The following is a 56,419-nucleotide window of genomic DNA, read 5'->3' as shown; positions in this document are numbered from 1 at the left end:
GCGCGGCCGACGTAGCCGCGGGTGTGCGACGGCGGCACCACCGCGTCGATGTAGCCGCGGTCGGCGGCGATGTAGGGGTTGCAGAGGGTGTCCTCGTAGTCCTGCTGCAGCTCGGCCCGCTTCGCCGCCAGCTCGTCGCCCTCCAGGGCCTTGAGCTCCTTGCGGTAGAGGATGGACACCGCGCCCTGCGCGCCGGTGACCGCGATCTGCGCGGTCGGCCAGGCGATGTTGACGTCGGCGCCGAGGTGCTTGGAGCCCATCACGTCGTAGGCGCCGCCGTAGGCCTTGCGGGTGATCACGGTGACCTTCGGGACGGTCGCCTCGGCGTAGGCGTAGATCAGCTTGGCGCCGCGCCGGATGATCCCGTTCCACTCCTGCTCGGTGCCCGGGAGGAAGCCGGGGACGTCGACGAAGGTCAGCACCGGGATGTTGAACGCGTCGCAGGTCCGGACGAACCGGGCGGCCTTCTCGGAGGCGTCGATGTCCAGGCAACCGGCGAACTGGGTCGGCTGGTTCGCGACGACGCCGACGCTGCGGCCCTCGATCCGGGCGTAGCCGATCACGATGTTCGGCGCCCACAGCTCCTGGATCTCCAGGAAGTCCTCGTCGTCGACCACCCGGTTGATGACCTCGCGGATGTCGTACGGGGTGTTCGCCGAGTCCGGGATCAGCGTGTCGAGCTCGAGATCGGAGTCGGTGAGCCCGTCGGTGATCGAGCCGTCGACGGGCTCGGCGGCCGGGAACTCCGGCGGCTCGGACAGGTTGTTCGACGGCAGGAAGCTCAGCAGCTGCTTGACGTAGTCCAGCGCGTCCGACTCGTCGCCGGCCAGGTAGTGCGCGACGCCGGAGCGGGAGTTGTGCGCCCGGCCGCCGCCGAGCTCCTCCATGTCGACGTCCTCGCCGGTGACGGTCTTGATCACGTCCGGGCCGGTGATGAACATGTGGCTGGTCTCGTCGACCATCACGGTGAAGTCGGTGATCGCGGGGGAGTACACCGCGCCGCCCGCGCATGGGCCCATGATCAGCGAGATCTGCGGGATCACGCCGGAGCTGCGCACGTTGCGGGTGAAGATCTCGCCGTAGAGGCCGAGGGCGACCACGCCCTCCTGGATCCGGGCGCCGCCGCCGTCGTTGATGCCGATCATCGGGCAGCCGATCTTCGTGGCCAGGTCCATCACCTTGACGATCTTCTCGCCGTAGACCTCGCCGAGCGCGCCGCCGAAGACCGTGGCGTCCTGCGAGAAGATCGCCACCGGGCGGCCGTCGATGGTGCCGGTGCCGGTCACCACGCCGTCGCCGAACGGGCGCTTGTCCTGCATCCCGAAGTTGGTCGACCGGTGCCGGGTCAGCGCGTCCAGCTCGACGAACGAGCCGGGATCGAGCAGCTGGTCGATCCGCTCGCGTGCGGTCTGCCTGCCCTTGGCGTGCTGGCGCTCGACGGCCGCGGCGGATCCGGCGTGGATCGCGTCGTCGAAACGCTGGTACAGGTCGGCGAGCTTGCCCGCCGTGGTGTGCACGTCAGGTGCGGCCCCACCGTCGTCCGGGGTCGCCATCGGCTCCGTTGCGGCGCTCATGAGGCGGGAGCCTAACCCGGCGGATGCGCGCCGATCGGCGTGATGTCCGCCGCAGCGCACCGGTCGGGTGAGGAGCGTTATCGATCCGGGTCCTGCCGAGGGCGACGGTGTGCCGTACGCCCGTTACGGTGCGCGGTGATGACGACCGGGACGAACCCCGACGAGGGTGCCGACGAACCGCTGGACGTGTACGCCCTGCGCACGGCGGTGCTGCGCCCGGCGGGCGGCTGGACGGCGCTGGATGTGGTCGCCTCCACCGGCTCCACGAACGCCGACCTGCTCGCCGAGGCCGGTCGGGGTGCGCCGGACCGGTCGGTGCTGATCGCCGAGGAGCAGGTGCGCGGCCGCGGCCGGCTGGACCGCACCTGGACCTCGAGGCCCGGTGCGGCGATCACGATGTCGGTGCTGTGGCGCCCCGAGGGGGTGCCCGCCGACCGGCTGGGCTGGCTGCCGATGCTGGCCGGGGTGGCGCTGGTGGACGCGGTCACCGAGGTGGCGCCCGGCCTCCCGGTCGCCCTGAAGTGGCCGAACGACCTGCTCGCCGGGCCGTCCCGGGGCAAGGCCGCCGGCATCCTGGCCGAGATGACGGCGGTGTCCGGTGGCGGGCCGGGCGTCGTGCTGGGCATCGGGCTGAACGTCGCCACCCCGCCGCACGAGCTGCCGTGGGGGGCGACCTCGCTGGCCGCGCACGGGCTGAGCGCGACCCGCGCCGAGGTCGTCGTGGCGCTGCTCGGGCACCTGTACCTGCGTGAGGCCGAGTGGCGCGTTGCCGGCGGGGACGCCGACGCGTGCGGGCTCCGGTCGGACTACCGGTCGCGCTGCGCCAGCCTCGGCTCCCGGGTCCGGGTGGAGCGCCCCGGCGGCGACCACCTGGTGGGGATGGCCGAGGACGTCGACCCGCAGGGCAGGCTGCTGGTCCACCTGGAGGACGGCGACCGGGTCGCGGTCGCCGCCGGCGACATCGTGCACCTGCGCGCGGCCGATCATCCGTAGCGGACCGCCGGCTCACCCGTTGCGCTGAGCAGCGGGTTCGCACCGCGCGTCGGCCCTGCGACCGGCCCGCGCCGTTCTAGCCTGGGGTCATGGCGTTCCCGGACGACGCGCTCGGCGAGGACGAGCGCGTCGTGCTGCTCGGCCGGCCGCACTGGCGGTTGTGCCTGCGCCCGGCCGGCGCGCTGCTGCTGGTGGCGGCGGTGGCCGGGTTCGCCGCGGCGGTGGTGCGGTTGCAGGTGTGGGCGCCCTGGGCGTGGGCGCTGCTCGGCGTGCTGGCCGGGCTCGCCGTGACCCGGACGACGGTGCTGCCGCTGGTCCGCTGGCGCTGCTCGCACCTGCTCGTGACGAACCTGCGGTTCGTCGTCCGGGAGGGGATGGGCGCCCGGCAGGGACTGGACGTGCCGATCGACCGGATCGACGCGGTGCGGGTCCGCAGCACCACCGTCGAACGGCTGCTGGGCTGCGGCACCCTGGCGCTGGACGTGGCGGGGGAGCGGCTGACCTTCCGGCACGTCCCGGTGGTGGAGCGGGTGCAGGCCCGGCTGCACCGGGAGATCGGCCGGACCGGGAGCGCGCGGCTCGGTGCGGCGGGCACGGCGTCGGGAGAGACGCAGCGCACATCCCTGCGGGGGCGTGCGGGCACCGCGGTCCGGGAGAGGATGGGTGCGTGAGCAGCCTGCCGACGACGGTGCGCGACGCCGATCTCCCCGAGCGTGTCGAGATCTACGAGGTCGGGCCGCGCGACGGCCTGCAGAACGAGTCGGCCGTGATCCCGGTCGAGATCAAGGCGGAGTTCCTGGACCGGCTCGCCGACGCCGGGCTGCGCACTCTGGAGGCGACCAGCTTCGTGCACCCGAGGTGGGTCCCGCAGCTCGCCGACGCCGCCGACCTGCTGGCCCGGCTGCACCGCCGCGACGGGCTCGACTACCCGGTGCTGACGCCGAACGAGCGCGGCCTGGACCGGGCGATCGAGGCGGGCTGCGACCACGTCGCGGTGTTCGCCTCGGCCACTGAGACCTTCGCGAAGCGCAACCTCAACCGGACCCTCGACGAGCAGTTCGCGATGTTCGAGCCGACCGTCACCCGCGCCGTGCGCGAGGGCCTGCGGGTGCGCGCGTACGTGTCGATGGTGTTCGGCGACCCGTGGGAGGGCGGCGTCGACCCGGACCAGGCGGCCGCGGTGGGGGCCCGGCTGATGGAGATGGGCTGCGACCAGCTCTCGCTGGGCGACACGATCGGCGTCGCCACCCCGGCGCACGTCGGCGCGGTGCTCGACGCCTGCGCCGCGCGCGGTGTCGGCGTCGACCGGATCGCCGTGCACTTCCACGACACCTACGGCCAGGCGCTGGCCAACACCCTGGCTGCGCTGCGCCGCGGCGTGACGACGGTGGACGCCAGCGCGGGCGGCCTGGGCGGCTGCCCGTACGCCGGGTCGGCGACCGGCAACCTCGCCACCGAGGACCTGGTGTGGATGCTCGACGGGCTGGGCATCGCGCACGGCGCGGACCTGCGGGCGCTGGTCGACACCAGCGTCTGGATGGCCGGGCACCTGGGCAGGCCGTCGCCGTCGCGGGTGGTCACCGCGCTGGCGCCGGAGTCCTGACCCCGGCCGTCCCGCGGAGCACCCCCAGCACGTCGTCGTGCAGAAGTCCGTTGCTGGTCAGCCCGTGCCCGCCGGCGTAGGTCGGGTTCCCGGTCAGATCGGTCAGCCGGCCACCCGCCTCGGCGACCACGGCGGCCGGTGCGGCCAGGTCCCACGGGTTCGCCGCCGGTTCCACGGCCACGTCGAGCACGCCCTCGGCGACCAGGCAGTGCTGCCAGAAGTCGCCGAACGCGCGGGACTCCCAGCACGCCTCGGTGAGCGCGGTCCAGCCGTCCCGGGAGACCGGCCCGGGCTCGGTGCGGAAGGTCTCCTGGTTGGTGGTGGAGACGTAGGCGTCGGCGATGTCCGAGACGCCGGACACCGCGATCCGGTGCGGGGTGCCGGACGGCAGGTCGCGGGCCCACGCCCCGGCGCCGGTCGCGCCCCACCAGCGCCGGTGCAGGGCCGGCGCGCTGACCACGCCGACCACCGGCACACCGTCGACGACCAGCGCGATCAGCGTCGCCCAGGCGGGCACGCCCCGGGAGAAGTTCTTGGTGCCGTCGATCGGGTCGACCACCCAGCCGCGCCCGGTCGGCGCGCCGCCGCTCGCACCGCGCTCCTCGCCGAGCACGGCGTCCCGCGGGCGCTCGTGGCCGAGCGCCGCGCGGATCGCGTCCTCGGCGGCGGTGTCCGCGTCGGTCACCGGGGTGCGGTCCGGCTTCCGGTTGACCCGCAGGTCGGCCGCCCGGAACCGGGGGAGGGTGATCGCGTCGGCGAGATCCGCCAGCCGCAGCGCGAGATCGAGGTCACGCGGGTCGGCGGGCACGTTCTGCTCGGGGCTCACGTTCGGCGAGCATGCCAGTCCACACGCACGGCTCCGCGACCCCGTCCCGGGCCGGCGGGCCTATGCTCGGCACGATGACCACCGTGGTGCTTGCCGAGGACGATGCGGCGATCGCCGAGCCGCTCTCCCGGGCACTGCAGCGGGAGGGATACGACGTCGAGGTCGTGTCGGACGGGCTCGGGGCGCTGGACCGGGTCAGCCGTGACCCGGCGGACCTGCTCGTGCTCGATCTCGGACTGCCCGGCATGGACGGCCTGGAGGTGTGCCGGCGGGTCCGGGCCGCCCGGTCCGACCTGCCGGTGCTGATGCTCACCGCGCGCACCGACGAGGTCGACTTCGTGGTCGGTCTCGACGCCGGCGCCGACGACTACGTGTCCAAGCCGTTCCGGCTCGCCGAGCTGCTCGCCCGGGTGCGGGCGCTGCTGCGCCGCCGTACCCAGGACGTCGTCGAGGTGGGCGGCCTGCGGATGGAGCTCTCCGGGCGCCGGGTGCTGCTCGACGGCGAGGAGGTCACCCTCGCGAACAAGGAGTTCGAGCTGCTGCGGGTGCTGATGACGCACGCCGGGCAGGTCGTCACCCGGGAGGAGATCCTGCACGCGGTGTGGGGCGACGCCGACATGAAGTCGTCGAAGACGCTGGACATGCACATGTCGTGGCTGCGCCGCAAGATCGGCGGCGAGAAGCGCATCGCGACCGTCCGCGGGGTCGGGTTCCGCTACAACGCGGACTGACCGATGCGCCGCCGGATCCTGGTCTCGACGCTGCTCACCGTCGCGGTGACGGCGCTGTTCCTGGGCGGTCCGCTGGCGCTCGCGACCTGGCAGCTCGTCGAGGACTTCACCCGCGCGGAGCTGACCCAGCGGCTCGAGCAGCTGACCGGGACCCTGGAGAACAGCGGCACCGACGCGCCGCCGCCGGGGGCGATCGAGCTGGCGATCCCGGCGAACAGCAGGCTCACCATCGAGATCCCGGACACGCCGACGATGGAGTACGGCGTCCGCGAGGTGGTCGACCCGGTCGCCGAGTCGCTGCCGTTCGGGCCGGGCGGGACGATCACCCTGGCCCAGCCGACCGCGATCATGCGGGCCCAGCAGACCCAGGTCGTTCTGGTGGTGATGCTGCTGGTCGGCTTCTCGGTGACGGTCGGCACCGGGGTCGCGATCTACACCGCGCGCCGGCTGTCCGATCCGCTGCGCGATCTCGCGGCCCGGGCGGCCCGGCTGGGTGCCGGGGACTTCCGCCGTTCCCCGGCCCGCTACGACATCGCCGAGCTGGACCGGGTCTCGGAGGTGCTCGACTCCTCGGCGACGGCGCTGGCGCAGCTGCTGCAGCGCGAGCGGGCGCTGGTCGGGGACGTGTCGCACCAGCTGCGCAGCCGGATCACCGCGCTGCAGCTGCGGCTCGACGAGCTGTCCACCCATCCCGATCCGGACGCCCGCCGGGAGGCGCTGGCCGCGCTGGAACAGACCGAGCGGCTGACCGGGGTGCTCGACGACCTGCTGGAGTCCGCCCGCGCCGCCCGCGCTGTGGGCGCCGAGCCGGTCGACCTGGCCGAGGCGCTGGAGGAGGTCGCGCAGGAGTGGCGGGTGCCGCTGTCGCGGGCCGGGCGGTCGCTGCGGTTGCGGGTGCCGGACGGGATGCTCGCCCGGGTCACCGCGGCCCGGCTGCGGGAGGCCGTCGGCGCGCTGGTGGACAACTCGGTGCAGCACGGCGACGGCCAGGTGACGATCAGCGCCCGGGCCGCGGACAACGCCTTGCAGGTGGAGGTCTCCGACACCGGCCCCGGGGTGCCGGAGGAGCTCGTCCCGCACGTGTTCGACCGCGGGGTGTCCGCACAGTCGTCGACCGGCCTGGGGCTGGCGCTGGCCCGCACCCTGGTGGAGGCCGACGGCGGGCGGTTGGAGCTCTACCGGGCCCGGCCGCCGGTCTTCCGGATCTACCTGCCCGCGGCCCGCACCGACGACGTCGCGGCCGGTGCGCCGGCGGCGGAGCGGACCGGCCCCCGCTAGGGCGCGGCGAGCTGCTTCTTGATCTCGGTCTTCAGCACCTTGCCGATCTTGGAGCGCGGCAGGTCCGGCCAGATCTCGATCTGCTTCGGTGTCTTGACGGCGCCGATCCGGCCCTTGACGAACGACGTCAGCTCCGCGGTGTCCAGCTCGGCGCCGGGGCGCAGCTGCAGAACGGCGGTGACCCGCTCGCCCCACTTGTCGTCCGGCAGCCCCACCACGGCGCAGTCGGCGATCCCGGGATGGGCCATCAGGGCCTGCTCCACCTCGGCGGAGTACACGTTGAAGCCGCCGGTGATGACCATGTCCTTGGCCCGGTCGACGATGAACAGGAACCCGTCGTCGTCGAGGTAGCCGATGTCGCCGGTGTGGTGCCAGCCGTGTGCCGACGCCTGGGCGGTGGCATCGGGATCGCGGTGGTAGCCGCGCATCACCAGCGAGCCGCGGACGACGATCTCGCCGCGCTCGCCCCGGCCGAGCAGCCGCCCGCCGTCGTCCATCACGGCGACGGTGACCAGCGGGGACGGCCGCCCGGCGGAGGACAGCCGGGCCCGCGCGGGCTCCCCGTCCGGGCCGAAGTGGTCCTCCGGGGGCATCGTCGAGATCATCATCGGCGCCTCGGTCTGGCCGAAGAGCTGGGCCATCACCGGCCCGATCCGGGTCAGCGCCTCCTCCAGGCGGGTCACCGACATCGGTGCGGCGCCGTACCAGAAGCACTGCAGCGACGACAGGTCCCGCCGGTCGAGCGAGGGATGGTCGAGCACCATGTAGATCAGTGTCGGCGGCAGGAAGGTGTGCGTGACCCGGTGCCGCTCGACGTGGTCGAGGAAGCCGCCGACGTCCGGGCTGCGCATCACGACGACCGAGCCGCCCCGGCACAGCACCGGGAAGCAGAGCACCCCGGCGGCGTGCGTGAGCGGGGCGAGCGCCAGGTAGACCGGCCGCCCGCCGCGGGCGGGCCACGGGTAGCTCATCAGCGTGATAGCCGTCATCGTCTCGATGTTCGTGCCGGTCAGCACGACACCCTTGGGGCGCCCGGTGGTGCCCCCGGTGCCGACGATCATCGCCACGTCGTCCGGGCAGGGCCGGTCGACCGGCCCGGTGCCGCCGGCCAGGAAGGTCTCCCAGCCCAGCGCCCAGGCGGGATCGCCGTCCAGGCAGACCAGCGTCCGCAGCCCGGGCAGGTCGTGCCGGATCGCGTCCACCAGCGGCGCGAACGCCGCCTGGAACACCAGCACCGAGCAGCCGAACAGGTCGAGCAGCTCGCGGTTCTCGGCGGCCTCGTTGCGCGGGTTGACCGGGCACCACACGGCGCCGGCCCGGCTGATGCCGAACACGCAGGTGAACGCGGTGGGATCGTTCGCGGACAGCACCGCCACCCGGTCGCCCGGCTCGACCCCCGCGGCGGCGAGGGCGGCGGCGATCCGGTCGCCGAGCTCCCGCACCTCGCCGTAGCTGCGGATCTCGCCGTCGCAGACCAGGCACGGTGCGTCGGGGCCCAGCGACGCACCCTTGTCCAGGTGGTCGATCAGGCGCATCTCACATGCCCATCCCGCCGTCGACGGGCAGCCCGGCGCCGTTGACGAAGCGGGCGGCGTCGGAGGCGAGGAAGGCGACCGCGTCGGCGATGTCGGTGACCTCGCCGAGCCGGCCGGACGGGGTGAGCTCGATCACCGCGCCGACCGCGGCCTCGGGGCTATCGAACAGCCCCAGTCCGGACGTCTCGACGGCCAGCTTCTGGCCCATCGCGGTCGGGACCAGCCCGGGGTACACGCAGTTGACCCGCACCCCGTAGCCGAGCTTGCCGGACTCCATCGCGGCGACCCGGGTCAGCCGGTCGACGGCGGACTTGGTCGCGGAGTACCCGCCGATCGCCGGGAACGCGATGGTCGCGGCGACCGAGGCGACGTTGACGACGGTGCCCCCGCGGCCGGCCGGGCCGCCCGGGCGCATCGCCCGGAAGGCGTGCTTGATCCCCAGCATGGTGCCGACGACGTTGACCTCGAGCATCCGGCGCACGTCGTCCGGCCTGGTGTCGACGAGGAGCTGGGTGACCTCGATCCCGGCGTTGTTCACGACGACGTCGAGGCCGCCGAACCGCTCGACGGTGGTGGCGACGGCGGCCGACCAGGACGCGTCGTCGGTCACGTCGAGCCGGACGGCCCCGTGCTGGTCGCCGAGCGCCTCGGCGAGCTTGCCGCCGAGCTCCTCCTGGACGTCGGCGATCACCACCCGGGCCCCCGCGGCGGCCAGCGCCCGGGCCATGCCCTCGCCCAGACCCTGGGCTCCTCCGGTGACGAGTGCGGTACGGCCGGTCAGATCGATCTGGGTCACTGGCACTCCTGTGTGCAGGTGATGGGGACCACACCATGGGCGATGATCCATCCGACTGTCAAGAATTCTCCGGCCAGGTGTCAAGTTTTCTGTGACCGGTCGTCCGGTGATCGGTTAGAGTCCCGGTCATGGCGCGGGCGAATCCGGTCGACAAGCACGACGCGCGGCGTCGTGCGCTCGCCGACTCCGCGCTGCGGACGCTCGGTGAGCTCGGCTACGCGCGGTCGTCGCTGCGCGAGATCGCGAACAACTCGCCGTTCAGTCACGGGGTGGTGCACTACTACTTCGCTGACAAGCTCGATCTCATCGTCTACTGCGTGCGGCGGTACAAGGCGGTCTGCGTCACCCGCTACGACGGCGCGGTGGCCGGCGCGACGACCGCGGACGGCCTGGTGGCGGCGTTCGCCGGCAAGCTGCGCGAGACGATCGTCGAGGAGGCCCCGATGCACCGCCTCTGGTACGACCTGCGCGCGCAGAGCATGTTCGAGGAGAGCCTGCGCGAGCCCGTCGAGCAGATCGACCGGACGCTGGAGGAGATGGTGTGGCGGGTCGTCGTCCGCTACGCCGAGCTCGCCGGGGCCGAGCCCGCGCTGCCCCCGCACACCGCCTACGGCATGCTCGACGGCATCTTCCAGCAGGCGCTGCTCGGCCACCTGTCCGGCGACGGTGCGGCGCTGGACACGCTGCGCGACGAGGTGCACGACGTCATGCCGCTGCTGGTCCGCGCGGCCGCCCGGATCTAGTCGGCGGGCGGCGGCACCGGCTGGCGTCGCACGAACTGCTCCGGCCAGACGAACCGGCGGAACGCCCACCAGCGGAACGCCATCCCGGCCAGCGTCCCGACGATCTGCCCGGACACGAAGTCGGCGATCTCCTGGGTCACCAGCGAGACGCCCGGTACCTGCAGCTCGAGCACGTACCGCGAGACCGCCAGCGGCGCCGAGTACACGGCCACCCCGGCCCCGCTGATCAGGAAGAACAGCGCCGCCTCGTGATGGCGCTCGCGGCCGCCCCTGGTGCGGAACGACCACTCCCGGTTGAGCACGTACGACACGATCGTCGCCACCAGCACCGCGAACACCTTCGCGGTGACCGGCTTGGTGTCCAGCACGGTCGTCTTGAGCAGTAGGAACACCACGGTGTCGATGACCCAGGTGGTGCCGCCGACCATCAGGAACTTGATGAGTTCGCGGTGCTTGATGGCCTTGTCACGGTACGGCTGGGGGATCCGCGCGAGCGTCGCCTCCACCACCGTCACGTGGGCGATCGTGCCAGATTACGCTTCACGTCCTGTGGAGAGGGTTGACAGCGCAGGGAAGAGCGGGCTGCCCACGGTCGGCATGGTCGGCGGCGGGCAGCTGGCCCGGATGACCGCCCAGGCGGCCGTCGCGCTCGGGCAGACACTGCGGGTGCTGGCGGCCTCGCCGGACGACCCGGCGGTCCGGGTCACCCCGGACGTGGTGGTCGGCGACCCGGACGACGCCGGCGCGCTGCGCGAGCTCGCCGTCGGCTGCTCGGCGATCACCTTCGACCACGAGGGCGTCCCGCAGGAGGTGCTGCGGCCGCTCGCCGAGGCGGGGATCCCGCTGCGGCCGCCGCCGTCGGCACTGGTGCACGCCCAGGACAAGCTCGTCATGCGCAGGCGGCTGGCCGCGATGGGCCTGCCGGTGCCCGACTTCGCGGAGGTGGACGACGCCGCCGACGTCGAGGCGTTCGGCGCGGCGCACGGCTGGCCGGTGGTCCTCAAGGCCACCCGCGGCGGGTACGACGGCCGCGGCGTCTGGTTCCTGCGCGGCCCGGACGCCGCGCTGGTCACCGACCTGCTCGAGCGCGGCACCCCGCTGATGGTCGAGACCGCGGTGCCGATGGCCCGGGAGCTGGCGGCGAGCGTGGCCCGGTCGCCGTTCGGCCAGGCGGCCGCCTGGCCGGTGGTGGAGACCCTGCAGGTCGACGGCCAGTGCGCCCGGGTCACCGCGCCCGCACCCGGGCTCGGCGACGACGCGGCCGCGCGGATCCAGGAGACCGCCCTGCGGATCGCGGCCGAGCTGGGTGTGATCGGGCTGCTGACGGTCGAGCTGTTCGAGACCGCACCCGGCGAGATCGTGATCAACGAGCTGGCGATGCGCCCGCACAACTCCGGGCACTGGACGATCGAGGGCTCCGTCACCTCGCAGTTCGAGCAGCATCTGCGCGCGGTGCTGGACTACCCGCTCGGTGCCACCACACCGGTCGCGCCGGTCGCGGTGATGGCGAACGTGCTCGGCGCGCCCGAGGAGCCCGCGATGTCGATGGACGAGCGGCTGCACCACTGCTTCGCCCGCTTCCCGGACGCGCGGGTGCACCTCTACGCCAAGGACGGCCGGCCGGCCCGCAAGATCGGTCACGTGACCGTGCTGGGCTCCGACGGCGACGCCGTGCGGGAGCGCGCCGAGCTGGCCGCCGGCTGGCTGGCCACGGCGAGGTGGGCCGACGGCTGGTCGGCGCACGCGGACGACCCCCGAGAGGACTCCTGATGGCCGAGGCGAGCACCCCCCGGGTGGGGGTGGTCATGGGCAGCGACTCCGACTGGCCCGTGATGAGTGCGACCGGTGCGGCGCTGGACGAGTTCGGCGTGCCGTGGGAGGTCGGCGTCTACTCGGCGCACCGGACCCCGCAGCGGATGCTCGACTACGCCGCCTCCGCCGCCGACCGCGGACTGCAGGTGATCGTCGCCGGGGCGGGCGGCGCCGCGCACCTGCCCGGGATGGTCGCCGCCGCGACCCCGCTGCCGGTGATCGGCGTGCCGGTGCCGCTGAAGTACCTCGACGGGATGGACTCGCTGCTCTCCATCGTGCAGATGCCCGCCGGGGTGCCGGTCGCGACCGTCGCGGTCGGGAACGCCCGCAACGCCGGGCTGCTCGCCGTGCGCATCCTCGGCGCCGGGGACGAGGCGCTGCGCCAGGCGATGGTGGAGTTCCAGGCTGACCTGGAGCGGACCGTGCTGGACAAGGACGCGGCGCTGCGGGCGACTGCGCGCGGGCAGGGCTGAATTCTCCTGGCGCCGTGCCCGAGCACGTGGTTACGGTGTCGGTACACGGGAGAGGAGGTGGTCCGAGCAGATGAGCTACTGGACACGTGAGGTGGCCCTCAGCTAGCACCACGTTCTGCCGGGCGGGGGGCGACCCCGGCCCGGAGACGGTCGTGGAAGCCGGTGTGGTGCCGGCAATACCAGACGGTCACCCGTGATCCCCGGATCCTGTGGATCCGGGGATCACGCACGTCCGGGGTCGTTCAGCGGGAGCCGCTGCGCCGTTCGAGGGCCAGCGCGGCCCGCTCCAGCCGCCGGGTGACCTCGGCCAGGTCCGGCTCGGCGTCGACCTCCAGCGGCAGCATCGGCGCGACCCGGCGGAAGTGGTCGACGCAGGCGGGCAGGTCCGCGTCGCGGGCGCCGTCGGCGAGCCAGCGGTGCAGCGCCTGGTTGTGCGCGGCGACCAGCGCCGCCGCCGTCACCGCGGCGCGCAGCTCGCCGTCCGGCCGGCCGGTCAGCCGGGCCGCGAGCTCGCGGGTGAACAGCCGCCGGTAGTGGTGCACCGAGGCGGCCTCCCGGTCCCGCAGTGCGGGCACGGTGCCGACCAGCGCGAACCGCTGCCGGGCGACCTCCGGGTCGACGGTGTAGAGATCGAAGACGGTCTCCGCGGCACGCAGTGCCAGCGACAGCAGCGGCTCGTCCGGGTGCGCGTCGGCGAACACCTCGGCGATCCGGGAGAGGCCGCGCTCGTGGTCGGGCGACAGCGCGTCCTCCTTGCCGCGGAAGTAGCGGAAGAAGGTCCGGCGGCCGACGCCGGCCGCGGCCGCGATGTCGTCGACCGTGGTGTCGTCGTAGCCCCGCTCGGTGAACAGCCGGGCGGCCGCGGCGACCAGCTCCCGCCGGACCTCCGCACGCCCCTCGGGGGAACGCCCGCGGCGAGTGCTGCTCGTCATGGCACGGAGGGTAGCAAGGCGCGTTGCCCTGTGGCACGGAGTGCCGTTAAGATTCGCGCCATGAACAGCGACTTCGACAGCTACCGGCTCAGCGACGAGCACCAGGCCCTGCGCGAGGCGGTGCGGGACCTGGCGGAGAAGGAGATCGCTCCGCACGCCGCCGAGGTCGACGAGCAGGCCCGGTACCCGGTCGAGGCGCGGGACGCGCTGGTCAAGGCCGGTTTCCACGCCGTGATCATTCCCGAGGAGTACGGCGGCGAGGGTGCCGACGAGCTCGCCGGGTGCATCGTCATCGAGGAGGTCGCCCGGGTCTGCGGCTCGTCGTCGCTGATCCCCGGGGTGAACGGCCTCGGCCTCACCCCGGTACTGCTGTCCGCCTCCGACGACCTGAAGAAGCAGGTGCTCCCCTCGGTCGCCGCGGGCGAGGCGATGTTCAGCTACGCGCTGTCCGAGCGCGAGGCGGGCTCCGACGCCGCCTCGATGCGCACCCGCGCCCGCCGCGACGGCGACGAGTGGGTGCTCAACGGCACCAAGTGCTGGATCACCAACGCCGGCGAGTCCACCTGGTACACCGTGATGGCGGTGACCGACCCGGAGAAGAAGGCGAACGGGATCTCCGCGTTCGTCGTGCACAAGGACGACCCCGGCTTCGAGGTCGGGCCGAAGGAGCGCAAGCTCGGCATCAACGGCTCGCCCACCCGCGAGATCTACTTCACCGACGCCCGCATCCCGGCCGGCCGGATCATCGGCGCCGAGGGCACCGGGTTCAAGACGGCGCTGCGCACCCTCGACCACACCCGGCCCACCATCGGCGCCCAGGCCGTCGGCATCGCCCAGGGCGCGCTCGACGTCGCCACCGCGTACGTCAAGGAGCGCAAGCAGTTCGGGAAGGCGCTCGCCGAGTTCCAGGGGCTGCAGTTCATGCTCGCCGACATGGCCATGAAGGTCGAGGCGGCCCGGCAGCTGGTGTACGTCGCCGCGTCCCGCGCCGAGCGCGGCGAGGCCGATCTCGGCTTCATCTCCTCGGCCGCGAAGTGCTTCGCCTCCGACACCGCGATGCAGGTGACCACCGACGCCGTGCAGCTGCTCGGCGGCGCCGGGTACACCCGGGACTTCCCGGTCGAGCGGATGATGCGCGACGCCAAGATCACCCAGATCTACGAGGGCACCAACCAGATCCAGCGGATGGTCATGGCGCGCAACCTGCTCAAGTGAGATGAACGGGCCTCGTCGCGGGAGGGACCGGGGGCACCGGCCGATCGACTTCCCGTTCTTCGGCCTCGCCGGGTGGACCGGCCCGACCTGGGCCGAGTTCTACGAGGGCGGGCTCGGGGAGCCGGTCACGACCCTCTGGCTCGGGCACCGGGTGCCCGACGGCCGGGCCCACCTGTCGGTCGGGACCCACAACCAGCGCCCCGACTCCTACCCGCTCGGCCCGGGTCTCGCCTTCGGGTGCCTGTTCGCGCTGACCGAGCGCATGCGGCCGGACCGGTCGGCGGTGACGCTCCCGGCCGGCTTCAACACCGCGCAGATCGACTGGGTGCAGGCGCGCTCGCAGGAGTGGCAGGACTGGGCGACCGTGCCCTGCACGGTCGACGGGGCCGGGCACGCGCTGTCGTACCAGCGCTACGCCTGGGGGTGGGCAGGCTTCGTCGTCGATGCCGGAACGGCCGGGATCAAGCTGGTCGGCGTCGGCCTGGAACCTGCGGCGGTCCGGTTGGAGACCGTGCGGGAGCCGGCGCGGTACGGCTTCGACCCGGCGCAGTGGCTGTTCGTCTCCGACCTCCAGGACCGGCGTGAACGGGACCCGGACGCGCGCCTGCCGTTGCCGTGGGCGACCACCCTGCACGCCGACCAACGCGCGCTGATCGAGCGGCACGGACCGGGGTGACGCACTACCGTCACGACCGTGGGGGACGGTTCCGAGACGACGTCCGACCGGCGGCCCGACCGGCTGCTCGACTGGTTGCCCGACGCCGATCCGGCGCTGCGCTGGCAGGTCGAGCGCGATCTGGCCGGCGCGTCCCCGCAGGTGTGGGAGCGGACCCGGGCGCGGGTCGCGACCGAGGGGTTCGGCGCGCGGCTGCTCGCCCGTCAGGACCCGGACGGCCGGTGGGCGGGCGGCGCCTACTTCCCCGCCCAGCCGACCGGGGTGGACGGCCAGCCCTGGACCGCCACCACCTGGTCGCTGAACGCGCTGCGTGAGTGGGGCCTGGACCCGCAGGTCCTGCGGGCCCGCCGGACGGCGGAGCTGCTGGAGCGGCACTGCCGGTGGGAGTACGACGACCTGCCCTACTGGGACGGCGAGGTGGACTGCTGTGTCAACGCGTTCACCCTCGCCAACGGGGTGTGGCTCGGCCGCGACGTGGACCCGCTGGCGCGGTGGTTCGTCGAGCAGCGGCTCGACGACGGCGGCTGGAACTGCGACCGGATCGACGGCGCGCGGCGGTCGTCGTTCCACTCGACGCTGAACTCGCTCGCCGGGCTGCTCGCGCACGAGTCGGCGACCGGCGGCACCGTCGCGACCCGCGCGGCCCGCAGGGCGGGCGAGGAGTACCTGCTGAGCCGCCGCCTGCTGTACCGGCGTTCGACCGGCGAGCGGGTCGGGCCGTGGGTGGACCGGTTCGCCCATCCGTTCCGCTGGCGCTACGACGTGCTCCGGGCGACCGACCACTTCCGCCGCGCCGCCGCGCTCGACGGGGGACGGCCGGATCCGCGGCTGGCCGAGGCGGTCGCGGTCGTCCGGGCGGCGCAGGGTCCGGACGGCCGGTGGATCCAGGGCGAGCGCGATCCCGGTGCGGTGTGGTTCGAGGTGGACGTGCCGGCCGGGGAACCGTCGCGCTGGCTGACCCTGTACGCGCTCCGGGTGCTGGCGTGGTGGGAGTCCGATGTGGAAAGCGCTCGATAGAACGCCTGGTGATGCGCTACTGTTCGAACATGTGGTCGAGTGAGGGCGGACCGGGTGCCGCTCCCGGGGGTGCTGATCCGGTCGTCGCCGTCCTCGGGTCGGTGCTCGAGGCGCTGGCCGGGCTCCCCTCGGATCCCGGTGGCGCCACCGACGCCGGGCCGGCGGTCCGGATCGACCGGATCGCGCTGTTCGAGCGCCTCCGTGCCGTGGTCGCCGCCGGGCACGGCGCCGAGATCGTCGGCTTCGCCCGCGCCGCCGTCGAGGAGCGGATCGCCGCCGGCGATCTCGATCCACGCACCGCCGAGCGCGGGATCGCCGACCAGGTCGCGCTGGCCTGCCGGATCTCCCCGTCGGCCGGCTCGCGACGGCTGGGCAGCGCCCGCGCGCTGCACCTCGACCTGCCCCGGGTCTGCGCGCTGCTGCGGGCGGGGCGGATCAGCGAGGAGGTCGCCGAGCACGTCGTGTCGGAGACCCGCCATCTCCACCGGGAGGCCCGGCGCTCGGTCGACGAGCAGCTGGCCGGTGCCGGCATCGACGAGCTCGGCCGCCGGGCCGCGGCGGCGCTCGCGCGGCGGCTTGCCTACGAGTGCGACCCGGCGGCGTACGTCACCCGGGGCCGCACTGCCCGCAATGACCGCCGGGTCGGGTTGCGGCCCGCGCCGGACACGATGGCGGTGCTGTCCGCCTACCTCCCGGTCGAGCAGGGCGTCGCCTGCCTGGCCGCGCTGCGCCGGCACGCCGATGCGGTGGTCGGCACCGGATCCGATCGCAACCGCGACCAGATCATGGCCGACACCCTGGTCGAACGCCTGACCGGGCAGGCCCGGGCGGCCGACGTGAACGTCGAGCTCGGCATCGTGATCGGGGTCGACCAGCTGGTCGACCCCGATGCCGGTGGCACCGCCGAGATCGTCGGCCACGGCCCGGTCCCGGTCGGCATCGCCCGCGACATCCTCGCCGGCACCCAGGGGCGGCGCTGGTGGCGGCGGTTGTTCGCCCGCCCGGCAGGCGGGCTGCTGGTCGGCGCCGATCCGCGGCGGCGGTACTTCGGCGGGGTGCCGGCCGCCCTGGTCCGGATCCGCGACGACGACCGCTGCCGCGATCCCTACTGCGACGCCCCGGGCCGGCACATCGACCACATCGTCCCCGCCCGCCGGGGTGGCCCGACGACCCCGGCGAACGGGCGGACGGTCTGCGTCCGCGGCAACCTCGTCCGGGAGCTGCCGGGCTGGTCGGTCGAGGTGCTGGCGGACGGCCTGGGCGACACGCCGCACACGGTGCGGACGACCACGCCGACCGGGCACACCTACCTCAGCCGGGCGCGCCGGACCGGATCACCAGGACCACGGCGGCGGGCCGGTCCCCGACTGCTCGGTGGCTGCGCTCGCCGTCGCTGGTCCATGTGGCGGCTCCGCCGGCTACCGGGCCGACCTCGTCGCCTGCCCGCCCCGCCCGCGCGGCGCCGCGGGTCACCAGGAGGTGCCCGACGACGCACGGGCCGTGTCCGCCGGAGACGGGTGCCGCGGATCTAGGGTTCTCCCGTGGAACGATCGTTGCTGCAGCCGGTGTCGGTCGGGATCGTGTCCGCCGTCGTCGGGGTCACCAGCTCGTTCGCGGTCGTCCTGGCCGGGCTCACCGCCGCCGGGGCCGATCCGGCGCAGGCGTCGTCCGGGCTGGTGGTGCTCACCGCGCTGATGGGTCTGGCCACGTTCTGGCTGAGCCGGCGCTCCCGCCGCCCGATCACGGTCGCCTGGTCGACCCCCGGCGCTGCGCTGCTCGCCTCGACCGGAGCGGTCGCCGGGGGCTGGCCCGCGGTGGTCGGCGCGTTCCTGGTCACCGGGGCACTGATCGTCCTGACCGGGCTGTGGGGGCGGCTCGGCCGGATCGTCGGCGCGATCCCGGCGCCGCTGGCCCAGGCGATGCTCGCCGGTGTGCTGCTGCCGCTCTGCCTGGCGCCGGTGCGGGCGCTGGCCGAGCAGCCGCTGCTGGTGGCGCCGATCGTCGTCGTCTGGGTGGTGCTGCAGCGGTTCGCGCCGCGCTGGGCGGCACCCGCGGCGTTCGTGCTGGCGCTGGCGATCGTCATCGTGCTCGCCGACGGCTGGTCCTGGCTGCAGCCGCCCACGCTGACGGTGACCGCGCCGTCGTTCCCGGTCGCGGCCGTCGTCGGCGTCGCGCTGCCGCTCTACGTGGTCACGATGGCCTCGCAGAACCTGCCCGGGGTCGCCGTGCTCGGCGCCGCCGGTTACCAGGTCCCGTGGCGGCAGGCGATGGTGGTCACCGGCGCCGGGACGATGCTCGGCGCCACCGCCGGCGCGCACGCGATCAACCTGGCCGCGATCACCGCCGCACTGCCCGCCTCGCCCGAGGCCCATCCGGACCCGGCCCGGCGCTGGATCGCCTCCCAGGCCAACGGCGTCACCTGCCTGCTGCTGGCGCCGCTCGCGACGACCCTGGCGGCACTGGTCGCGGCCGCACCGCCCGGGGTGGTCGAGTCCGTCGCCGGGCTGGCACTGCTCGGGACGTTCGCGGCCGCGGTGACCGGCGCGATGGCCGTGCCGCCCGGCGCCGGGTCCGATCCGGTGGCCCGGGTGCCCGCGGCGATGGCGTTCCTGTTCGCCGCCGCCGGGTTCACGATCGGCGGGATCGGCTCGGCGTTCTGGGGGCTGGTGGTGGGGATCGTGCTGCACCTGGTGCTGCGGGGGCGCCGGGTCAGCGCCTGAACGACTCCACCCGCACCTCGTCGGTCGGCGCGAACCGCCCGGCCGCCGCCGTGATCAGCGCGATCGTACGAGCCGACTGGCTGCAGCCGAAGCCGTACTTCGCGCGGACCCGGGCGTCGGCGATCTCCATGCACGTCCGGCTGCGGTCCAGGAAGTCCGCGACCGGGTACGACACCCCGGCCGCCAGGTGCTCCTCCACGACCAGCGACGGCGAGTAGTAGCTGACCTCGGTGCCGTCCGGCCACCGGACGTCGAACATCATCTCGGGCACGTCCGCGACGCTAGGTGTCCGCGGTTACCCCGGTGTTGCCCGCGGGCTCTTACAGGATGAACCCGAACAACGGGCTGTCCGGCGGGATCTGCTCGATGTGCGGCGGGGCCTCGTCCATCCGCTTGAGCAGCGCGGGCAGGTCGTCCGGCGAGCCCAGCTCGACCCCGACCAGCGCGGGCCCGGTCTCCCGGTTGGACCGCTTGGTGTACTCGAACAGGGTGATGTCGTCGTCCGGGCCGAGCACGTCGTCGAGGAACCGGCGCAGCGCGCCCGGCTCCTGCGGGAACTCGACCAGGAAGTAGTGCTTGCGGCCCTCGAACACCAGCGCGCGCTCGACGATGTCGGCGTAGCGGCTGACGTCGTTGTTGCCGCCGGAGAGCAGGCACACCGTGCTCGCGTCGCGCGGGATGTCGAGCAGGTCCAGCGCCGCCGGGGACAGCGCGCCCGCGGGCTCGGCGATGATCCCGTCGGACTGGTAGAGCGCCAGCATCTCCACGCAGATCCGGCCCTCCGGCACCGCGACCAGCTCGACGCCGGACTCGCGCACGACGTCGAAGGTCGCCGCGCCGACCCGGCGCACCGCGGCGCCGTCGACGAACGGGTCCAGTGCGGCCAGCTCCACCGGCTCGCCGGCGGTCATCGCCGCCGCCATGCTGGCCGCGCCGGCCGGCTCGACGCCGACGATCCGGGTCGACGGCGAGTGTTCCCGCAGGTAGGTGACGGCCCCGGCGAGCAGCCCGCCACCGCCGACCGGCACCACGAGCACGTCCGGCGGGTCCGCCAGCTGGGACAGGATCTCCCGGACGATGGTGCCCTGCCCGGCGACGGTGCGCGGATCGTCGAACGCGGGGACCTGGGTCGCCCCGGTGGACTCGGCGTCGGCACGGGCGGCCGCCGCGGCATCGTCGTAGGTGTTGCCGACCACCCGGATCTCGACCGCGTCCCGGCCGAGGCGGGCGACCCGGTCGCGCTTCTGGCGCGGTGTCGTGCCCGGCAGGTACACCCGCCCGCGCACGCCGAGCCGCTGGCAGGCGAACGCGACGCCCTGGGCGTGGTTGCCCGCGCTCGCGCAGACCACGCCTGCGGCCCGGTCGGTCCCGGGCAGCTGGGCGATCAGGTTGTACGCGCCGCGGATCTTGTACGAGCGGACCGGCTGCAGGTCTTCGCGCTTCACCCAGACCTCGCCGCCGAGCGCGTCGGACAGCCGCGGGTTGAGCTGCAGCGGGGTCGGTCCGATCACGGCGCGGAGCCGGGCCGCCGCGTCGTCGACGTCCGCGGCGCTCACCCGGGTGCCGGGGGCAGGGGAGGTGCTGGGGTTCACGATCGACCAGCGTCTCACGGCCGCACCGGCCGGTCCGCACCAGGGAGTGGTCAGCCCAGCCGTACGGTGGCGCGCTCGGTCTCCGCCCGCCGCTCCAGCGACCCGTCGGCGTTCACCACCTGGACCAGCGAGGCACCTGCCGCGAGCACCGCGAGCAGCCCGTCGCGCAGACCCTCGGGCGAGTCCCAGGCGAGGGTGGACAGCACCCGCGCGCCCTCGGCCAGCTCCAGCGCGGCGGCCCGGGCGAGGGCGGCGTCGAGCACCTCGGTGCCGGTCGCCCCGTCCCAGGCGACGGCGTCGCCGGGCACCGGGTCCCAGGGCACGAAGTCGTCGCCGTGCACCCGCACCTCGCTCGCGAAGTCGAGCACCCCGGTGGGCAGCCCGGTCAGGCCGCGCCCGAACGCGTCCAGCGAGAACGCCACGATCGCGTCCGCGCCGGCCGCCAGCGCGGTGTCCAGCCGCGCGGCGTCGGCCAGCACCAGGTCCGCCGTGGCCGGGTCACCGACCAGCTCGGCGCCGCAGGACCACACCGCCAGCAGTGCGGCCGCCGTCTGCCAGTGCGCGGGGAGCAGCACCGACACCCGGCTGCCGGGTTCGACGTCGCACTCGTCGCGCAGCAGGTTCGCCGCCTTCGCCGCCCAGTTCGCGGCGGTGGTGCCGGACAGCTCCATCCGCTCGCCGGTGGCGTCGTCGTAGTGGGTGAACAGCGGGCGCGCGGCGGCGGTGCCGAGCGCCGGGCCGAGCAGGGCGTCGGTGAGGTACAGGCCGGAGCCGAAGACGGTGGTCATCGTCCGCCGACGCTACCCAGCGCCGGTAGTCAGTCGATGCAGGGCACCCCGCCGGCCGAGATCGGCGGGGTGGCGGGCGCGGGTGCGGGGGAGGGGCCGGAGCCGGAGCCGCCGGTCTGCGCGGCGCCCGCGGACGACGAGGTGCCCGTGCCGGAGTAGTCGGCGCCGATCAGCACCTGCACCCGGCCCTGGCCGACGGCGTCGGACTGCTCGACCCCGATCCCGCCGAGCGCGCCGGCGACCTGCCGCGCCCCGGCGTCGCCGTCGGCCTGGCTGTAGCGGACGACCGAGGTGGTCCGTTCCGGCGCGTTGCCGATCTCGCCGGGGGTGATCCCGTTCTGCCCGAGCACGCCGGCGACCCGGGCTGCGAGCCCGGTGGTGCCGGAACCGTTCGCGACGTCGGCGACGACCGGTGCGGGTGCCGGTGCGGGCTCTGCCTCCGGCTCGGGTTCCGGCGCGGGCTCGGTGTGCCGGGCGACGAACTCCTGCACGTCCTGCGGGTCGACGACCAGCACGTCGCCGCTGCCGGTGTTGCGCGGGCCGCCGGTCGGGATGGTCAGGAAGTCCATCTGCCCGGCCGCGATCTGGGAGGCCTCCTCGGCGAAGCCGAGGATGTCCCAGCCGCTGTCGATCACCACGGACCTGTGCACGACGTCGATCAGCGCGCCCAGCTTCGTCGGATCGGCGAGCGTGCCCGAGGACAGCACCTTGTTCGCCACCGCGGCCAGGAACACCTGCTGCCGGGTGATCCGGGACAGGTCGCCGCCGGCCAGGCCGTGCCGCTGCCGGACGAAGGCCAGCGCATCGGCGCCGGAGATGGTCTGCGGCCCGGCCGGCAGGTCGATCCCGGAGAACGCGTCCCGGGCCGGGGCCTTGAGGCAGACCTCGACACCGCCGATGGCCTGGGTGAGGTTGTAGAACCCGAGCAGGTTGACCTCGGCGTAGTGGTCGATGCCGAGCCCGGTCAGGTCCTGCACGGCGCCGATCAGGGCCTGCCGCCCGGCCTGGGAGGACTCCTCGTCGACCTGCTTCGGGTCGGCCATGCCCTCCTCGACCAGTCGGGCCGCGGCCTGCGCCTTGGTCTGCGGGTAGGCCGCGTTGATCTTGTTGCGGCCGAGGCCCGGGATCCGCACCTCGGAGTCGCGCGGCACCGAGAACGCGGTGGCCCCGCCGCCGTCCGCCGGGACGTGCACGACGATGATCGTGTCCGAGTTGAGCACGCCGTCCTCGGCGCCGCTGCGCAGCTCGGCCAGCACCTCGGCGGGCAGCGGATCGCCCTGCGCGTCGGTGCGGCTGTCGACCCCGACCAGCAGGATGTTCCGCTCGCCGCCCGCCGAGCCGCCGAAGATCACGTTGGTGGTGGTGATACCGCCGGTGACGTCCCGGTAGAGCGTCCACGCCGCGCCGGTCAGCAGCAGGGTGAGCACCGACATCGCGGCGACGCCCACCTGGAACCGGTACAGCCAGCGCCGTCCGGCGGACGGCCGGGCGGGCGGGCGGCGATCGGCCGGACGGGCGGACGACGGTGGGTACGGACGGACACGGGGCCGGCGGGGGTCGCTCATGCCCGCCTCCCCTCACGTCGGTCCGGGCTGCCGATCGGGTTCAGGGTGCAGCATCGGGGCCCTCCTCGGGGCCGTACCGGCATGCGTGTCGGCCCGGTCGCCCGGATGCTTGATCCGGCACGGACTTGAGGGTGACGTTGCGGCGCACCGCGTCGTCGCTGATCGGACGGCCGGGGGCGGTTCGGGAGGGGATATCCCCGGTGCTGCGGTCGTCACCGGGTGTGATGTTCGCGGCGCGATCGTGACGCCGCCCGGGCGGCGGTGGCCCGGCCTCGCTAGCGTGCCGGGTGTGCAGCCATCCGTGCGGACCTACGGCGACCGGGTCGCCGTCGTCACCGTGACCTACTCCCCGGGGCGCACCCTGGACGCCTTCCTGGACTCGCTGGCCGGTGCGACCGGCCGGTCCGGCGTGCCGGTGGTCCTGGCCGACAACGGCTCGGTCGACGGCGCCCCGGAGCGGGCCGCCCGGGAGCGGGACGGGGTGCGGTTCCTGCCGATCGGCGAGAACGTCGGCTACGGGGCCGCGGCCAACCGCGGGGTCGCCGGGCTGGACGACTCCTACGGCTGGGTGGTCGTCGCGAACCCGGACCTGGAGTGGGCCCCCGGCTCGCTGGACGCGCTGCTCGACGCCGGTGCGCGGCATCCGCGCGCCGGCGCGCTCGGCCCGCTGATCCGCGAGCCCTCCGGCGAGGTCTACCCGTCGGCGCGCGAGGTCCCGTCGCTGCTCGCCGGCGCCGGGCACGCCGCGCTCGGGCCGGTGTGGCCGGGGAACCCGTGGACCACGGCCTACCGGCGGTCCCGCGAGGACCTCACCGAGCGGCCGGCCGGCTGGCTGTCCGGGTCCTGCCTGCTGCTGCGGCGGACCGCGTTCGACTCGGTCGACGGCTTCGACCCGCGCTACTTCATGTACTTCGAGGACGTGGACCTCGGCCGCCGGCTCACGCTCGCCGGCTGGCAGAACGTCTACGTACCCTCGGCCGAGGTGACGCACGTCGGCGGCGTCTCCACCGGCAAGCCGGAGGTGTCGGCGCGGATGCTCGCCGAGCACCACCGCAGCGCCTACCGGTTCCTGGCGGACCGGCACCCGGGCCCGGCCCGGGCACCGCTGCGGGCCGCCGTCCGGGCCGGGCTCGCCGTCCGCTCGCGACTCGCGGCCCGCGCGGGCTGAGACCGGCTCACCGGAGCCGACCGAGAGCTGACGAGAGAACACCTGAGGGGGAACCGCGTTGCAGGACGTCGAGGCGGTCGTTCTGGTCGGGGGCAAGGGCACCCGGCTACGGCCACTGACCCTGTCGGCGCCCAAGCCGATGCTGCCCACCGCGGGGGTGCCGTTCCTGGCGCACCTGCTGTCCCGGATCCGCGAGGCGGGCATCCGGCGGGCGGTGCTGGGCACGAGCTACCTGGCCGAGACCTTCGAGGAACACTTCGGGGACGGCACCGCGCTGGGGCTCGACCTGACCTACGTGACCGAGACCGAGCCGCTGGGCACCGGCGGCGGGATCCGCAACGTCGCGCAGAAGCTCTCCGCCGAGCACGTCATGATCTTCAACGGGGACGTGCTGGCCGGCACCGACCTGCGGGCGGTGGCGGACACGCACCGCTCCTCGGGCGCCGACGTCACGCTGCACCTCGTCCGGGTGCAGAACCCGCGGGCGTTCGGCTGCGTGCCGACCGACCCGAGCGGCCGGGTCCTGAAGTTCCTGGAGAAGACCGAGGACCCGCCCACCGACCAGATCAACGCCGGTTGCTACGTGTTCCGGCGCGAGGTCATCGACACCATCCCCGAGGGGCGCCCGGTGTCGGTGGAGCGCGAGACGTTCCCGGACCTGCTGGCCTCCGGCGCGCACGTGCAGGGGCACGTCGACGTCGCCTACTGGCGGGACATGGGAACCCCCGGCGACCTGGTGCACGGCTCGGCGGACCTGGTCCGCGGCGTCGCGCCGTCGGCAGCGCTGCCCGGCCCGACCGGCGAGGCGATGATCCTCGACGGCGCCGAGGTGGCGTCCGACGCGCTGGTGTTCGGCGGATCGACGATCGGCCGCGGCGCCCGGATCGGGTCCGGCGCGAAGATCGAGGGCTCGATGTTGTTCGACGGCGCCGTGGTCGCCGCCGGGGCGGTCGTGGAGAACTCGGTGATCGGCGCCGGCGCCGTCGTCGAGGAGGGCGCCAGCGTGCGGGACACCGTGGTGGGCGACCGGGCGGTGATCGGCGCGCACTGCGAGCTGCGGCACAACCTGCGGATCTGGCCGGACGTCACGCTCCCGCCGCACGGGATCCGGTTCTCCCCCGACGTGTGAGCCCCGGCCGAGCCCCGGCGGTGACGATGCGAGACCGCGAGTGGCACCCGCCGTACCCGCTCGACCTGTACGGGGTGCTGTCCCCGCTGCGCCGCGGCCGCGGTGACCCGACGTGGCGGACGGCGAGCGACGGCGCCGTCGTCTGGCGGGTGAGCACCACCCCGGACGGCCCGGCCACGGTGGCCTACCGGCGCCGGGCCGGCGGGCCGGTGCGGGCCACCGCCTGGGGGCCCGGCGCGGACTGGGAGATCGACCGGCTGCCGTCGCTGCTCGGCGGCGACGACGACCCGTCGGTGTTCGTCGCGCACCATCCGCTGGTCGCCGACGCGGTCCGGCGGATGCCCGGCCTGCGCCTGGGCTCGTCCGGCCGGGTGTGGGACGCGCTGCTGCCCGCGGTGCTGGAGCAGAAGGTGACCGGCACCGAGGCCCGGCGGTCGTTCCGCGAGCTGGCCCGGCGCTTCGGCGACCCGGCACCCGGGCCGGCCGGGGTGGTGCCGGACGGGATGCGGGTGCCACCGACCCCGGAGCAGGTCCGGGCGATCCCGGACTGGGAGTGGCACCGCGCCGGGGTCGATCACGCGCGGCGCTCGGCGATCCTGCACGCCGCCGTCGTCGCGCACCGGCTGGAGGCGGCCGCCGGGCTGGCCGGCGAGCCGGGGCGGGTGCTGCTGCGCCGGGTCCGCGGGATCGGTGTCTGGACGGCCGCGGAGATCGCCCAGCGGGTGTGGGGCGATCCGGACGCGGTGAGCTTCGGCGACTTCCACATCCCGAACACGGTCGGCCACGCGCTGCTCGGCCACGACCTCGACGACGCGGGCCTGCTGGAGGTGCTGGCGCCCTATGCCGGGCAGCGCCAGCGGGCGGTCCGCTACATCGAGTCGTCGGGGTTCCGGCGGCCGCGGTTCGGCCCCAGGTTCTCCCCGCGCGACTACCGCACCCTGTGACCGCCGTAGGGTCGTTCCCGTGAAGGTCACCGTTCTGGTCGGAGGGGTCGGCGGGGCCCGCTTCCTGCAAGGCGTGAAGGCGGCGCTCGGCCTGCCCACGACCGGGCCCGCGCCCGAGGGCCACCCGCACGAGATCGACGCGGTCGTCAACGTCGGCGACGACATCTGGCTGCACGGCCTGCGGGTCTGTCCGGACCTGGACACCTGCATGTACACCCTCGGCGGTGGCATCGACACCGACAAGGGCTGGGGCCGTTCGGAGGAGACCTGGTCGGTCGCCGAGGAGCTCGCCGCGTACGGGGCCGACCCGACCTGGTTCGGGCTGGGCGACCGGGACGTCGCCACCCACCTGGTCCGCACCCGGATGCTGCGCGCCGGCTACCCGCTGTCCCAGGTCACCGAGGCGCTCTGCCACCGCTGGCAGCCCGGCGTGCGGCTGATCCCGGCCTCCGACGACCGGGTCGAGACCCACGTCGTCATCGACAACCCGGAGCCGGGCGACACCGACGACGCACCGCCGCAGGTCGCCGTGCACTTCCAGGAATGGTGGATCAGGCACCGGGCCGCGCCGAAGGCGTACCGGTTCGCCTCGGTCGGCGCCGACCAGGCCGCGATCCAGCCGGACGCGCGGGCCGCGATCGCCGGGGCGGACGTCGTGCTGGTGGCGCCGTCGAACCCGGTGGTGAGCATCGGGACGATCGTGTCGGTCCCGGGTGTCCCGCAGGCGCTCGCGACGACCCCGGCGCCGATCGTCGGGCTGTCGCCGATCGTCGGCGGCCGCCCGGTGCGCGGGATGGCCGACGCCTGCCTGACCGCGATCGGCGTCGAGACCAGCGCCGAGGGCGTCGGACGGCACTACGGCGGCCGCGGCGAGGGCGGCCTGCTCGACGGCTACCTGGTGCACACCGGCGACACCGCGACGGTGCCCGGCGCGACCGTCCGCGAGGTCCCGCTGCTGATGACCGACGTCGAGGCGACCGCGGAGATGGCCCGCGCCGCGTTCGAGGTGGCCGGTCGTGCCGTCTGAGCCGTTCCCCGACCACGCCTCGGCCGGGCTGGAGATCCGCCCGGTGCCCGGCCTGCCCGAGTTCCGTCCCGGCGACGACCTCACCGCGGTGCTCGCCGACGCGCTGGGCTGGCTGCGCGACGGCGACGTCGTCGTCGTCACCAGCAAGATCTTCTCCAAGGTGGAGGGCAGGCTGGTCCCGGCCCCGGCCGACGAGGAGGAGCGCGACGCGCTGCGCCGCAGACTGGTCGATCAGGAGACCGAGCGGGTGCTGGCCCGGCGCGGGAGGACGCTGATCGTCGCCGGGAAGCTCGGCATCGTGCAGGCCGCGGCCGGGATCGACGGGTCGAACGTGCGCCGCGACGAGCTGGCGCTGCTGCCCGCCGATCCGGATGCCTCGGCCGCCGCGCTGCGCGCCGGGCTGCGCGAGCGGCTCGGGGTGGACGTCGGCGTCGTCGTCACCGACACCCTGGGCCGGACCTGGCGGATCGGGCAGACCGACGTCGCGATCGGCTCGGCCGGCGTCCCGGTGCTGCACCGCTACGGCGGCGCCGTCGACGCCCAGGGCAACGACCTGCTGGTCACCGAGATCGCGCTGGCCGACGAGCTCGCCGCGGCCGCCGACCTGGTCAAGGGCAAGCTCGGCGCGGTGCCGGTGGCCGTCGTGCGCGGCATGACGGTGACCGACGACGGCTCGGTCGCCCGCGACCTCATCCGCCCGCTCGAGGACGACCTGTTCTCGCTGGGCACCGAGGAGGCGCTCGCGCTCGGCCGCCGCGAGGCGGTCCTGCTGCGCCGCAGCACCCGGGAGTTCGCCGACGAGCCGGTGGACGCCGCCGCGCTGCGCCGCGCCGTCGGCGTCGCGCTGACCGCGCCCGCCCCGCACCACAGCACCCCGTTCCGGTTCGTGTGGCTGCGTGACCCCGGGCGCCGGTCCGCGGTGCTGGACGCGATGCGCGATCGCTGGCGGGCCGATCTGGCCGCCGACGGGCGCCCGGCCGACGAGATCGAGCGCCGGCTGGCCCGCGGCGACCTGCTGCGCCGGGCACCCGAGCTGGTGCTGGCCTTCCGCAGTGGCGAGGGCATGCACGACTACCCGGACCCGGCCCGCGCCGCCGCCGAGCGGGACATGTTCACCGTCGCCGGCGGCGCCGCGGTGCAGGCGCTGCTGGTGGCGCTGGCGGCCGAGGGGCTGGCGTCCTGCTGGGTCGGGTCGACGATCTTCGCGCCCGAGGTGGCCCGCTCGGCGCTGGAGCTGCCGGCGGACTGGGCGGCGCTCGGCGCGGTCGCGGTCGGGGTGCCGGCGCAGCCGCTCGGCCCGCGCGCCCCGCGGGACACCGCCGAGCACCTGCTGGAGATGTAGCGATGGTGACAGCGGCGACGGCGGCCCGCGAGCTGATCGGCTGGGAGCCGCCGGACGAGGCGCAGCGGGCGCTGCGGTACGCGCTGCTGGCCTTCTTGGACGCCCGCCCGGACGACGCCTGCGACCGGTCCTGTGCCCCCGGGCACCTGACGGCGTCCGCCCTGCTGCTGGACGCGACGGGCGAGCACACGCTGCTGACCCTGCACCCGCGGGTGGGGCGCTGGATCCAGCTGGGCGGGCACTGCGAGCCGGGGGACGACTCGCTGCGCGCGGCGGCGCTGCGCGAGGCGACCGAGGAGTCCGGGATGGACGGGCTGCAGATCGGCGAGCAGCCGCTGCACATCGACGTCCATCCGGTCACCTGTTCGGGTGGACGTCCCACCCGGCATCTGGACGTGCGCTACCTGGTCCGCGCCCCGGCCGGGGCGCAGCCGCGGATCAGCGACGAGTCGCTGGATCTGCGCTGGTGGCCGGTCGACGCGCTGCCCCCGGACAGCGACACGGTGCCGGCGATGGTCGCAGCCGCCGGGTGTGCGGCGTCCCGGCGGCTTCCGGATCCCGGCGGTCCGCGGATACCCTCCGGGACGTGAGCGACCCCCTCGACCTCGCGCAGCTGCGCACGATCGTCACGATCGCCGACGTCGGGGGTTTCCACCGGGCCGCCGCCTCGCTGCACCTGAGCCAGGCCACCGTCAGCCAGCACGTCCGTCAGCTCGAGCGGCGGCTGGGCCAGCAGCTCGTGGTCAAGGCGGGCCGCGGCACCCGGTTCACCGCGGAGGGCGAACAGCTGCTGGTGGAGGCGCGCCGGTTGCTGGCGGCCAGCGAGGAGATGCTGGAGCGGCTCGGCGCCGCCGCCCCCGGCCAGATCGTCGTCGGGGCCACCGAGCAGGCCGCCGATCAGATCCTGCCCGGGCTGCTGCGCGCGGTCGACGCCGCCTTCCCGGGCCGCGACGTGCGGTTCCGGCTGGACCGGTCGCGCCAGCTCACCGAGGCGGTGGCCGCCGGGACGATCGACGTCGCCGTGGTGCTGGGCAGCTCGGCCGCGGTCACCGGGATCGAGGTCGGGTCGCTGCCACTCCAGTGGTACTCGGCGCCGTCGTTCCGGCTGCCGGTGTCCGACGGCCCGTGGCCGCTGGTCGCGTTCGACGAGCCGTGCGGGATGCGCGCGCGGGCGTCGGCGACGCTGGCCGAGCTCGGCCACGCGATCTCGGTGCGTGCCGAGTCGACGACCCTGGAGGGCGTCCTCGCCGCGGTGCGCGCCGGACTGGGGCTGACCGTGCTGCCCGGCCTCGGCCGGGTGCCGGAGGGCACCCAGATCTGCGCCGACCTGCCGTCGCCCGGCCGCACCGGGGTCCGGATCGCGACCCGCCGGGGGCTGGTGCCCGCCGTCGAGGCCGCCGCCCGGACCGCGGTCACCGAGTTCCTGAACGAACTCGGCAGCGGCAGCTCGCGGGCGGCGTAGCGCGCCGACCGATCGGATGTGCCGATCGGTCCACCACTCCGATCGCAGTTGAACGATCGGTCATCGGCTTCCTATGCTCGGTCCGTGATCAACGGACTGTGCAGCAACCGCATCGGGTGCACCGATGGCTGCCGGCCGTGCCGCTGCGTGACCTCCCCCACGGAGTGTCCCGGCCGCTGTCGCCGCTCCGGCCGTCCCGCCTGAGCGCTCCCCACCCACGCCGGTCTCCTCCGCCCACCGGGCGGAGCTGCTGCCGCGGTCCGGTCGACCGCGGTTCGGAGGATCATGTCCGACTTCACCGTCTCCACCGGGCTCCCGGTGCTCGAGCCCGTCGCTGCGGCGGCCCGGCACCGCGCCGGAGCGCTGCTGGTCGATGTCCGCGGCCTGCCCAACCGGGCGGCGAACGGCACCATCCCCGGCGCCGTCGTGGTCGACCGGACCCGGCTGGCCGAGCTGTTCACCGGTGCCGAGCCGCTCGCCGCGCGGGACCGCGAGATCGTGGTGATCTGCGGCGGCGAGGGCGGTTCCGGCGAGGTCGGCCGCCGGCTGGTCGGGCTCGGCTTCCCGAACGTCTCGCACGTCCGCGGCGCGTTCCCCGCCTGGCGCGACGCCGGCCTGCCGGTCGACGCGCCGTCCGGGGGCGGATCCGCGTGACCACCGCCCTGCTGACCCGCCGCCGCGCCGTCGACCTCATGCGGGTCGTCAGCTGCGCCTGTTCCGGTGCCCTGCCCTCACCCGCAGGCCGACCGGTCGACCGCGAGGTCGACCGGCCCGATCACCAGGACGCACCGCATGTCTGCCACCACCCCGTCCCTGCTCCGGGACCCCCTCCTCGCCCCTGAGGACCTTCTCCGGCTCCTGCCCGCTGACGACATCGCGGTGCTGGAGATCCGCAACACCCCCGGTGACGACGCCGTCCGTGCCGGCACCGTGCCCGGCGCCACCAGCGTCGCCTGGAAGGGCCTGCTCTGGGACGACCTGAGTCGGCTGCTCGCCACCCCGGAGCAACTGGCCGGCCGCCTCGGCGCCCTCGGCGTCGGCGACGGCACCCACCTGGTGCTGGCCGGGCTGCCGACCCAGTTCGCGGTCTACGCCTACTGGGTGCTGACTGTGCGCGGCTTCACCGCGGTGAGCGTGCTCGACGGCGGACTGGAGGCCTGGGCCGCGCTCGACCTGCCGACCGGGGATCCCGACGCCTGGCGTCCGCCGGCCGCCCGGGTGCTGAGCCCGCCCGATCCGCTGCCCGGCCCGGAGCCGCTGATCGGACGGGACGGGGTGCTCGCCGCGCTCGGCACCGACACCGTGCTCCTCGACCTGCGCAGCCCCGAGGAGTACGACGGCCGCCGGGTCGCCCCGTACACCGCCCCGCTCGACCACGGCGCGGAACGGCACGGCCACATCCCCGGCGCCCGGCACGTGTTCTTCCGCGAGCTGCTCGACGAACACGGCAGGTTCCTGCCCGCGGAACGGATCCGCGAGGTCGCCGCCGCGCACGGGATCGACGCCGGCACCGATGTCGTCACCTACTGCCGGCTCTCGCACCGGGCGTCCCTGGGCTGGTTCGCGCTGACCCGGGTCGCCGGCCTGTCCCGGGTCCGGGTCTACGACGGCTCGTGGACCGAGTGGGGCTCGATCGTCGGTTTCCCGGTCGAGCGCTGAACCCGAACACCCGCCGTCCACCCGTCGCCCACACCGGAGTACCCGACCATGCCTGCTGACCCTGCCCGCCAGCTGACCCTGAACCTGAACCTGATCCCCGGCGGTGTCTTCCCCGGCGCCTGGCGTGACGGCGGCTCCGCCGCCGGCAGCGGCCGCCGGTTCAGCGAGATCGAGCACTACATCGAGGTCGCGCGGATCGCCGAGCGCGGCAAGCTCGACGCGGTCTTCCTCGCCGACACCCCGGTGTGGCGCTACCGGGGCGCCTACCGACCGTTCCGCGGCCTCGAACCCACTGTCGCGTTGACCGCGGTCGCCGCGGCGACCGAGCGGATCGGGCTGGTCGCCACCGCGTCCACCTCCTACAACGATCCGTACAACCTCGCCCGCCGGATCTCCACACTGGACCACGTGTCCGGCGGTCGGGCGGCCTGGAACATCGTCGCCACCACCGGTGACGACGTCGCCCGCAACTTCAACCGCAGCACTGCGCTGGACCACGAGGACCGCTACCGCCGCGCCGAGGAGTTCCTCCAGGTCGCGTTCAAGCTGTGGGACAGCTGGGAGGAGGACGCGTTTCCCGGCGACCGGGGCACCGGCGTCTTCGTCGACGAGGGGCGGATCCACCGGATCGGCCACGTCGGCGAGCACTTCCAGGTCGACGGCCCGCTCAATCTGCCGCGCTCCCCGCAGGGCCGCCCGGTGCTCGTCCAGGCCGGTTCCTCGGAGCGCGGGATCGGGCTGGCGTCCCGCTACGCCGACGCGGTGTACACGGTGCAGCCGACCCTGGAGGGTGCGCAGGCGTTCCGGCGCAAGGTGCGCGAGCGCGCCGCCGGGTTCGGCCGCGATCCCGAGCTGGTCAAGGTGCTGCCGGGGCTGATCACGGTGGTCGGCGACACCGAGACCGCGGCGAAGGCGCGCCGGCGCGAGCTGGCGGACCTGCACGACCGGACGTTCGCGTTGAACGCGCTCGCCCTGCAGGTCGGCGTCCCCGCCGAGGCGCTGGAGTTGGATCGCGAGCTGCCCTGGGAGCTGGTCCCCGAGGACGGCGCGCTGGGCAGCCAGCAGGGGCACTTCGCCGCGCTGGTCGGCACCGCCCGCCGGGAACGGCTGACCGTGCGGGAGATCCTGGACCGGCAGGGCGGCGGGCTGACCCACGTCACCGCGGTCGGTGCGCCGGAGCAGATCGCCGACCGGATCGAGGAGTGGTTCCGGGCCGGTGCCTCCGACGGGTTCAACGTGATGCCGGCGCAGCTGCCGTCGGTGGCCGAGGACTTCGTCGACGGCGTCGTCCCGATCCTGGTCCGGCGCGGGCTGTTCCGGTCCGAGTACCCCGGTACGACACTGCGCGAGACCTACGGGCTGCCCCGGCCCGAGGTGCAGCGCCCGACCACCGCCGACGACCGGGTGCTCAGCTCGCTCGGTGGCGGCCCGTTCGCCTGATGACCGCCCAGACCGGGGTCACCGCGGCCCTGCGCCGGGAACGGGTGCGGGTCGTCTCCGCGACGGTGCTGCGCAAGCTGTTGTCCGGCGTCGTCGTGCTCTGGGCCGCCGTGACGCTCACCTTCTTCTCGGTCCATCTCGCCCCCGGCGATCCGGTCACCCTGCTGATGGGGGAGAACATCACCCCCGAGTTCCGGGCCGCGGTGATCGCCGACTGGCAGCTGGACCAGCCGCTGTGGCAGCAGTACCTGAGCCACCTGCTGCGGATCGCGAGCGGCGACCTGGGGACGTCGTTCGTACAGCAGCAGCCGGTCAACGCGGTGCTGGGAGCGCGACTGTGGCCCACCGTCGCGCTGACCGCCGCCGCCGTCGTCGTCGCGGTCGGACTCGCGGTCGCCGGCGCGCTGCTCACCGCGGGCCGCCCGCGCTGGATGGTCGCACTGCCCTCGACGCTGGAGCTCGTGCTGGCCTCGGTGCCGTCGTTCTGGCTCGGGATCCTGTTGCTCACCGCGTTCTCGTTCCAGTTCGCCCTGTTCCCGGTCGCCGGGACCGAGGGTGTGCGGGCGCTGGTGCTGCCCGCGCTGACCCTGGCCCTCCCACTGGCCGCGGTGCTGTCCCAGGTGATGCGCGGCGGACTGGAACGCGCACTGGAACAGCCCTTCGCGGTGACCGCCCGGTCCCGCGGGGTGTCCCCGTGGGAGGTCCGGACCCGGCACGGGCTGCGGCACAGCCTGCTCCCCGCGGTCACCCTCACCGGCTGGGCGGTCGGCGGGCTGCTGAACGGGACGGTGATCACCGAGCAGGTGTTCGGCAGACCGGGCCTCGGCCAGGCGACCGTACAGGCGGTGACCCAGCAGGACATCCCGGTGGTGCTCGCCGTGGTGCTGCTCTCGGTCGTGTTCTACGTCGTCGTCAGCACCGTCGTCGACCTGCTCTACCTGCTCGTCGACCCGAGACTGCGGAGGTCTGGAACATGATCGTCCTGGACCGTGCGGGCCGCGCGGCGGCCCGGTCGCAGCCGGCACAGCGACCGCGGCGCAGGGTACGCCGGGAGCAGCTGCCGGTGCTGGCCGCGAGCGGCGTGCTGGTGCTGGTCGGTGCGATGGCACTCGTACCCGGGGCCTTCACCGCCGCCGATCCGATCCTCGCCGACCCGATCGCGACCCTGCGCCCGCCCGGTGCGGAACACCCCTTCGGCACCGACCTGCTCGGCCGCGACGTGTGGGCCCGGGTCGTGCACGGCGCCCGGCACTCGCTGTTCATCGGACTGACCGCGACCGTCCTCGCACTGCTGGTCGGCGTGCTGCTCGGGCTCGCCGCCGGGGTCGGGCACCGGTACCTCGACGAGTTCGTCTCCCGGGTGTTCGACGTGCTCGGCGCGTTCCCCGAGCTGCTGCTGGCGCTGCTGTTCATCAGCCTCGCCGGGACCGGCACCGCGAACCTGATCATCGCGATCGGGATCGCGGCGGCACCCCGGTACGGCCGGGTGGTCCGGGCCGAGACCCTCGCCGTCCGGAACGCGGGCTACGTCGAGCAGGCCGCACTGCTCGGGATCGGTGCCTGGGCCCGGGCGTTGCGGCACGTCCTGCCGAACGCGCTGGGCACCATCCCGATCCTCGCGACGCTCGGGCTCGGCAGCGCGATCATCTCCGCGGCCGGCCTCGGGTTCCTCGGGTTCGGCCCGCAGCCGCCGCTGCCGGAGTGGGGCTCACTGCTCGCCGAGGGCCGCAACTACCTGCGGATCGGCTGGTGGCTCGGGGTCTTTCCGGGCCTGGCCATCACCGTCACGGTCGTCGCCACCGCGGTGGTCGGCGGACATCTGCAACGCCGGTTCGAACGGAGGAACTCGCTGTGAGCAGCACGTCCCTGGCCACCGCGGTCCGCCCGGCCCCCGGGCAGGACACCGATCTGTTGATCGACGTGCAGGACCTGCACGTCCACTTCCCGACCGGGGCGGGCCCGGTGCACGCCGTCCGCGGCATCTCCCTGCAGGTCCGCCGGGGCGAGACGGTCGCCGTCGTCGGCGAGTCCGGCTCCGGCAAGTCGGTGACCAGCCGCGCGCTGGTCGGCCTCGCCGGACCGCACGCCCGGGTCGAGGCCGCGCGGCTGCACGTCGGCGGGCAGGACGCCGGCCGGTTCACCGAGCGGGACTGGCAACGGGTCCGCGGCGCCGAGATCGGTCTCGTCCTGCAGGACGCCCTCGGCTCACTGGACCCGCTGCGCACCGTCGAGCAGGAGGTCGGCGAGGCCCTCCGCCGGCACGGCACGCTGTCCCGGTGGGACCGGCGCGGGCGCCGCGCCGCCGTCGAGGAGCTGCTCGCCGCGGCCGGGATCCCCGATCCCGCCGTCCGCAGCCGGCAGTACCCGCACGAGCTGTCCGGTGGCCTGCGACAGCGCGCGCTGATCGCCTCCGCGCTGGCCGGCGGCCCGTCGCTGCTGATCGCCGACGAGCCGACGACCGCGCTGGACGTGACGGTGCAGGCGCAGATCCTGGACCTGCTCGCCCAGCGCAAGCGGGACGGCCTGGGGCTGCTGCTGGTGAGCCACGATCTCGCGGTGGTCGCCGCGGTGGCCGACCGGGTGCTGGTGGTCTCGGGTGGGGAGGTGGTCGAGGAGGGCCCGGTGGCCGACGTCATCGGAGCCCCGGCCCACCCCTACACCCGCACCCTGCTCAGCGCGATCCCGTCCGCCGGGTCGCGCGGCCGCAGGCTGTCCCCGGACCGGGCGCCGTTGCCGGAGCGGAGCATCGACGTGGACGCCCCGGTCGTCGTCGCCGACGGTCTGGGCAAGTCGTTCCGCCGGCGCGGCGGTGCCATCCACGCGGTCCGCGACGTGTCGCTGACGATCTCCCGGGGGGAGACGCTCGGCCTGGTCGGCGAGTCGGGTTCGGGCAAGAGCACCGTGGCCAGGCTGCTGCTCGGGCTGACCCGGCCGGACACCGGCACGGTCCGCTTCCCCGGCGCGGAGCGGCCCGGGGCCGGGCCACAGCTCGTCCCGCAGGACGCGTTCGGGTCGTTCGACCCGCGCTACCCGGTCGGGGCCGTCGTCGCCGAGGGCCTCGGGCACCTGGACCGGACCCGCCGCCGGGCCCGGGTCGTCGAGCTGCTCGACCAGGTCGGGCTGCCGGCGTCGGTGGCCGAGCGGTATCCGCGGCAGCTGTCCGGCGGGCAGCGCCAGCGGGTCGCGATCGCCCGCGCGATCGGTCCGCGGCCCCGGCTGCTGGTCTGCGACGAGCCGGTCTCGGCCCTCGACGTCTCGGTGCAGGCCCAGGTTCTCGACCTGCTCGCCGAGCTGCAGGCCGAGCTGGGCACCGCCGTCCTGTTCGTGTCGCACGACCTCGGCGTGGTGCACCACGTCAGCGATCGGGTGCTCGTCATGCGGCACGGCGAGATCGTCGAGTCCGGGCCGGTCCAGCGGGTGTTCCGCGCACCGGCCCACCCCTACACCGAGCTGCTGCTGGATTCACTGCCCCCGGCTGTCCGCCCGATCCGTCCCCCGCACGCCCCCGTCCCCGAACCCGGAGCAACCTCGTGAGACGCACCAGATCCCTGCTCGCCTCGTTCGTCGCCGCGACCGCGGTCCTCCTGACCGCCTGCGGTGGTGCCGCCGAACCGGAGCTCGCCGCCTCCGGTGGGGAGCCGCGTCCCGGCGGCGTCGTCACCATCGCGCTGCCGAGCTACCCGGCCGAGGGCCTGAACCCGCACATCCGTGGTGCGCTGGGCTTCACCCACGTGATGCGCAACGTCTACGACAGCCTCGTCTCGATCGACTTCGACCAGGACTTCCATCCCTGGCTCGCCGAGTCGTGGGAGATCTCGCCGGACGGCCTGCGCTACACCTTCCAGCTGCGCGACGACGTGACCTTCACCGACGGTGAGCGGTTCGACGCGCAGGCCGTGAAGACGAACTTCGACCTGGTCATCGACGGCGAGTACGCGCCCGGCGTCAAGTCCAGCACCTTCTCCAACCTGCAGGAGGTGAACGTGCTCTCCGACTTCGAGGTGGAGCTGGTGCTGGACCGACCGCGCTCGTCGTTCCTGCACACGCTGTCGTCCCTGCAGGGGGCGATCGTGTCGCCGAAGGGGCTGGCCGGTCCGGAGCGCGACTCGGGCGGTACCTCACTGGCCGGGACCGGGCCGTTCGTGCTCACCGAGATCGTCCCGGACCAGCAGCTGCGGTTCGTCCGCAACGACGACTACAACTCGCCGCCGGTCGGCACCGCGCAGCACGAGGGCCCGGCGCACCTCGACGAGCTCGTGCTCACCTACCTGCCCGAGCCGGCCGTGCGGGTCGGCGCGCTGACCTCCGGCCAGGTCGACGCGGTCAGCGCAGTCCCGATCAGTGACGTCGAGCTGTTCGACGGGGTGGACGGCTTCGACTACGAGTACCGGTTGTCCAACACCCAGCCGGTGTCGTTGTTCTTCAACGTCACCAGCGGCCCGACCCAGGACCTGGCCGTGCGCCGGGCGCTGCGCGAGGGCTTCGACGCCGATGCCCTGCTGGACGCCGTCTACCTGGGTCTGGCGCAGCGGCAGTGGGCCTCGGTGCCCGCGGGGAGCAAGTACTACGACCCGAAGTTCGAGGGCAGCTACGGCGGTGACGCCGAGCTGGGCAACCGGTTGCTCGACGAGGCCGGCTGGACCGGCCCGCGGACCGCGGACGGTATCCGGACCAAGGACGGCGAGCCGCTGAAGGTCCGCTACATCGGCAGCCCGCCGACCGACCGACAGGACGTGCTGCTGCAGGCGATCCAGGCGGAGTGGAAGAAGAACCTCGGCGTGGACCTGGAGCTCCAGTTCCGTGACGAGGGCACGGTCGACACGATCCGGGAGGCCAACGGCTACGAGATCTTCGCCCGGGAGATCGGTGGCATCGATCCCGGCGAGGTGATCGAGAAGACCTACCAGACCGGTGCGGCGATGAACACCGTCCAGCTCTCCGACCCGGCGGTCGACGACCTGCTGCTGGAGATCCGGGCGGCCGGCACCGACGAGGACCGCAAGCGGCTGCTGACCCAGCTGCAGGACTACGCGATCACCGAGCAGGCGCTGACCCACCCGCTCTACTACTCGCGGCACTCCTACGCCGCGTCCAGCCGGGTGCAGAACCTGGCGACCGCGTTCGACCCACCGCGGGGCTATTCCTACGGCTATGCCTACGACCTGTGGCTGGACCAGGAGTGACGGTCGTGCTGCCGGGAACCTCGCCCGCCGTGCCCGTCCCGGGCGCGGCGGGCGGGGGCGTCCCGTCGTTCGGGTTCCTGCTGCGGCTCAACGGCCGGCACGACCCCGCGAGGCAGTACCGGGACGGTCTGGAGGTGTTCGCCGCGGCCGAACGGGCCGGGCTGGACTCGGGCTGGATCACCTCGCACCACTTCGCGGCGCCCCAGGGCACCATCGCCTCGCCGCTGCTCTACCTGACTGCCGCGGCCGCCCGCACGACCCGGCTGCGGCTGGGTGCCGCGGTCGTGGTGCTCACCCTCGAGGACCCGATCCGGGTGGCCGAGGACGCCGCGCTGCTCGACTCGCTGTCCGGTGGCCGGCTCGAGCTCGGCCTGGGCCGCGGTCTGGAGGACTGGCCGTTCGCGGCGTTCGGGATCGACTACGACGACCGCCGGGCGATCTACACTCGCTCGCTGGAGCGGCTGCGTGCGGTGCTCGGCGGCACCGAGCTGCCCGGCGGTCGCCGGCTGCACCCGCCGGCACCGACCGTGGCCGACCGGATCTGGGAGCCCGCCGTGGACATCGCCGACGGCGAACGGATCGGCGCCTCCGGGGCCGGGCTGCTCGCGTCCCGTTCGAAACGGCTCGCTCCGGCCGCCGCCGAGGCAGCCCAGCGCGACCTGGTCGACGCCTACCGGGAGGCCGCCCGGCGCGCCGGGCACCGGCCCCGGGTGGCGCTGTCGCGCACCGTGTACGTCGGCGCGACCGAGGCGAGCGCCCGGGCCGAGTTCGACGGCGGCCTCCCGCCCGGCCCGGTGGACGCCTCCCAGGCCGTGGTCGGCGGCCCGGCCGAGGTCGCCGACCGGCTGCGGGCCGATCCGCTGCTGAGCGGCGCCGATCACCTGCTGGTGCAGGCGATCCCGGCGAAGCTCCCGCTGGAGCACTGGCGCCGCTCGCTGGAGCTGGTCGGCCGGGAGGTCGGCCCGGCGCTCGCCCGGTCCGCGCGTGCGGTGTCCCGGTGACCCGCGGCAGCACCTCGCACTGGGGTGCCTTCACCGCCGAGGTGTCCGGCGACGACCTGGTCGCGGTCCTCCCGCACCCGGCCGATCCGGCGCCGTCCCCGCTGCTGGACAACCTGCGCGGCGCCTCCCGGCATCCGGCCCGGGTGCTGCGGCCCGCGGTCCGCCGCGGCTGGCTGGAGCACGGTCCCGGCCCGGCGGACCGCGGCGCCGGGGAGGAGTTCGTCGAGGTCGGATGGGACACCGCGTTGCGGCTGGTCGCGGACGAGATCACCCGGGTCCGGGAGCGCCACGGGCACCCGGCCGTCTTCGCCGGGTCCTACGGCTGGGCCAGCGCCGGGGTGTTCCACCGGGCGCCCGACCGGGTGCACCGGCTGCACGCTCTGCTGGGCGGGTTCACCGGGTCCCGCGACTCGTACTCGACGGCGGCGTCGCGGGTGGTCTTCCCGCACCTGGTCGGCGACGTCGGGGAGCTGTTCGGGCGGGCCGCGTCCTGGGACGACGTGGCCGAGCACACCGACCTGGTGGTGGCCTTCGGCGGCCTCCCCGACAAGAACCTGCACGTGATCAACGGCGGTGTGACCGGCCACCTCGCCCGCGGCGGTCCGGAGCGGGCCGTCGCGGCCGGGACCGGGATCGTCTCGATCTCCCCGGTGCACGACGGCGGGCCGGGCACCTGGTGGCCGATCGTCCCGGGAACCGACGTCGCGCTGATCCGCGCTCTGATCCACACGCTGTTCACCGAGGGGCTGGCGGACACCGCGTTCCTGCAGCGCTGCACCGACGGTGCGGACCGGCTGCGCGCGGACATCCTGGACCGCGGGCACGACGCCGGCTGGGCCGCCGGGCCGACCGGTCTCGCCGCCGACGACATCCGGGCACTCGCCCGGCGGATGGCCGCCGGCCGGACCCTGGTCACCGTCACCTGGTCGCTGCAACGCGTCCCGCACGGCGAGCACACGATGTGGTCGGCGCTCGCGCTGGCCGCGGTGCTCGGTCAGATCGGGCTCCCCGGCGGCGGGCTCGGGCACGGCCACGGCTCGATGGGCAACGCCGGCTCCGGGCTCGGCCCGTCCGGCTTCGGGGGCGTCCCCGCGCCGGTCAACCCGGTGGCCGACTTCATCCCGTGCGCCCGGATCGCCGATCTGCTGCTCGGCCCCGGCACCACCTTCGACTACGACGGCGGGCGGCACACCTATCCCGACGTCCGGCTGGTGCACTGGGCCGGTGGCAACCCGTTCCACCACCATCAGGACCTGCACCGGCTGCGCCGCGCGTTCGGCCGGCCGGACACCGTCGTGGTGCACGAGCAGTTCTGGACGCCGACGGCGCGGCACGCCGACATCGTGCTCCCCGCGACGCTCACCACCGAGCGGGAGGACATCGGCGCAGGCCGCTCGGACAGCCATCTCGTCGCGATGCACCGGCTGCAGGCACCGGCCGGGCAGGCCCGCGACGACCACGAGATCTGCGCCGGCCTCGCCGGGCTGCTCGGGATCGGGGAGGCGTACACCGGCGGGCGGACGCCGCGGGAGTGGCTGCGGCACCTCTACGACGGCTGGGCGACCGGCCGGGAGCCGCGACCGCCGTCGTTCGACGACTTCTGGGAGGCGGGGGACCTCGCCCTGCCCCGGCCGCGGCGGCCCCCGGCCTTCGCCCGGTTCCGCGGCGATCCGCAGGCGCATCCGCTGCGCACCCCGAGCGGTCGGATCCAGCTGGTGTCCCCGACGATCGCCGCGGCCGGGCTGGCCGACTGCCCGGGTGTGCCGTCCTGGCTGGAGCCACCGGAGTGGCTCGGCGCGCCCGCCGCCGCCCGGTTCCCGCTGCACCTGATCGCCGACCAGCCCGCCGGACGGCTGCACAGCCAGCTGGACTTCGGCCCGGCCAGTGTCGCCGGCAAGGTGGCGGGCCGGGAAGCGCTGCGGATCCACCCGGACGACGCCGCGGCGCGCGGCGTCAGCGACGGCGACGTGCTCCTGGTGCACAACGACCGTGGCGCCTGCCTGGCGGGAGCCCGGCTCTCCGGCGCTGTCCGGCGCGGTGTCGTGCAGCTGCCGACCGGGGCCTGGTTCGACCCGGCCGAGGAGCTCCGCGACGACGCGGGGCGTCCGGTCTGCGTGCACGGCAACCCGAACGTGCTGACCGCCGATCGGCCGACGTCCGGTCTGGCCCAGGGCTGCACCGGACAGCACGCGCTGGTCGAGGTGACCCGGTTCGACGGCGAGCCGCCCCCGGTGCGGGCGTTCCGGCCGCCCCCGCTCGTGGCGGGGACGGACCACCGGTGACGTCGACGGCCGGTCGCCGCCGGATCCTGGTCGATCTCACCCCGCTGCGGACCAGCCCGGACTTCCGCAGGCTGTGGTGGAGCTTCGCGGTGTCGAGCATCGGCACCCAGATCGCGGTCGTCGCCGTCGGCCTGCAGGTGTACGCGCTGACCGGCTCGACCCTCGCGGTCGGGTTGCTGGGGCTGTGCGCGCTGGTGCCGCTGGTGTCGATCGGGCTCTACGGTGGTGCGCTGGTCGACGCGCACGACCGCCGCACGGTCACCGTCGTCTCCTCGGTCGGGGTGTTCGTGCCGGCGGTCGGGCTGGCGGTGCAGGCGTGGCTGGACCTGGGGTCGGTCGGTGTCCTCTACGGGCTCGTCGCGCTGCAGTCGGCCGCTGCGGCGGTCAACAACCCGGCCCGGTCGGCGGTCATCCCGCGGCTGGTCGATCCCGCCGACCTCCCCGCGGCGAACGCGTTGCGCAGCATCGTGATGAGCCTGGCGATGGGAGTCGGACCGCTGGTCGGCGCGGTGCTCGTCGTCGCGGTCGGCTACCCGGTGACCTACACCCTGGAGGCGGTCGCACTGGCCACCGCGGTGTACGCCGCACTGCGGCTGCCGTCGTTGGAGCCGCTGCCCGGCGAGGGCGGCGGCGGGCGGGCCGGGTTGCGATCGGTGCTGGAGGGTCTGCGCTACCTCGCCGGGCAGCGGGTGGTGCGGATGACCTTCCTGATCGACCTGGCCTGCAACGTCCTGGCCAACCCGCGGGTGGTCTTCCCGGCCGCCGGGGTGCTCTACCTCGGCGGCGGGCCGGTCACGGCCGGGGTGCTGGCGAGCGCGATCGCGGTCGGGTCGCTGGCGACCGGTGTGTTCTCCGGCCGGATCACCGCGAACCCGAACCAGGGACGCGCGGTGGTCGGCGCCGGGATCGGCTGGGCGGTCGCGGTGGCCGGGTTCGGGACGGTGCTGCTCGTCGTCGGCCCGCAGGAGCCCGGTCGGATGCTGGCCGGTGCACTCGTGGTCGCCTGCGTGCTGCTCGCGCTCGCCGGGGCCGCGGACACGGTCGGGATGGTGCACCGCGGCACGATCCTGCAGCAGGTGTCCCCGGACGGTCTGCGCGGCAGGCTGCAGGGGGTGTTCGTGGTGGTGGTGACCGGTGGCCCGCGGGCTGGCGAGTCGGTGACCGGGGTCGGCGCCGAGTGGTGGGGCGAGGCCGTCGCGGTGACCGCGGGCGGCCTCGCCTGTGTGGCGGTCGTGCTCCTGCTGGTTCGCGGGCAGCCGGACCTGTGGACCTACCGCCGTCCGGAACCGGGGGAGACCCGATGACGCCGGCCGGGATCCTGTCGCGGGCGGACGTCCTGGTGCTCGGTGGCGGCCCGGCGGGCTGCTGGGCGGCGCTGGCCGCGGCCCGCGCCGGCGCGGAGGTCGTGCTGGCGGACAAGGGCTACTGCGGTACCAGCGGCGCGGCCGCCGCCGGCGGGAACAACCTCTGGTACCTGCCGCCGGGCCCGGAGCGTGACCGCGCGGTTGCCGACCGGCTGCGCGAGGGCGGTGGGCTGTGCGAACCGGACTGGATGCACCGGGTGCTGGCCGAGACCTGGGACCGGGTCCCCGACCTGGCACTGGCGGGCTACCGGTTCCCGCGCGACGACGTCGGCGACGAGGTCCGCAGCGGGCTGCAAGGGCCGGAGTACATGCGCCGGATGCGCCGCGCCGTGCGCCGGGCCGGGGTGCGGATCCTCGACCACGCACCGGCGCTGGAGCTGCTCGCCGGGCCGGACGGCGCGGTCGTCGGAGCCGCGGGCCGGTTCCGTCGGGAGCCGCGCGGCTGGGAGCTGCACGCCGGCGCGGTGATCGTCGCCACCGGGGGCACGGCGCTGCTCTCCGGTGCGTTCGGTACCGACGTCGACACCGGCGACGGACTGTTGATGGCGGCCGAGGCCGGTGCCCGGCTGTCCGGCATGGAGTTCTCCGCCGTGTACGCGCTCGCGCCGGCGTTCGGGGTGCACACGAAGGGGCTGATGATGGCGTTCGCGAGCTACTTCGACGCCGACGGCCGCCGGATCGGGGAGCTCACCGGCCGGCGCGGCCGGGTGCTGGCCGCCGAGCGGCTGGCCCGCGGCGAGCGGTTGTGGGCCCGGCTGGACCGGGCCCCCGCCGAGCAGCACGACGCGATGCGCCGGGCCCAGCCGAACTACTTCCTGCCGTTGGACAAGGCCGGGATCGACCCGTTCCGCACGCCCTACGAGCTGCGTCTGGTCTACGAGGGCACGGTCCGCGGCACCGGCGGGATCCGGCTCGCGGGGCCCGGCTGCGAGACCGACGTGACCGGGCTCTACGCCGCCGGGGACGCCGCGACCCGCGAGCTGGTCACCGGATCGCGCAGCGGTGGCGGGAGCCACAACGGCGCATGGGCGATCGCGTCCGGGTCGTTCGCCGGGCGGGCGGCCGCCCGGTACGCGCGGGCCGCACCGGTGCACCGGGTGCCGCTGCGTGCGCTGGGCCGCGCCGGAATGCGCCCGACCGGGCCGGCCTCCGGGATCGGCGCCGGCGACGTGGTGGCCGCGGTACAGGCCGACGTGCTCCCGCCGGGGCGGACCTACCGGCGCACCGGTGCCGCTCTCACCGACACCGGCGGCCGGCTGGACGACCTGTGGGCCGCGGTCCGGGCGGGTCTGCACCCCGGCACCGGACCGCGGTCCGCGATCCGGGCCCGCGAGTCCGCGGCGGTGCTCGCGGCCGCGCGCTGGAGCACGGTCGCCGCCGCCCGGCGCCGGGAGACCCGCGGGGTGCACCGGCGCAGCGACCACCCGGAGACCGATCCCGGGGCGGAGCACCGGATCGTGCTCACCGGCGTGGACGACGTGTTGACCGGGACGGAGGAGGTACGACGGTGATCGAGATCGTCAGCCGGGACCGCTGCGTCCGCTGCGACGTGTGCGTGGACGTGTGTCCCACCGACGTGTTCGACCTCGACGACGGGGGCTTCCCGGTGATCGCCCGGGGCGCCGACTGCCAGACCTGCTTCCTGTGCGAGGCGTACTGCCCGACCGACGCGCTCTACGTCGCCCCGTTCGCGCGGCCCGCCGCCCCCGGATCGGCGCACACCGACGAGGACCGGATGGCGCGCCGCGGCGCGCTCGGCGACTACCGGGCGCGGGTCGGCTGGGGGCTCGGACGCGTCCCGGGCAGCGCGCTGGCGGAGGGCTTCCGGTTCACGGGATCGGGTTGACCCGGCCGCCGCGTCACAGGTTGCGCCAGAAGAACAGCGCGCTGAACCCCTGCCCGGCGAGCTGGGAATCCCCACCGGCCAGCGCGTAGAGGATCTGGGTGCCGGTGAAGAACAGCGCGCTCACCCCTGGCACGAACAGCAGCACCCCGAGCAGCGCCAGCGGCGCCCACGGCCGCACCTTCTCGCCGAACCGCTGCGCGGGCGCCGACAGGTACGGCTCGAGCGCGCCCCACCCGTCCAGGCCGGGGACCGGCAGCATGTTCAGCACGAACGCGACGACCTGGAACAGCGCCAGCGCGGAGAGCCCGGCGGCGACCGGCCGCGGCATGCCGGGGAACAGCGCTACGACGACGATCAGCGCGAAGCCGACGACCAGGTTCGCGGCCGGCCCGGCCAGCGAGACGCCGGTCCGCCAGGCCCGCGACCGCAGCGCCCACTGGTTGATCCAGACCGCGCCGCCGGGCAGCGGCAGGCCGCCGATCAGCAAGATGATCAGCGGGAGCACCAGGGACAGCCCGGGATCGGTGTAGCGGCGGATGTCGAGGGTGAGATAGCCCTTCATCGCGACCGAGGTGTCGCCGCCCTTGTAGGCGGTGATGGCGTGCCCGAACTCGTGCAGGCACAGCGACACGACCCAGCCGGCCAGCACGATCACGAAGACGCCGGTGATCGCGAGGGCCTCGGACCCGGCCGGGACCGCGGCGGCCGCCAGCGCCACCCCGAACAGGGTGATGCCGACGAGCAGAAGGAACCACGGGCTGATACGGCGGGTCAGGGAGGGCACGTACCCATCCTCCCGAACCGATCAAACGGACGCGCGTGGGGCTTCACTCGTTCGGCAGAGCCGGCTTGCACAGAGCGAATGTCGGCGCTGTACTTACAGCGGTGTCATTCGCCGGTGCGTTGCGGGGAGGTGGGCGAGTGGACGACGTCGAGGGGTTCATGCGGATGCTGCGGCCGGCGGAAGCCGGGCCGGGGGCCGAGCAGCCGGTCGTGGAGGATCACGACCGGGTCGCGCAGGTTCTGGACCTGAAGGGGCTGCTGGACGAGGTACCCGGGGACGAGGTGCCCGACTGGCAGGAGCGTGCGCTCTGCGCCCAGACCGATCCGGAGGCGTTCTTCCCGGAGAAGGGCGGGTCCACCCGGGAGGCGAAGCGGATCTGCTCCGGCTGCGAGGTCCGGGCCGAGTGCCTGGAGTACGCGCTGGCGCAGGACGAGCGCTTCGGGATCTGGGGCGGCCTGTCCGAGCGGGAACGACGGCGGCTGCGCCGAGCAGCCGTCTGAGCCGTACCGGCCCGGGTCACCGCGAGGTGCCCGGGCCGTCGTGCACCGGGGCCCGCTCAGTTGCCGTCGACCGCGTCCGGCTCGATGTTGAGGTACTCCGCGACCTGCTCGACCAGCACCTCGTGCACCAGGTCGGCCAGATCCTCGCCGTTGCGCGCGCGGGCCTCCAGCGGGCGGCGGTAGAGCACGATCCGGGCCCGGGTCGGGATCCCGGCCGGGTCCACCCCGGCCGGCACCAGGTGCGCCAGCGGGACGCCGACGTCGGCGAGCACCCCGGTGCCCCAGACCACCTCGTCGGGTGAGGTCCGGTCCACACTCGGCACGTCGTCGACGGCCAGGTCGAGATCGGCCAGCTCCGGCCCCCAGCGGGCCTCGATCGGCTCCAGGGCCTCCAGCACCTTCGCGTCGAACCGTTCGGCCCGGGTGCGGAAGGCGGGCGTCGACACCGGATACATCAGTCCGCGCAGTCCCCGGCCGCGACGGTCCCGGCGGCGTGGGGTGCGGCGGAGCAGGCGGTGGGCGGTGGACACCGGTGCAGTCTAGGCCCCGCCGCGGCCGTCGCGGAGCGGCGACGGCCCGTCGGCGGAGCGCCGTACACCGAGCCGGGTGCGCGTCGCAGTGCGGCGGACGCGGGCGTACGGGCTATCGTCCCCCGTGTGTTGAGTGTGCGGAGATGTTCACGGACGGGCTGCACCGAGCTCGCCGTCGCCACCCTCACCTACGTCTACGCCGACTCCACCGCCGTCGTCGGGCCACTGGCGACCCAGGCCGAACCGCACTCCTACGACCTGTGCACCGGGCACGCGCACAACCTGACCGCGCCGCGCGGCTGGGAGGTCGTCCGGTTCGAGGGCGAGTTCGCCCCTCCCCAGCACACCGGCGAGGACCTCACCGCGCTCGCCGACGCCGTCCGCGAGGCGGGCCGGGTGGACCGGCCGGTCGAGGTGGTGGCCCGGCCCGGCGGGACCGGCAGGCGGGGGCACCTGCGGGTGCTGCCGACCCCCGACGAGGACAGCGCGGACGGGTGAACGGCCTGAGATAGGGTCAGTCGTCGTGCCCGACCTCTCGGCGATCGTGAAGGCCTACGACATCCGCGGTGTCGTCGGCGACCAGCTCGACGAACCGGCCGCGCGCGCCCTCGGCGCGGCGACCGCGCGGCTGGTCGCTGCGGACCGGCCGGCCCCCTCCGCGGTGGTCGTCGGCCGGGACATGCGGGACAGCTCACCCGCGCTGGCGGCCGCGTTCGCCGACGGGGTGACCGGCCAGGGGCTCGACGTCGTCGACATCGGGCTGGCCAGCACCGACATGCTGTACTTCGCCTCCGGCTCGCTGGACCTGCCGGGTGCCATGTTCACCGCCAGCCACAATCCGGCGCGCTACAACGGCATCAAGCTCTGCCGGGCGGGTGCGGCCCCGATCGGGCAGGACAGCGGGCTCACCACCATCCGGGACGACGCCGGCCGGCTGCTCGCCGACGGGATCGTGCCGGTCGCGGCCACCGGCACCGTCCGCACCGAGGACATGCTCGCCGGGTACGCGGCGTACCTGCGCTCGCTGGTCGACCTGTCCTCGCTGGACGCGGGCCCGGAGCTGACCGTGGTCGTCGACGCGGGCAACGGGATGGGCGGGCACACCGTCCCGACCGTGTTCGACGGGCTGAACGTGCGGGTGGTGCCGCTGTACTTCGAGCTCGACGGCACCTTCCCGAACCACGAGGCGAACCCGCTGGAGCCGGCGAACCTGGTCGACCTGCAGAAGCTCGTCGTCGCCGGGGGCGCCGACCTGGGCCTGGCCTTCGACGGCGACGCCGACCGCTGCTTCGCCGTCGACGAGCGCGGCGACGCGATCAGCCCGAGCGCCATCACCGGCCTGGTCGCGGTCCGCGAGCTGGGCCGGGCGCGGGACGCCGGAGAGCCGTCCGCCGCCGTCATCCACAACCTGATCACCTCGCGGGCCGTCCCGGAGCTGGTCGCCGAGCACGGCGGCCGGCCGGTCCGGACCCGGGTCGGCCACTCGTTCATCAAGCAGACGATGGCCGAGACCGGCGCGGTGTTCGGCGGCGAGCACTCGGCGCACTACTACTTCCGGGACTTCTGGAAGGCCGACTCCGGGATGCTCGCCGCGCTGCACCTGCTGGCCGCGCTCGGCGAGCACCGGCGCGCGCAGCCGGGCGGAACGCTGTCCGGCCTGATGACCGCCTACGAGCGCTACGCCGCCTCCGGCGAGATCAACTCGACGGTCGCCGACCAGGCGGCGAAGGTGGCCGAGATCGAGACGGTCTACGGTCCGCGGCCGGGGGTGGCGCTCGACCGGCTGGACGGCCTGACCGTGACGCTGCCGGACGGCTCGTGGTTCAACCTGCGGGCCTCGAACACCGAGCCGCTGCTGCGGCTGAACGTGGAGGCGCCGGACGACGCGGCGGTCCGCAGCCTGGTCGACGAGGTGCTGGCGGTCGTCCGCGCCTGAGGTGCCGCGCACCCCGGGTGACCGCCGCAGCGGGCGCCGGTACCCGGTCGGCCCCCGCGCGGTGCCGACCCGTGGTGGCAGCATCGACTCCAGACATGACGACGAGGAGAACCGTGGCCGTACAGCTCGACCCCCAGCTGCTCGAGATCCTGGCCTGCCCGTGTGACGCGCACGCCCCGCTGCGTCCCGGCACCGCGGGCGAGCCGAGCGCGGACGCGCTGACCTGCGTGTCCTGCGGCCGCTCCTTCCCGGTCACCGACCAGATCCCGGTGCTGCTGCTGGACGAGGCCCTCCCGGGGACCGGTCCGGCGAGGGACGACGGGTGAACGGCGTGCTCGACGACACCCTGCTGGCCGACCCGGGGGAGCTGATGGCCCGGGACACGACCGGCGTGCTGCGGGCCGCCGCGACGGCGGGGGCGCAGGTCCGGTCCGCGGTGCACGCCTGTGACGAGGCCGGTCTGGCCCGGCTGCGCGGGCACCGGCCGCGGGCGCTGGTGCTGCTGCGCAGGCCCGGCGTGTCCGGGGCGGTCGCCGACCTGGTGACCGCGCTGCTCGGTGACCGCTGCCCGGTCCCGGTGGTGCACGCCGCGGTGGTGCCGGGCTGGGTCGGGCCATTGGACGTCGTCGTCGCGCACACCTCCGATCCGGCCGATGCCGAGCTGGCCGAGTCGATCGCGATCGCGGTCCGCCGCGGCGCCGAGGTGATCCTGTCGGCGCCGGACGCCGGGCCGGTCGCCCAGGCGGGTGCCGGGCGGGCCCGGCTGGTCGAGCCGCGGATCCCGCTGCCCGAGGGGCTCGGCTTCGCCCAGGCGCTGGCCGTCGTCCTGGTGACGGTCACCGAGCTGGAGCTGATCACGCCCGCCCCGGCCGCCGGGCTGGAGGCGCTGGCCGACGCGCTGGACGCCGAGGCCGAGCGGAACCAGCCGGGGCACGAGCCGTTCGTGAACCCGGCGAAGTCGCTGGCGCTGCGGCTGGCCGAGCGGACCCCGCTGCTGTGGGGGGTCGATCCGGCCGCCGCGGCCGTCGCCCGGCAGGGGGTGACCGCGCTGGCGGCGCACGCCGGCGTCGTCGCGCACGCCGCCGATCTCGGCCAGGCGGGCACGCTCGCCGGGCTGCGGGTGGCGGTGGACCTCGCCGAGCGTTCGGCCGGGGTGTTCCACGACCCGTTCGACGACACCGATCCGGACCGGGACGCGGCCCCCGCCCCCCGGCTGGTGCTGCTGGGCACCGGCGAGGAGGATCCGCAGGCGGTCAGCCGCCGCACGCTCGGCCGGGAATGGCCGAACGCCGACGTCGCGCACCCGGTCGAGGAGGTGCCGCGGGGCACCCGCGACGCGGTCCTGCTGCGGGCCGCCGTGCTGGCGCTGCGCGTCGACATCGCCGCGGTCTACCTGGGCCTGGCCGGCCGGGCCGCGCTCGGCACCTGACACACCCGCGAACAGCTGACACCGGGAGACCCGTGGAACTGCTGGAGAACCCGATCCGGACCTACGCCTGGGGGTCGCGGACCGTCATCGCCGACCTGCTCGGCGAGCCGGTGCCGTCCCCGCACCCGCAGGCCGAGCTGTGGCTGGGCGCGCACCCGGCCGCGCCGTCGACGGTGGGCGGTCCCGCGGCGCGGCGCCCGCTGCACGAGCTCATCGGGCAGGACCCGGCGGCCGCGCTCGGCCCGGGCCGGGAGCGGTGGTCCGGGCGGCTGCCGTTCCTGCTGAAGGTGCTCGCCGCCGAGGAGCCGCTGAGCCTGCAGGCGCACCCGAGCCTGGAACAGGCCCGGGAGGGCTGGGCCCGGGAGAACGCGGCGGGCATCGCGGTGGACGCGCCGAACCGCAACTACCGCGACGCCAACCACAAGCCGGAGCTGATCTGCGCGCTCTCCGAGTTCGTCGCGCTGGTCGGCTTCCGTGAGCCGTCCCGGACGGTCGAGCTGCTGCGCGCGCTCGACGTGCCCGAACTGGCGTCCTACACCGAGCTGCTCGCCGGGCAGCCCTGCTCGGACGGGCTGCGCGCGCTGTTCACGACCTGGATCACGCTGCCGCAGTCGGTGCTCGACGGCCTGGTCCCCGCGCTGCAGGAGGGGGCGGTGCGGCTGCTCGGGGCCCGCACGGCCGACAGCGAGCGGTTCGCCGGGGAGGCCCGCACCCTGCTGGACCTCTCCGAGCGCTACCCGGACGACGCCGGTGTGCTGGCCGCGCTGCTGCTCAACCGGATCACCCTGCAGCCCGGTGAGGCGCTGTACCTGCCCGCCGGGAACCTGCACGCCTACCTCTCCGGCGCCGGCATCGAGCTGATGGCGAACTCGGACAACGTGCTGCGCGGCGGCCTGACCCCGAAGCACGTCGACGTCCCGGAGCTGCTGCGGGTGCTGGACTTCGCCGCGCCGCCGCCGCCGGTGCGCACCGCGCGGCCGGATCCGGGCACCGACGGCTGGTACCGCTACGACGTCGGGGCAGAGGAGTTCCTGCTGCGCCGCGCCGATACCGGCGGCCGGGACAAGCTCGACGTCCCGGGTGCCGGGGCGCGGATCCTGCTGTGCACCGCGGGGGCCGCCACGGTCGCCGCACACGGCGAGGAGGTGGAGCTGCCGCGCGGCGCGGCGGTCTACCTGGCCGCCGCCGACACCGGCGCCGTGCTCACCACCGGCGACGACGGCGCCACCGTGTTCCTGGCGGGCGACGGGCTCCAGCCCGGCGGGGAGCGGTCTCAGTAGGTGTTCGGCGCCCGGTGGTGCTCGAAGATCAGTGACGTCCGGGTGCCCGCGACCTCGGTCCAGGAGTTGAGCGCGCCGACCAGCTCGCGTAGCGCGACCGTGTCGGCGGTGGCAACCCGGATCATGTAGTCGTCGTCGCCCGCCAGGAAGTACACGTCGCGCACCGCGGGCAGCCGGGACGCCCGGGCGACGAACTCGTCCAGGCGGTCCCTGGCGTCGGCCTGCAGCCGCACCGAGATCATCGCCTGCAGCGGGTGGCCGGTGGCGGCCGGATCGACGTCGGCGTGGTAGCCGCGGATCACCCCGCGCTCGCGCAGCGCCCGGATCCGGCCGAGGCAGGTGGACGGCGCGATGCCCACCGCGGCGGCGAGCGCGTTGTTCGGCGCGCGGGCGTCACTCTCCAGCAGCCGCAGCAGCGCGCGGTCGATGTCGTCGAGCCGAACGTCGTTCGGCCGGGCTGCTCGACGGAGGGACAGTCCTGAAGATTCTTCGCTCAACGTCGCTCCTTCGAGAATCTTCATCGTGCTGGTTGGCAGCGTACCGCTTCTTCTTCACCATTGACCGTAGCCGAGGTGAGGAGCGAGACATGCGCGTCGCAGTGCCGAAGGAGACCAAGGACAATGAGTTCCGGGTCGCCCTGACCCCCGCCGGGGTGCACGAGCTGGTCCGGCGCGGGCACGAGGTCGTCGTCGAGCACGACGCCGGTGCCGGCTCCGCGATCGCCGACGCGGACTACAAGGAGGCCGGCGCGCAGATCCTGGCCGACACCGCCGAGGTGTGGGGCTCCGCCGAGCTGCTGCTCAAGGTGAAGGAGCCGATCGAGTCCGAGTACGGGTTCCTGCGGCCCGACCTCACGCTGTTCACCTACCTGCACCTGGCCGCGTCCCGGCCGTGCACCGACGCGCTGCTGGCCGGCGGCACCACCTCGATCGCCTACGAGACGGTGCGGACCGCCGACGGCAGGCTGCCGCTGCTCGCCCCGATGAGCGAGGTCGCCGGCCGGCTGGCGCCGCAGGCCGGCGCGTACCACCTGATGCGCTCGGCCGGTGGCCGCGGCGTGCTGATGGGCGGCGTCCCCGGCGCTCCCGGCGCCGATGTCGTCGTGCTGGGTGCCGGGGTCGCGGGCGCGAACGCGGTCGCCATCGCGGCCGGCATGCAGGCCCAGGTGACCGTGCTGGACATCGACGTCGACAAGCTCCGCGCGATCGACGAGCGCTACGCGGGCCGGGTCCGCACCGTCTACTCCACCGGTCTCGCCGTGCGCGAGGCCGTGACGAACGCCGATCTGGTCATCGGCGCGGTGCTGGTGCCGGGCGCCAAGGCACCGACCCTGGTGCCGAACGAGCTGGTCGCGCAGATGCGCCCGGGTGCGGTGCTGGTCGACATCGCGATCGACCAGGGCGGGTGCTTCTCGGACTCGCGGCCGACCACGCACGCCGAGCCGACCTACCCGGTGCACGAGACCGTCTTCTACTGCGTCGCGAACATGCCGGGCGCGGTGCCGCACACCTCCACCCGGGCGCTGACCAACGCCACGCTGCCCTACCTGCTGCGGCTGGCAGATCAGGGCTGGGAGGCGGCCACGGCGGCCGATCCGGCGCTCGCCGCCGGTCTGTCCACGCACCGGGGCGAGCTGCTCTCGGCCGAGGTCGCCGAGGCGCACGGACTGCCGCACCGCGCGAGCTGAGCCGCCGCCGCGGCGGTTCCCGCAGGTCACGGGGGACGAAAGCGACATTCCACCGCGCAATCTCATTGTGACCTTAAATCTGGGCTCCGATGCGTGACGCAAGGCTGCCGGCGGTCGTAACTTCACCGCCCATGACGGTCACGAGCCGTGGTGGCGGGATCTTCCGCACCAAGACGGTCGAGCAGTCCATCCGGGACACCGACGAGCCGGACACCCGGCTCAAGAAGGATCTGGGGACGATCGACCTGATCGTCTTCGGCGTCGCGGTGGTGATCGGTGCGGGTATCTTCACCCTCGCCGCGAGCACCGCGGGCAACATCGCCGGGCCCGCGGTCTCGCTGTCGTTCGTGCTGGCCGCGGTCGCCTGCGGCCTCGCCGCGCTGTGCTACGCCGAGTTCGCCTCCACCGTGCCGGTCGCCGGCAGCGCCTACACGTTCTCCTACGCCACCTTCGGCGAGTTCCTCGCCTGGATCATCGGCTGGGACCTGGTGCTGGAGTTCGCGGTCGGCTCGGCCTACGTGTCGAAGGGCTGGTCGGAGTACCTGGCCCAGACACTCGGCCTGTTCGGCGCCGACGTGTCGACGTCGTTCGACCTCGGCGGGTTCTTCTCCTTCGACTGGGGCGCGCTGCTGCTCGTCGTCGCGCTGGCGTTCCTGCTCTACCGCGGCACGAAGCTGTCCAGCCGGGTCAGCCTGGTGATCACCGCGATCAAGGTGCTGATCGTGCTGTTCGTGATCGTGCTCGGGCTGTTCTACGTCAACGCCGCCAACTACACCCCGTTCGTGCCGTCGCCGGAGGCCGGGACCACCGAGACCGGCACCGGCATCCAGCAGTCGCTGCTGTCCTTCTTCGGCGGCGCCTCGTCCAGCGTGTTCGGCGTCTACGGGGTGTTCGCCGCGGCCGCGATCGTGTTCTTCGCCTTCATCGGGTTCGACGCCGTCGCCACCACCGCGGAGGAGACGAAGAACCCGGCCAAGGCGCTCCCGCGGGGCATCCTGGGTTCGCTGGCAATCGTCACCGTGCTCTACGTCGCGGTCGCCCTGGTGATCACCGGGATGGTCCCGTACACCGAGCTCGCCACCCAGCCGGACGGCACCCGGGCCACCCTCGCCACCGCGTTCGCCTCGCTCGGCGTCGACTGGGCGGCGACGATCATCGCCCTGGGCGCCCTGCTCGGCCTCACCACCGTCGTCATGGTGCTGATGCTCGGGCAGATCCGGGTCATCTTCGCGATGTCCCGCGACGGCCTGCTGCCGACCGGTCTGGCGAAGACCAACAGCTTCGGCACCCCGGGCCGCGCCACCTGGCTGATCGGCACCGTGATCGCCCTGGTCGCGACCTTCTTCCCGGCCGACGACCTGGAGCAGATGGTCAACATCGGCACCCTGTTCGCGTTCGTGCTGGTCTCGATCGGCGTGGTCGTCCTGCGCCGGACCCGGCCGGACCTGCCGCGCGGCTTCCGCACGCCGCTGGTGCCGCTGGTGCCGATCCTGGCGGTGCTCGCCTGCGTGTGGCTGATGCTCAACCTGTCGGTGGAGACCTGGCTGCGGTTCGTGCTGTGGATGATCATCGGCGTGGTGATCTACTTCGCGTACTCGCGGAGGAACTCGGTGCTCGGCAGGCGCGAGCGCGGCGAGCTCCCGGCGCAGGCCGCCCCGGAGTAGCCCCGGGCCGGGCGCCACCGCTGTTCGGCGACTCCTCGTGACCGCCCGACAGCAGTACGCTCGCATCCCATGACCGTCCCACCGCCCGGTGATCCGGACAGCCCCGCGGTCTGTCTCGACGTCGGCTCGTCCTGGACGAAGGCGGTGCTGGTGCTGCCGGACGGCACCCCGGCCGGCTTCGCCGAGCACCCGACCACCCCCGACGTGGACGAGGGCGTCGCCGCCGCGGTCGCCGCCGCGGCGGCCTCGGCGGGCCGCGCCGGCGGCCCCACCCCGCCGGTGCTGGCCTGCTCCTCGGCGGGCGGGCCGCTGCGGCTCGCCGTGGTCGGCGCGGAACGGCTCACCACGGTCGAGGCCGGGCACCGGGTCTGCCGGTCCGCGGGCGCCCGGGTGGTCGGCGTGCACACCGGGCCGCTGGAGGGCCACGCGGTGCGCGAGCTCGCCGCCCAGGAGCCCGGCGCGGTGCTGCTGCTCGGCGGGCCGGACGGCGAGGACCCCGGCGTGCTCCTGCACAACGCCGGCCGGCTGGCCCGCACCCGGGGCCGGTGGTCGGTGCTGCTCGCCGTCGATCCCTCGGCCCGGGCGGACGCGCTGGAGCTGCTGCGGGCCGGTGGGCGCACCGTGCGGTCCTGCCCGAACCCGACACCGCGGCGGGGCGAGATCGTGCCCGGACCGGTCCGCGACGCGGTCGCCGAGCTGTACGCCCGGCAGGCCCCCGGCGCCCGGCCGCGCCGCCCGGGGGAGCGGGCCCGCACCCGGACGCCGGTCGCCGTCGCCGACGGTGCGCGGGCGCTGGCCCGGCTGACCGGCACCGGGGTGCTGGTGGTCGACGTCGGGTCGGCGACCACCGGCGTGCACGGCTGCGTGCCGGACGGCGATGGGTTCCCCGCCGAGGCGGTGATGACGGTCGAGGGGGACCTCGGCGTCCGCGACGGTGCCGCAGGCGTCCTGGTCGAGGGCCAGACCGAGGGGCTGGTCGATCCGGTGGAGGCGGACCTGCTCGGGCCGGCCGTCGCCGCGCTCGCCACCTCGGGCGCCGCGGTCCCGGCCGACCGCGGTGCCGCGGCGGAGGACCGGCGGCTCGCGGCCGTCGCCACCGTCGTCGCGCTGCGCAGGCACCTGCGGCACACCGGCCGGATAGATCCGGCGGGCCCGGGCGGCGGCCGTGATATCGGTCTCGTCGTCCTGACCGGCGGGGTGTTCCGGCAGCGGGACCCGGCGGGGCTCGCCGCGGTGGCCGCGACGGTGCGTCGCGATCCCGCGCTGATGACCGCTCTCGCGCAGGTCGACGTCGAGGTCGACAGCGAGTCCGTGCTGGCCCCGGCCGGTCTGCTGGCCGCGCACGGACGCGAGCGGGCGGCGGCTGCGCTGCTCGCCGAGCGGCTGCTGGGATGATCGTCACCGGCGTCCGGAGCGGTTGACACCCACCGGACGCCTGGGAACGATGGAGCCCGCGAGAGAGTCGGGCGCCGAGAGGCGCTGCAGCGGTGAACCGCTCGGCTGCGCGAGCAGCGGGCACGATCCGCCACGCTCGGGCCCGACCCGCCACGGACGAGGAAAGGGCGCCTGTCTCCGACGAGGAGGGAGGGCCGACGTGACCCGTCCTGGGCCCGTTCGCCCATCCTTCCTGCGCGGAGCGCCCACCCGTCCGGTTCCGCGGCCGGTCACCCCCGGCCGTCCGGATGAGTTCGACCCGATCGCCCGAGGAGGCGCACCCACCCCATGACCGCATCCCAGACCACCGGCCACCCCAAGCTGCAGACCGTGAACGGCCTCGACTTCGCCATCGCCGACATCAACGGTCACGAGGCGGGCCGCAAGGACATCCGGCTGGCCGAGAACGAGATGCCGGGCCTGATGGACCTGCGCCGCGAGTACGCCGAGGCCAAGCCG

At 74.6% G+C, this 56,419-nt stretch carries 55 protein-coding genes (1 of these 55 cut by a window edge); 42 read left to right on the top strand and 13 right to left on the bottom strand.

Going from position 1 to position 56,419, the window contains the following annotated elements; genetic code table 11:
- Positions 1 to 1,574, bottom strand: partial view of an acyl-CoA carboxylase subunit beta gene (locus ABZ881_RS25275; protein WP_344029234.1) — the 5' portion only. Its footprint begins 67 nt before the window's first position; only the first 1,574 of its 1,641 coding nucleotides appear in the window; its start codon is at positions 1,572 to 1,574; its stop codon lies beyond the left edge, outside the window.
- Between the two features lie 138 nt (positions 1,575 to 1,712).
- Here ABZ881_RS25275 and ABZ881_RS25270 point away from each other — a divergent pair, with 138 nt between their 5' ends.
- From ABZ881_RS25270 to ABZ881_RS25260, 3 genes are all read left to right on the top strand, one after another.
- On the top strand, positions 1,713 to 2,567 hold the full coding sequence (locus tag ABZ881_RS25270) for a biotin--[acetyl-CoA-carboxylase] ligase (RefSeq protein ID WP_358488084.1): 855 nt from the start codon (positions 1,713 to 1,715) through the stop codon (positions 2,565 to 2,567).
- Between the two features lie 89 nt (positions 2,568 to 2,656).
- Positions 2,657 to 3,238, top strand: a complete 582-nt coding sequence (locus tag ABZ881_RS25265) for a PH domain-containing protein (protein ID WP_358488083.1) — start codon at positions 2,657 to 2,659, stop codon at positions 3,236 to 3,238.
- Positions 3,235 to 4,170: a hydroxymethylglutaryl-CoA lyase gene (locus ABZ881_RS25260; RefSeq protein WP_358488082.1), complete on the top strand. Its 936-nt coding sequence runs from the start codon at positions 3,235 to 3,237 to the stop codon at positions 4,168 to 4,170. Before ABZ881_RS25265 ends, ABZ881_RS25260 begins: the two co-directional genes overlap by 4 nt.
- Here the strand turns inward: ABZ881_RS25260 and ABZ881_RS25255 are convergent.
- The gene (locus tag ABZ881_RS25255; RefSeq protein ID WP_358488080.1) at positions 4,145 to 4,996 is read right to left on the bottom strand and encodes an inositol monophosphatase family protein; all 852 of its coding nucleotides are present in this window, start codon (positions 4,994 to 4,996) and stop codon (positions 4,145 to 4,147) included. The genes ABZ881_RS25260 and ABZ881_RS25255 overlap by 26 nt on opposite strands.
- 74 nt (positions 4,997 to 5,070) lie before the next feature.
- Here ABZ881_RS25255 and ABZ881_RS25250 point away from each other — a divergent pair, with 74 nt between their 5' ends.
- Positions 5,071 to 5,727 carry a response regulator transcription factor gene (locus tag ABZ881_RS25250; RefSeq protein ID WP_358488079.1) on the top strand — a complete coding sequence of 219 codons (657 nt, stop codon included), beginning with the start codon at positions 5,071 to 5,073 and terminating at the stop codon, positions 5,725 to 5,727.
- Positions 5,728 to 5,730: 3 nt separating this feature from the next.
- Positions 5,731 to 7,005 (top strand): HAMP domain-containing sensor histidine kinase, encoded by a 1,275-nt coding sequence (locus tag ABZ881_RS25245; protein ID WP_358488077.1) that lies wholly within the window; start codon positions 5,731 to 5,733, stop codon positions 7,003 to 7,005.
- On the opposite strand, the gene ABZ881_RS25240 is transcribed toward ABZ881_RS25245, so the two are convergent.
- Both ABZ881_RS25240 and ABZ881_RS25235 read right to left on the bottom strand, forming a co-directional pair.
- Positions 7,002 to 8,540 carry a long-chain fatty acid--CoA ligase gene (locus ABZ881_RS25240; protein ID WP_358488076.1) on the bottom strand — a complete coding sequence of 513 codons (1,539 nt, stop codon included), beginning with the start codon at positions 8,538 to 8,540 and terminating at the stop codon, positions 7,002 to 7,004. The genes ABZ881_RS25245 and ABZ881_RS25240 overlap by 4 nt on opposite strands.
- Before the next feature lies 1 nt (position 8,541).
- Entirely contained in the window at positions 8,542 to 9,336 is a 795-nt protein-coding gene (locus ABZ881_RS25235; protein WP_358488075.1) for a glucose 1-dehydrogenase, read from the bottom strand.
- Between the two features lie 128 nt (positions 9,337 to 9,464).
- Here ABZ881_RS25235 and ABZ881_RS25230 point away from each other — a divergent pair, with 128 nt between their 5' ends.
- Entirely contained in the window at positions 9,465 to 10,079 is a 615-nt protein-coding gene (locus ABZ881_RS25230) for a TetR/AcrR family transcriptional regulator (protein ID WP_358488073.1), read from the top strand.
- On the opposite strand, the gene ABZ881_RS25225 is transcribed toward ABZ881_RS25230, so the two are convergent.
- Positions 10,076 to 10,594: a GtrA family protein gene (locus ABZ881_RS25225; protein WP_358488072.1), complete on the bottom strand. Its 519-nt coding sequence runs from the start codon at positions 10,592 to 10,594 to the stop codon at positions 10,076 to 10,078. The genes ABZ881_RS25230 and ABZ881_RS25225 overlap by 4 nt on opposite strands.
- A 34-nt stretch (positions 10,595 to 10,628) precedes the next feature.
- Here ABZ881_RS25225 and ABZ881_RS25220 point away from each other — a divergent pair, with 34 nt between their 5' ends.
- Positions 10,629 to 11,849 carry a 5-(carboxyamino)imidazole ribonucleotide synthase gene (locus ABZ881_RS25220; RefSeq protein ID WP_358488071.1) on the top strand — a complete coding sequence of 407 codons (1,221 nt, stop codon included), beginning with the start codon at positions 10,629 to 10,631 and terminating at the stop codon, positions 11,847 to 11,849.
- Positions 11,849 to 12,364 (top strand): 5-(carboxyamino)imidazole ribonucleotide mutase, encoded by a 516-nt coding sequence (gene purE / locus ABZ881_RS25215; protein ID WP_344029509.1) that lies wholly within the window; start codon positions 11,849 to 11,851, stop codon positions 12,362 to 12,364. The genes ABZ881_RS25220 and purE overlap by 1 nt, the downstream gene beginning before the upstream one ends.
- A 242-nt stretch (positions 12,365 to 12,606) precedes the next feature.
- Here purE and ABZ881_RS25210 read toward each other — a convergent pair whose 3' ends face one another.
- Positions 12,607 to 13,296: a TetR family transcriptional regulator gene (locus ABZ881_RS25210; RefSeq protein WP_344029513.1), complete on the bottom strand. Its 690-nt coding sequence runs from the start codon at positions 13,294 to 13,296 to the stop codon at positions 12,607 to 12,609.
- Between the two features lie 60 nt (positions 13,297 to 13,356).
- On the opposite strand from ABZ881_RS25210, the gene ABZ881_RS25205 reads away from it, so the two are divergent.
- Genes ABZ881_RS25205 through ABZ881_RS25185 form a run of 5 tightly spaced genes read left to right on the top strand, consistent with a single transcriptional unit; the run spans position 13,357 to position 18,924 of the window.
- Positions 13,357 to 14,511, top strand: a complete 1,155-nt coding sequence (locus tag ABZ881_RS25205) for an acyl-CoA dehydrogenase (RefSeq protein ID WP_358488069.1) — start codon at positions 13,357 to 13,359, stop codon at positions 14,509 to 14,511.
- Position 14,512: 1 nt separating this feature from the next.
- A complete protein-coding gene (locus ABZ881_RS25200; protein WP_358488068.1) occupies positions 14,513 to 15,187 on the top strand; it encodes a hypothetical protein in 675 nt (224 codons plus the stop codon).
- 18 nt (positions 15,188 to 15,205) lie between these two features.
- Positions 15,206 to 16,204, top strand: coding sequence for a squalene cyclase (locus ABZ881_RS25195; RefSeq protein ID WP_358488066.1), 999 nt, complete (start codon positions 15,206 to 15,208; stop codon positions 16,202 to 16,204).
- A gap of 29 nt (positions 16,205 to 16,233) precedes the next feature.
- A complete protein-coding gene (locus tag ABZ881_RS25190) occupies positions 16,234 to 17,736 on the top strand; it encodes a DUF222 domain-containing protein (protein ID WP_358488065.1) in 1,503 nt (500 codons plus the stop codon).
- Positions 17,737 to 17,745: 9 nt separating this feature from the next.
- Positions 17,746 to 18,924 (top strand): benzoate/H(+) symporter BenE family transporter, encoded by a 1,179-nt coding sequence (locus tag ABZ881_RS25185; RefSeq protein WP_358488063.1) that lies wholly within the window; start codon positions 17,746 to 17,748, stop codon positions 18,922 to 18,924.
- Here ABZ881_RS25185 and ABZ881_RS25180 read toward each other — a convergent pair.
- The 4 genes from ABZ881_RS25180 to ABZ881_RS25165 all read right to left on the bottom strand — a co-directional run bounded on the left by ABZ881_RS25180 (position 18,914) and on the right by ABZ881_RS25165 (position 22,869).
- Positions 18,914 to 19,186 carry an MSMEG_0570 family nitrogen starvation response protein gene (locus tag ABZ881_RS25180; protein ID WP_358488131.1) on the bottom strand — a complete coding sequence of 91 codons (273 nt, stop codon included), beginning with the start codon at positions 19,184 to 19,186 and terminating at the stop codon, positions 18,914 to 18,916. The two genes, ABZ881_RS25185 and ABZ881_RS25180, sit on opposite strands and share 11 nt — an antisense overlap.
- Before the next feature lie 58 nt (positions 19,187 to 19,244).
- Positions 19,245 to 20,480: a threonine ammonia-lyase IlvA gene (gene ilvA, locus ABZ881_RS25175; RefSeq protein ID WP_358488130.1), complete on the bottom strand. Its 1,236-nt coding sequence runs from the start codon at positions 20,478 to 20,480 to the stop codon at positions 19,245 to 19,247.
- A gap of 86 nt (positions 20,481 to 20,566) precedes the next feature.
- Positions 20,567 to 21,304 (bottom strand): TIGR03089 family protein, encoded by a 738-nt coding sequence (locus tag ABZ881_RS25170; RefSeq protein WP_358488062.1) that lies wholly within the window; start codon positions 21,302 to 21,304, stop codon positions 20,567 to 20,569.
- A gap of 29 nt (positions 21,305 to 21,333) precedes the next feature.
- Complete coding sequence (locus ABZ881_RS25165; protein ID WP_358488061.1) at positions 21,334 to 22,869, bottom strand: LCP family protein; 1,536 nt, start codon at positions 22,867 to 22,869, stop codon at positions 21,334 to 21,336.
- Positions 22,870 to 23,158: 289 nt separating this feature from the next.
- Here ABZ881_RS25165 and ABZ881_RS25160 point away from each other — a divergent pair, with 289 nt between their 5' ends.
- The 19 genes from ABZ881_RS25160 (at position 23,159) to ABZ881_RS25070 (ending at position 44,716) form a co-directional block, all read left to right on the top strand.
- Complete coding sequence (locus ABZ881_RS25160) at positions 23,159 to 24,037, top strand: glycosyltransferase family 2 protein (RefSeq protein WP_344029534.1); 879 nt, start codon at positions 23,159 to 23,161, stop codon at positions 24,035 to 24,037.
- A gap of 58 nt (positions 24,038 to 24,095) precedes the next feature.
- Positions 24,096 to 25,166 (top strand): NDP-sugar synthase, encoded by a 1,071-nt coding sequence (locus tag ABZ881_RS25155; protein WP_344029538.1) that lies wholly within the window; start codon positions 24,096 to 24,098, stop codon positions 25,164 to 25,166.
- Between the two features lie 26 nt (positions 25,167 to 25,192).
- A complete protein-coding gene (locus tag ABZ881_RS25150) occupies positions 25,193 to 26,110 on the top strand; it encodes a DNA-3-methyladenine glycosylase 2 family protein (RefSeq protein WP_358488128.1) in 918 nt (305 codons plus the stop codon).
- A gap of 19 nt (positions 26,111 to 26,129) precedes the next feature.
- Positions 26,130 to 27,137 carry a 2-phospho-L-lactate transferase gene (gene cofD, locus ABZ881_RS25145; RefSeq protein ID WP_358488060.1) on the top strand — a complete coding sequence of 336 codons (1,008 nt, stop codon included), beginning with the start codon at positions 26,130 to 26,132 and terminating at the stop codon, positions 27,135 to 27,137.
- Positions 27,127 to 28,479: a coenzyme F420-0:L-glutamate ligase gene (locus ABZ881_RS25140; RefSeq protein WP_358488059.1), complete on the top strand. Its 1,353-nt coding sequence runs from the start codon at positions 27,127 to 27,129 to the stop codon at positions 28,477 to 28,479. Before cofD ends, ABZ881_RS25140 begins: the two co-directional genes overlap by 11 nt.
- 2 nt (positions 28,480 to 28,481) lie before the next feature.
- Positions 28,482 to 29,069 (top strand): NUDIX domain-containing protein, encoded by a 588-nt coding sequence (locus tag ABZ881_RS25135; protein ID WP_358488057.1) that lies wholly within the window; start codon positions 28,482 to 28,484, stop codon positions 29,067 to 29,069.
- Entirely contained in the window at positions 29,066 to 29,941 is an 876-nt protein-coding gene (locus ABZ881_RS25130) for a LysR substrate-binding domain-containing protein (protein ID WP_358488056.1), read from the top strand. Before ABZ881_RS25135 ends, ABZ881_RS25130 begins: the two co-directional genes overlap by 4 nt.
- A 285-nt stretch (positions 29,942 to 30,226) precedes the next feature.
- Positions 30,227 to 30,595, top strand: coding sequence for a rhodanese-like domain-containing protein (locus tag ABZ881_RS25125; RefSeq protein WP_358488055.1), 369 nt, complete (start codon positions 30,227 to 30,229; stop codon positions 30,593 to 30,595).
- A 138-nt stretch (positions 30,596 to 30,733) separates the two neighbouring features.
- Positions 30,734 to 31,600, top strand: coding sequence for a rhodanese-like domain-containing protein (locus ABZ881_RS25120; protein WP_358488054.1), 867 nt, complete (start codon positions 30,734 to 30,736; stop codon positions 31,598 to 31,600).
- A 48-nt stretch (positions 31,601 to 31,648) separates the two neighbouring features.
- The gene (locus tag ABZ881_RS25115) at positions 31,649 to 33,040 is read left to right on the top strand and encodes an LLM class flavin-dependent oxidoreductase (protein ID WP_358488053.1); all 1,392 of its coding nucleotides are present in this window, start codon (positions 31,649 to 31,651) and stop codon (positions 33,038 to 33,040) included.
- Positions 33,040 to 34,017, top strand: coding sequence for an ABC transporter permease (locus tag ABZ881_RS25110; RefSeq protein ID WP_358488051.1), 978 nt, complete (start codon positions 33,040 to 33,042; stop codon positions 34,015 to 34,017). Before ABZ881_RS25115 ends, ABZ881_RS25110 begins: the two co-directional genes overlap by 1 nt.
- A complete protein-coding gene (locus ABZ881_RS25105) occupies positions 34,014 to 34,895 on the top strand; it encodes an ABC transporter permease (RefSeq protein WP_358488050.1) in 882 nt (293 codons plus the stop codon). Before ABZ881_RS25110 ends, ABZ881_RS25105 begins: the two co-directional genes overlap by 4 nt.
- Positions 34,892 to 36,574, top strand: coding sequence for an ABC transporter ATP-binding protein (locus tag ABZ881_RS25100; protein ID WP_358488049.1), 1,683 nt, complete (start codon positions 34,892 to 34,894; stop codon positions 36,572 to 36,574). The genes ABZ881_RS25105 and ABZ881_RS25100 overlap by 4 nt, the downstream gene beginning before the upstream one ends.
- Positions 36,571 to 38,223: an ABC transporter substrate-binding protein gene (locus ABZ881_RS25095; protein WP_358488048.1), complete on the top strand. Its 1,653-nt coding sequence runs from the start codon at positions 36,571 to 36,573 to the stop codon at positions 38,221 to 38,223. Before ABZ881_RS25100 ends, ABZ881_RS25095 begins: the two co-directional genes overlap by 4 nt.
- A gap of 5 nt (positions 38,224 to 38,228) precedes the next feature.
- A complete protein-coding gene (locus ABZ881_RS25090; protein ID WP_358488046.1) occupies positions 38,229 to 39,224 on the top strand; it encodes an LLM class flavin-dependent oxidoreductase in 996 nt (331 codons plus the stop codon).
- Positions 39,221 to 41,506 carry a molybdopterin-dependent oxidoreductase gene (locus tag ABZ881_RS25085; protein ID WP_358488045.1) on the top strand — a complete coding sequence of 762 codons (2,286 nt, stop codon included), beginning with the start codon at positions 39,221 to 39,223 and terminating at the stop codon, positions 41,504 to 41,506. The genes ABZ881_RS25090 and ABZ881_RS25085 overlap by 4 nt, the downstream gene beginning before the upstream one ends.
- A complete protein-coding gene (locus tag ABZ881_RS25080; RefSeq protein ID WP_358488043.1) occupies positions 41,503 to 42,810 on the top strand; it encodes an MFS transporter in 1,308 nt (435 codons plus the stop codon). Before ABZ881_RS25085 ends, ABZ881_RS25080 begins: the two co-directional genes overlap by 4 nt.
- Positions 42,807 to 44,381 carry an FAD-binding protein gene (locus ABZ881_RS25075; RefSeq protein ID WP_358488042.1) on the top strand — a complete coding sequence of 525 codons (1,575 nt, stop codon included), beginning with the start codon at positions 42,807 to 42,809 and terminating at the stop codon, positions 44,379 to 44,381. Before ABZ881_RS25080 ends, ABZ881_RS25075 begins: the two co-directional genes overlap by 4 nt.
- Positions 44,378 to 44,716: a ferredoxin family protein gene (locus ABZ881_RS25070; RefSeq protein ID WP_358488041.1), complete on the top strand. Its 339-nt coding sequence runs from the start codon at positions 44,378 to 44,380 to the stop codon at positions 44,714 to 44,716. The genes ABZ881_RS25075 and ABZ881_RS25070 overlap by 4 nt, the downstream gene beginning before the upstream one ends.
- 13 nt (positions 44,717 to 44,729) lie before the next feature.
- Here the strand turns inward: ABZ881_RS25070 and ABZ881_RS25065 are convergent, their stop codons facing one another.
- Complete coding sequence (locus ABZ881_RS25065) at positions 44,730 to 45,500, bottom strand: site-2 protease family protein (RefSeq protein ID WP_358488040.1); 771 nt, start codon at positions 45,498 to 45,500, stop codon at positions 44,730 to 44,732.
- A 164-nt stretch (positions 45,501 to 45,664) separates the two neighbouring features.
- Here ABZ881_RS25065 and ABZ881_RS25060 point away from each other — a divergent pair, with 164 nt between their 5' ends.
- Positions 45,665 to 46,000, top strand: coding sequence for a WhiB family transcriptional regulator (locus tag ABZ881_RS25060; RefSeq protein ID WP_232021734.1), 336 nt, complete (start codon positions 45,665 to 45,667; stop codon positions 45,998 to 46,000).
- A gap of 56 nt (positions 46,001 to 46,056) precedes the next feature.
- Here the strand turns inward: ABZ881_RS25060 and ABZ881_RS25055 are convergent, their stop codons facing one another.
- Positions 46,057 to 46,530, bottom strand: a complete 474-nt coding sequence (locus ABZ881_RS25055) for a metallopeptidase family protein (protein ID WP_085914786.1) — start codon at positions 46,528 to 46,530, stop codon at positions 46,057 to 46,059.
- Positions 46,531 to 46,665: 135 nt separating this feature from the next.
- Between ABZ881_RS25055 and ABZ881_RS25050 the strand changes: the two genes are divergently transcribed.
- The 5 genes from ABZ881_RS25050 (at position 46,666) to manA (ending at position 51,175) form a co-directional block, all read left to right on the top strand.
- Entirely contained in the window at positions 46,666 to 47,028 is a 363-nt protein-coding gene (locus tag ABZ881_RS25050; RefSeq protein ID WP_344029835.1) for a DUF3499 domain-containing protein, read from the top strand.
- A gap of 25 nt (positions 47,029 to 47,053) precedes the next feature.
- Entirely contained in the window at positions 47,054 to 48,466 is a 1,413-nt protein-coding gene (locus tag ABZ881_RS25045) for a phosphomannomutase/phosphoglucomutase (RefSeq protein ID WP_358488038.1), read from the top strand.
- Positions 48,467 to 48,579: 113 nt separating this feature from the next.
- Positions 48,580 to 48,792 carry a Trm112 family protein gene (locus ABZ881_RS25040; RefSeq protein ID WP_358488037.1) on the top strand — a complete coding sequence of 71 codons (213 nt, stop codon included), beginning with the start codon at positions 48,580 to 48,582 and terminating at the stop codon, positions 48,790 to 48,792.
- Positions 48,789 to 49,895, top strand: a complete 1,107-nt coding sequence (locus ABZ881_RS25035; RefSeq protein ID WP_358488036.1) for an SIS domain-containing protein — start codon at positions 48,789 to 48,791, stop codon at positions 49,893 to 49,895. The genes ABZ881_RS25040 and ABZ881_RS25035 overlap by 4 nt, the downstream gene beginning before the upstream one ends.
- A 32-nt stretch (positions 49,896 to 49,927) precedes the next feature.
- A complete protein-coding gene (gene manA, locus ABZ881_RS25030; RefSeq protein WP_344029563.1) occupies positions 49,928 to 51,175 on the top strand; it encodes a mannose-6-phosphate isomerase, class I in 1,248 nt (415 codons plus the stop codon).
- Here the strand turns inward: manA and ABZ881_RS25025 are convergent.
- A complete protein-coding gene (locus tag ABZ881_RS25025) occupies positions 51,169 to 51,672 on the bottom strand; it encodes an Lrp/AsnC family transcriptional regulator (RefSeq protein ID WP_358488035.1) in 504 nt (167 codons plus the stop codon). The two genes, manA and ABZ881_RS25025, sit on opposite strands and share 7 nt — an antisense overlap.
- 89 nt (positions 51,673 to 51,761) lie before the next feature.
- Here ABZ881_RS25025 and ald point away from each other — a divergent pair, with 89 nt between their 5' ends.
- The 4 genes from ald to ABZ881_RS25005 form a co-directional block, all read left to right on the top strand.
- Positions 51,762 to 52,862 carry an alanine dehydrogenase gene (gene ald / locus ABZ881_RS25020; protein WP_344029569.1) on the top strand — a complete coding sequence of 367 codons (1,101 nt, stop codon included), beginning with the start codon at positions 51,762 to 51,764 and terminating at the stop codon, positions 52,860 to 52,862.
- A 131-nt stretch (positions 52,863 to 52,993) separates the two neighbouring features.
- The gene (locus ABZ881_RS25015) at positions 52,994 to 54,526 is read left to right on the top strand and encodes an amino acid permease (RefSeq protein WP_358488033.1); all 1,533 of its coding nucleotides are present in this window, start codon (positions 52,994 to 52,996) and stop codon (positions 54,524 to 54,526) included.
- Positions 54,527 to 54,595: 69 nt separating this feature from the next.
- On the top strand, positions 54,596 to 55,921 hold the full coding sequence (locus tag ABZ881_RS25010; RefSeq protein WP_358488032.1) for a glutamate mutase L: 1,326 nt from the start codon (positions 54,596 to 54,598) through the stop codon (positions 55,919 to 55,921).
- Positions 55,922 to 56,248: 327 nt separating this feature from the next.
- Positions 56,249 to 56,419 (top strand): adenosylhomocysteinase (locus ABZ881_RS25005; protein ID WP_358488127.1); only part of this gene is annotated, 171 nt, incomplete at its 3' end.

It is taken from the genome of Pseudonocardia sp. NPDC046786, from assembly GCF_040645415.1.
In the GTDB taxonomy this organism is placed as follows: Bacteria; Actinomycetota; Actinomycetes; order Mycobacteriales; family Pseudonocardiaceae; genus Pseudonocardia; species Pseudonocardia kongjuensis.
Note: the sequence above shows the minus strand (reverse complement) of the source record. Positions and strands in the feature narration are given on the sequence as shown.

Coding starts and splice junctions, on each gene's coding strand:
- ABZ881_RS25200 (WP_358488068.1), top strand. CDS start 14,513: ATGAACGGGCCTCGTCGCGGGAGGGACCGGGGGCACCGGCCGATCGAC.
- ABZ881_RS25060 (WP_232021734.1), top strand. CDS start 45,665: ATGCTGCGGCCGGCGGAAGCCGGGCCGGGGGCCGAGCAGCCGGTCGTG.
- ABZ881_RS25015 (WP_358488033.1), top strand. CDS start 52,994: ATGACGGTCACGAGCCGTGGTGGCGGGATCTTCCGCACCAAGACGGTC.
- ABZ881_RS25170 (WP_358488062.1), bottom strand. CDS start 21,304: ATGACCACCGTCTTCGGCTCCGGCCTGTACCTCACCGACGCCCTGCTC.
- ABZ881_RS25150 (WP_358488128.1), top strand. CDS start 25,193: ATGCGAGACCGCGAGTGGCACCCGCCGTACCCGCTCGACCTGTACGGG.
- ABZ881_RS25180 (WP_358488131.1), bottom strand. CDS start 19,186: ATGATGTTCGACGTCCGGTGGCCGGACGGCACCGAGGTCAGCTACTAC.
- ABZ881_RS25190 (WP_358488065.1), top strand. CDS start 16,234: ATGTGGTCGAGTGAGGGCGGACCGGGTGCCGCTCCCGGGGGTGCTGAT.
- ABZ881_RS25105 (WP_358488050.1), top strand. CDS start 34,014: ATGATCGTCCTGGACCGTGCGGGCCGCGCGGCGGCCCGGTCGCAGCCG.
- ABZ881_RS25250 (WP_358488079.1), top strand. CDS start 5,071: ATGACCACCGTGGTGCTTGCCGAGGACGATGCGGCGATCGCCGAGCCG.
- ABZ881_RS25245 (WP_358488077.1), top strand. CDS start 5,731: ATGCGCCGCCGGATCCTGGTCTCGACGCTGCTCACCGTCGCGGTGACG.
- ABZ881_RS25165 (WP_358488061.1), bottom strand. CDS start 22,869: ATGAGCGACCCCCGCCGGCCCCGTGTCCGTCCGTACCCACCGTCGTCC.
- ABZ881_RS25270 (WP_358488084.1), top strand. CDS start 1,713: ATGACGACCGGGACGAACCCCGACGAGGGTGCCGACGAACCGCTGGAC.
- ABZ881_RS25010 (WP_358488032.1), top strand. CDS start 54,596: ATGACCGTCCCACCGCCCGGTGATCCGGACAGCCCCGCGGTCTGTCTC.
- ABZ881_RS25110 (WP_358488051.1), top strand. CDS start 33,040: ATGACCGCCCAGACCGGGGTCACCGCGGCCCTGCGCCGGGAACGGGTG.
- ABZ881_RS25205 (WP_358488069.1), top strand. CDS start 13,357: ATGAACAGCGACTTCGACAGCTACCGGCTCAGCGACGAGCACCAGGCC.
- purE (WP_344029509.1), top strand. CDS start 11,849: ATGGCCGAGGCGAGCACCCCCCGGGTGGGGGTGGTCATGGGCAGCGAC.
- ABZ881_RS25210 (WP_344029513.1), bottom strand. CDS start 13,296: ATGACGAGCAGCACTCGCCGCGGGCGTTCCCCCGAGGGGCGTGCGGAG.
- ABZ881_RS25135 (WP_358488057.1), top strand. CDS start 28,482: ATGGTGACAGCGGCGACGGCGGCCCGCGAGCTGATCGGCTGGGAGCCG.
- ald (WP_344029569.1), top strand. CDS start 51,762: ATGCGCGTCGCAGTGCCGAAGGAGACCAAGGACAATGAGTTCCGGGTC.
- ABZ881_RS25115 (WP_358488053.1), top strand. CDS start 31,649: ATGCCTGCTGACCCTGCCCGCCAGCTGACCCTGAACCTGAACCTGATC.
- ABZ881_RS25230 (WP_358488073.1), top strand. CDS start 9,465: ATGGCGCGGGCGAATCCGGTCGACAAGCACGACGCGCGGCGTCGTGCG.
- ABZ881_RS25075 (WP_358488042.1), top strand. CDS start 42,807: ATGACGCCGGCCGGGATCCTGTCGCGGGCGGACGTCCTGGTGCTCGGT.
- ABZ881_RS25240 (WP_358488076.1), bottom strand. CDS start 8,540: ATGCGCCTGATCGACCACCTGGACAAGGGTGCGTCGCTGGGCCCCGAC.
- ABZ881_RS25125 (WP_358488055.1), top strand. CDS start 30,227: ATGTCCGACTTCACCGTCTCCACCGGGCTCCCGGTGCTCGAGCCCGTC.
- ABZ881_RS25120 (WP_358488054.1), top strand. CDS start 30,734: ATGTCTGCCACCACCCCGTCCCTGCTCCGGGACCCCCTCCTCGCCCCT.
- ABZ881_RS25265 (WP_358488083.1), top strand. CDS start 2,657: ATGGCGTTCCCGGACGACGCGCTCGGCGAGGACGAGCGCGTCGTGCTG.